The 57,134-nt window shown below is 64.7% G+C and carries 49 protein-coding genes and 1 other RNA gene (1 of these 50 running past the window's edge); 28 read left to right on the forward strand and 22 right to left on the reverse strand.

Translation table 11 applies throughout. The features are described from left to right. The 3 genes from PF66_RS32800 to PF66_RS19540 all read left to right on the forward strand — a co-directional run. Positions 1-75: the 3' portion of a hypothetical protein gene (locus PF66_RS32800; RefSeq protein ID WP_152973058.1), read on the forward strand. It extends 114 nt beyond the left edge of the window; the window shows 75 of its 189 coding nt (coding positions 115-189); the start codon falls outside the window, past its left edge; it ends in the stop codon at positions 73-75. A gap of 9 nt (positions 76-84) precedes the next feature. Then, the gene (locus PF66_RS19535; protein WP_054063579.1) at positions 85-372 is read left to right on the forward strand and encodes a hypothetical protein; all 288 of its coding nucleotides are present in this window, start codon (positions 85-87) and stop codon (positions 370-372) included. A 238-nt stretch (positions 373-610) separates the two neighbouring features. Further along, positions 611-1,159 carry a hypothetical protein gene (locus PF66_RS19540; RefSeq protein ID WP_054063580.1) on the forward strand — a complete coding sequence of 183 codons (549 nt, stop codon included), beginning with the start codon at positions 611-613 and terminating at the stop codon, positions 1,157-1,159. A gap of 337 nt (positions 1,160-1,496) precedes the next feature. On the opposite strand, the gene PF66_RS19545 is transcribed toward PF66_RS19540, so the two are convergent. The 3 genes from PF66_RS19545 to PF66_RS19555 all read right to left on the reverse strand — a co-directional run bounded on the left by PF66_RS19545 (position 1,497) and on the right by PF66_RS19555 (position 4,656). After that, positions 1,497-3,044 (reverse strand): phosphoenolpyruvate carboxykinase, encoded by a 1,548-nt coding sequence (locus PF66_RS19545; RefSeq protein WP_054058632.1) that lies wholly within the window; start codon positions 3,042-3,044, stop codon positions 1,497-1,499. A 179-nt stretch (positions 3,045-3,223) separates the two neighbouring features. Next, positions 3,224-4,126, reverse strand: a complete 903-nt coding sequence (hslO, locus tag PF66_RS19550) for an Hsp33 family molecular chaperone HslO (RefSeq protein ID WP_054063581.1) — start codon at positions 4,124-4,126, stop codon at positions 3,224-3,226. Between the two features lie 125 nt (positions 4,127-4,251). Next, positions 4,252-4,656 carry an RNA-binding S4 domain-containing protein gene (locus PF66_RS19555; protein ID WP_054058630.1) on the reverse strand — a complete coding sequence of 135 codons (405 nt, stop codon included), beginning with the start codon at positions 4,654-4,656 and terminating at the stop codon, positions 4,252-4,254. 216 nt (positions 4,657-4,872) lie between these two features. Here PF66_RS19555 and PF66_RS19560 point away from each other — a divergent pair, with 216 nt between their 5' ends. Both PF66_RS19560 and rimK read left to right on the forward strand, forming a co-directional pair. Continuing rightward, the gene (locus PF66_RS19560) at positions 4,873-5,355 is read left to right on the forward strand and encodes an ATP-dependent zinc protease family protein (protein WP_054058629.1); all 483 of its coding nucleotides are present in this window, start codon (positions 4,873-4,875) and stop codon (positions 5,353-5,355) included. Next, the gene (rimK, locus tag PF66_RS19565; RefSeq protein WP_017903280.1) at positions 5,352-6,257 is read left to right on the forward strand and encodes a 30S ribosomal protein S6--L-glutamate ligase; all 906 of its coding nucleotides are present in this window, start codon (positions 5,352-5,354) and stop codon (positions 6,255-6,257) included. The genes PF66_RS19560 and rimK overlap by 4 nt, the downstream gene beginning before the upstream one ends. A 25-nt stretch (positions 6,258-6,282) precedes the next feature. On the opposite strand, the gene PF66_RS19570 is transcribed toward rimK, so the two are convergent. Further along, positions 6,283-7,596, reverse strand: a complete 1,314-nt coding sequence (locus PF66_RS19570) for an ATP-binding protein (protein ID WP_054058628.1) — start codon at positions 7,594-7,596, stop codon at positions 6,283-6,285. Between the two features lie 116 nt (positions 7,597-7,712). Beyond that, positions 7,713-8,453: a two-component system response regulator OmpR gene (gene ompR / locus PF66_RS19575; protein WP_054058627.1), complete on the reverse strand. Its 741-nt coding sequence runs from the start codon at positions 8,451-8,453 to the stop codon at positions 7,713-7,715. 336 nt (positions 8,454-8,789) lie between these two features. On the opposite strand from ompR, the gene PF66_RS19580 reads away from it, so the two are divergent. From PF66_RS19580 to gshA, 3 genes are all read left to right on the forward strand, one after another. Next, on the forward strand, positions 8,790-11,108 hold the full coding sequence (locus PF66_RS19580; RefSeq protein WP_054063582.1) for a Tex family protein: 2,319 nt from the start codon (positions 8,790-8,792) through the stop codon (positions 11,106-11,108). Continuing rightward, positions 11,108-11,491 (forward strand): PaaI family thioesterase, encoded by a 384-nt coding sequence (locus tag PF66_RS19585; protein WP_054058625.1) that lies wholly within the window; start codon positions 11,108-11,110, stop codon positions 11,489-11,491. Before PF66_RS19580 ends, PF66_RS19585 begins: the two co-directional genes overlap by 1 nt. 200 nt (positions 11,492-11,691) lie before the next feature. After that, a complete protein-coding gene (gene gshA / locus PF66_RS19590; RefSeq protein WP_054058624.1) occupies positions 11,692-13,275 on the forward strand; it encodes a glutamate--cysteine ligase in 1,584 nt (527 codons plus the stop codon). 79 nt (positions 13,276-13,354) lie between these two features. Here the strand turns inward: gshA and argA are convergent, their stop codons facing one another. Both argA and argE read right to left on the reverse strand, forming a co-directional pair. Beyond that, positions 13,355-14,653, reverse strand: coding sequence for an amino-acid N-acetyltransferase (gene argA / locus PF66_RS19595; protein WP_054058623.1), 1,299 nt, complete (start codon positions 14,651-14,653; stop codon positions 13,355-13,357). A 139-nt stretch (positions 14,654-14,792) separates the two neighbouring features. Beyond that, positions 14,793-15,953 carry an acetylornithine deacetylase gene (gene argE / locus PF66_RS19600; RefSeq protein WP_054063583.1) on the reverse strand — a complete coding sequence of 387 codons (1,161 nt, stop codon included), beginning with the start codon at positions 15,951-15,953 and terminating at the stop codon, positions 14,793-14,795. 160 nt (positions 15,954-16,113) lie between these two features. Between argE and PF66_RS19605 the strand changes: the two genes are divergently transcribed. The 6 genes from PF66_RS19605 to PF66_RS19630 all read left to right on the forward strand — a co-directional run bounded on the left by PF66_RS19605 (position 16,114) and on the right by PF66_RS19630 (position 27,905). Continuing rightward, complete coding sequence (locus PF66_RS19605; RefSeq protein ID WP_054063584.1) at positions 16,114-17,481, forward strand: inorganic triphosphatase; 1,368 nt, start codon at positions 16,114-16,116, stop codon at positions 17,479-17,481. Between the two features lie 317 nt (positions 17,482-17,798). Further along, entirely contained in the window at positions 17,799-18,854 is a 1,056-nt protein-coding gene (gene bcsQ / locus PF66_RS19610; RefSeq protein WP_054063585.1) for a cellulose biosynthesis protein BcsQ, read from the forward strand. Continuing rightward, complete coding sequence (gene bcsA, locus PF66_RS19615) at positions 18,851-21,046, forward strand: UDP-forming cellulose synthase catalytic subunit (RefSeq protein ID WP_054058581.1); 2,196 nt, start codon at positions 18,851-18,853, stop codon at positions 21,044-21,046. Before bcsQ ends, bcsA begins: the two co-directional genes overlap by 4 nt. After that, on the forward strand, positions 21,043-23,331 hold the full coding sequence (gene bcsB / locus PF66_RS19620) for a cellulose biosynthesis cyclic di-GMP-binding regulatory protein BcsB (RefSeq protein ID WP_054063586.1): 2,289 nt from the start codon (positions 21,043-21,045) through the stop codon (positions 23,329-23,331). Before bcsA ends, bcsB begins: the two co-directional genes overlap by 4 nt. Then, entirely contained in the window at positions 23,328-27,233 is a 3,906-nt protein-coding gene (locus PF66_RS19625; protein ID WP_054063587.1) for a cellulose biosynthesis protein BcsC, read from the forward strand. Before bcsB ends, PF66_RS19625 begins: the two co-directional genes overlap by 4 nt. Positions 27,234-27,251: 18 nt before the next feature. After that, the gene (locus tag PF66_RS19630) at positions 27,252-27,905 is read left to right on the forward strand and encodes an SGNH/GDSL hydrolase family protein (RefSeq protein ID WP_054063588.1); all 654 of its coding nucleotides are present in this window, start codon (positions 27,252-27,254) and stop codon (positions 27,903-27,905) included. Positions 27,906-27,909: 4 nt separating this feature from the next. On the opposite strand, the gene PF66_RS19635 is transcribed toward PF66_RS19630, so the two are convergent. Continuing rightward, positions 27,910-28,383, reverse strand: a complete 474-nt coding sequence (locus tag PF66_RS19635; protein WP_054063589.1) for an Lrp/AsnC family transcriptional regulator — start codon at positions 28,381-28,383, stop codon at positions 27,910-27,912. Between the two features lie 127 nt (positions 28,384-28,510). Between PF66_RS19635 and PF66_RS19640 the strand changes: the two genes are divergently transcribed. Both PF66_RS19640 and PF66_RS19645 read left to right on the forward strand, forming a co-directional pair. After that, positions 28,511-28,843 carry a hypothetical protein gene (locus PF66_RS19640; RefSeq protein ID WP_054061172.1) on the forward strand — a complete coding sequence of 111 codons (333 nt, stop codon included), beginning with the start codon at positions 28,511-28,513 and terminating at the stop codon, positions 28,841-28,843. 122 nt (positions 28,844-28,965) lie between these two features. Then, positions 28,966-30,747: a GspE/PulE family protein gene (locus PF66_RS19645; protein ID WP_054061171.1), complete on the forward strand. Its 1,782-nt coding sequence runs from the start codon at positions 28,966-28,968 to the stop codon at positions 30,745-30,747. Positions 30,748-30,759: 12 nt separating this feature from the next. Here the strand turns inward: PF66_RS19645 and PF66_RS19650 are convergent, their stop codons facing one another. After that, entirely contained in the window at positions 30,760-31,788 is a 1,029-nt protein-coding gene (locus PF66_RS19650) for a hypothetical protein (RefSeq protein ID WP_054063590.1), read from the reverse strand. Between the two features lie 156 nt (positions 31,789-31,944). On the opposite strand from PF66_RS19650, the gene PF66_RS19655 reads away from it, so the two are divergent. From PF66_RS19655 to PF66_RS19665, 3 genes are all read left to right on the forward strand, one after another. After that, positions 31,945-32,865 carry an SPFH domain-containing protein gene (locus PF66_RS19655; protein ID WP_054061169.1) on the forward strand — a complete coding sequence of 307 codons (921 nt, stop codon included), beginning with the start codon at positions 31,945-31,947 and terminating at the stop codon, positions 32,863-32,865. A gap of 10 nt (positions 32,866-32,875) precedes the next feature. Next, positions 32,876-33,325: an NfeD family protein gene (locus PF66_RS19660; RefSeq protein WP_054061168.1), complete on the forward strand. Its 450-nt coding sequence runs from the start codon at positions 32,876-32,878 to the stop codon at positions 33,323-33,325. A gap of 68 nt (positions 33,326-33,393) precedes the next feature. Further along, positions 33,394-33,711, forward strand: a complete 318-nt coding sequence (locus tag PF66_RS19665; protein ID WP_054061175.1) for a DUF2388 domain-containing protein — start codon at positions 33,394-33,396, stop codon at positions 33,709-33,711. 71 nt (positions 33,712-33,782) lie between these two features. On the opposite strand, the gene gcvP is transcribed toward PF66_RS19665, so the two are convergent. After that, positions 33,783-36,656 carry an aminomethyl-transferring glycine dehydrogenase gene (gcvP, locus tag PF66_RS19670; protein ID WP_054063591.1) on the reverse strand — a complete coding sequence of 958 codons (2,874 nt, stop codon included), beginning with the start codon at positions 36,654-36,656 and terminating at the stop codon, positions 33,783-33,785. Positions 36,657-36,900: 244 nt separating this feature from the next. Here gcvP and PF66_RS19675 point away from each other — a divergent pair, with 244 nt between their 5' ends. Next, positions 36,901-38,040: a DegT/DnrJ/EryC1/StrS family aminotransferase gene (locus PF66_RS19675; RefSeq protein ID WP_054063592.1), complete on the forward strand. Its 1,140-nt coding sequence runs from the start codon at positions 36,901-36,903 to the stop codon at positions 38,038-38,040. 134 nt (positions 38,041-38,174) lie between these two features. Here the strand turns inward: PF66_RS19675 and gcvH are convergent, their stop codons facing one another. The 8 genes from gcvH to PF66_RS19715 all read right to left on the reverse strand — a co-directional run bounded on the left by gcvH (position 38,175) and on the right by PF66_RS19715 (position 47,303). Beyond that, positions 38,175-38,558 (reverse strand): glycine cleavage system protein GcvH, encoded by a 384-nt coding sequence (gene gcvH, locus PF66_RS19680; protein WP_054061165.1) that lies wholly within the window; start codon positions 38,556-38,558, stop codon positions 38,175-38,177. Positions 38,559-38,617: 59 nt separating this feature from the next. Further along, a complete protein-coding gene (gcvT, locus tag PF66_RS19685; RefSeq protein ID WP_054061164.1) occupies positions 38,618-39,700 on the reverse strand; it encodes a glycine cleavage system aminomethyltransferase GcvT in 1,083 nt (360 codons plus the stop codon). A 156-nt stretch (positions 39,701-39,856) separates the two neighbouring features. Beyond that, a complete protein-coding gene (locus PF66_RS19690) occupies positions 39,857-41,473 on the reverse strand; it encodes an ABC transporter permease (protein ID WP_054063593.1) in 1,617 nt (538 codons plus the stop codon). 143 nt (positions 41,474-41,616) lie between these two features. Continuing rightward, complete coding sequence (locus PF66_RS19695; RefSeq protein WP_054063594.1) at positions 41,617-42,618, reverse strand: extracellular solute-binding protein; 1,002 nt, start codon at positions 42,616-42,618, stop codon at positions 41,617-41,619. Between the two features lie 231 nt (positions 42,619-42,849). Next, complete coding sequence (locus PF66_RS19700; protein ID WP_193394219.1) at positions 42,850-44,070, reverse strand: 2-octaprenyl-3-methyl-6-methoxy-1,4-benzoquinol hydroxylase; 1,221 nt, start codon at positions 44,068-44,070, stop codon at positions 42,850-42,852. Positions 44,071-44,204: 134 nt separating this feature from the next. Next, entirely contained in the window at positions 44,205-45,392 is a 1,188-nt protein-coding gene (ubiH, locus tag PF66_RS19705) for a 2-octaprenyl-6-methoxyphenyl hydroxylase (protein ID WP_054063596.1), read from the reverse strand. Next, on the reverse strand, positions 45,389-46,723 hold the full coding sequence (gene pepP, locus PF66_RS19710; RefSeq protein ID WP_054058511.1) for a Xaa-Pro aminopeptidase: 1,335 nt from the start codon (positions 46,721-46,723) through the stop codon (positions 45,389-45,391). The genes ubiH and pepP overlap by 4 nt, the downstream gene beginning before the upstream one ends. Positions 46,724-46,748: 25 nt before the next feature. Continuing rightward, positions 46,749-47,303: a YecA family protein gene (locus PF66_RS19715; protein ID WP_054058510.1), complete on the reverse strand. Its 555-nt coding sequence runs from the start codon at positions 47,301-47,303 to the stop codon at positions 46,749-46,751. Positions 47,304-47,527: 224 nt separating this feature from the next. Here PF66_RS19715 and PF66_RS19720 point away from each other — a divergent pair, with 224 nt between their 5' ends. The 4 genes from PF66_RS19720 to PF66_RS19730 all read left to right on the forward strand — a co-directional run bounded on the left by PF66_RS19720 (position 47,528) and on the right by PF66_RS19730 (position 48,951). Beyond that, positions 47,528-47,737 (forward strand): TIGR02449 family protein, encoded by a 210-nt coding sequence (locus tag PF66_RS19720; RefSeq protein ID WP_054058509.1) that lies wholly within the window; start codon positions 47,528-47,530, stop codon positions 47,735-47,737. Then, positions 47,734-48,051, forward strand: a complete 318-nt coding sequence (locus PF66_RS19725) for a cell division protein ZapA (RefSeq protein ID WP_054058508.1) — start codon at positions 47,734-47,736, stop codon at positions 48,049-48,051. Before PF66_RS19720 ends, PF66_RS19725 begins: the two co-directional genes overlap by 4 nt. A 30-nt stretch (positions 48,052-48,081) precedes the next feature. After that, positions 48,082-48,260, forward strand: a non-coding RNA gene (gene ssrS, locus PF66_RS32155) — 6S RNA. 85 nt (positions 48,261-48,345) lie between these two features. Next, complete coding sequence (locus tag PF66_RS19730) at positions 48,346-48,951, forward strand: 5-formyltetrahydrofolate cyclo-ligase (RefSeq protein WP_054063632.1); 606 nt, start codon at positions 48,346-48,348, stop codon at positions 48,949-48,951. A gap of 51 nt (positions 48,952-49,002) precedes the next feature. Here PF66_RS19730 and PF66_RS19735 read toward each other — a convergent pair whose 3' ends face one another. Then, entirely contained in the window at positions 49,003-49,233 is a 231-nt protein-coding gene (locus tag PF66_RS19735) for a hypothetical protein (RefSeq protein ID WP_017902648.1), read from the reverse strand. A gap of 110 nt (positions 49,234-49,343) precedes the next feature. Here PF66_RS19735 and PF66_RS19740 point away from each other — a divergent pair, with 110 nt between their 5' ends. Then, complete coding sequence (locus PF66_RS19740; RefSeq protein WP_054058507.1) at positions 49,344-49,793, forward strand: EVE domain-containing protein; 450 nt, start codon at positions 49,344-49,346, stop codon at positions 49,791-49,793. A 108-nt stretch (positions 49,794-49,901) separates the two neighbouring features. Here the strand turns inward: PF66_RS19740 and PF66_RS19745 are convergent, their stop codons facing one another. Then, the gene (locus PF66_RS19745) at positions 49,902-50,315 is read right to left on the reverse strand and encodes a flagellar basal body-associated protein FliL (RefSeq protein WP_054058506.1); all 414 of its coding nucleotides are present in this window, start codon (positions 50,313-50,315) and stop codon (positions 49,902-49,904) included. Between the two features lie 158 nt (positions 50,316-50,473). Between PF66_RS19745 and PF66_RS19750 the strand changes: the two genes are divergently transcribed. From PF66_RS19750 to glpT, 3 genes are all read left to right on the forward strand, one after another. Next, entirely contained in the window at positions 50,474-51,451 is a 978-nt protein-coding gene (locus tag PF66_RS19750; RefSeq protein WP_054063597.1) for an NADPH:quinone oxidoreductase family protein, read from the forward strand. A gap of 102 nt (positions 51,452-51,553) precedes the next feature. Beyond that, complete coding sequence (locus tag PF66_RS19755; protein WP_054063598.1) at positions 51,554-52,174, forward strand: flagellar basal body-associated protein FliL; 621 nt, start codon at positions 51,554-51,556, stop codon at positions 52,172-52,174. Positions 52,175-52,328: 154 nt separating this feature from the next. Further along, positions 52,329-53,678 (forward strand): glycerol-3-phosphate transporter, encoded by a 1,350-nt coding sequence (gene glpT / locus PF66_RS19760; RefSeq protein ID WP_054063599.1) that lies wholly within the window; start codon positions 52,329-52,331, stop codon positions 53,676-53,678. Positions 53,679-53,829: 151 nt separating this feature from the next. Here glpT and PF66_RS19765 read toward each other — a convergent pair whose 3' ends face one another. Together PF66_RS19765 and PF66_RS19770 are read right to left on the reverse strand one after the other, a co-directional pair. Continuing rightward, positions 53,830-54,477 carry a gamma-glutamylcyclotransferase gene (locus PF66_RS19765; protein ID WP_054058502.1) on the reverse strand — a complete coding sequence of 216 codons (648 nt, stop codon included), beginning with the start codon at positions 54,475-54,477 and terminating at the stop codon, positions 53,830-53,832. Between the two features lie 27 nt (positions 54,478-54,504). Continuing rightward, positions 54,505-56,907, reverse strand: a complete 2,403-nt coding sequence (locus tag PF66_RS19770) for a TonB-dependent receptor plug domain-containing protein (RefSeq protein WP_054063600.1) — start codon at positions 56,905-56,907, stop codon at positions 54,505-54,507. Positions 56,908-57,134 lie beyond the last annotated feature (227 nt).

The raw sequence follows: 57,134 nt of genomic DNA on the forward strand, positions 1-57,134 counted from the left end.
GCCAATCTGATCCGCAACCCCACTCAAAGCCCATGGGAAAGCGCCGACAAGTCGCAGACTCGCCAAGGAAGGTAGCGGCTGATCATGCAAGAAAACCCTGAAGACGGCGGCGTCACTCGTTTCGAACGCCTGCACCTCGAACAGGTTGACGTGGTGTTGGGATCGCACCCGCGCAAGCAGAAGGCCGCACGCAGGTTTCGCAGAAAATCCCACAGCCTGCGGATATTGCTACTGCTGCTGGTGGGCATGCTGGGCTACATGGCCTACAACCGCAGCAACTATCGCCCACCGCAGAGCCCGCCGGCATCCGAACCGCCCCCCGTGGCTGCCGAGCCCTCGGTCCTGCCTGAAGCTACAACAGATGGGGGCTGATCAAAGATGCAAAGCCATAACGTAACTCTTAGGTGACGGCATTGAGCGTGCGCCCTCTAAAACTCAGAATCGGGCCACTTGAGTGTGTCCACACCTTGCGCTGAAAAATTGAATCAAACTGTGCCGACCTGAGTGGGTTGCGACCTGTGCATGACTCAGATGCCCTACCAACTGGCTCGGCGGTAAGGTGACGTCGGCCACGACCCTGTACACTAGGCGCATAAAAAAGGAGCGCCGTGTGACCGATTCGTACTTCCCCCCCTTGGTTATCAATGGCGCGTCTGTCGACCTATCACACTTGGAACCGTTCACCTTTGAACTCGACAGCCAACTGGCCAAGAAAAGGCTACGCGTGCACGTAACCTTCTCGAATCATTGCTTCTCCAAAAGCTATGACGCAGCGAGCCATCCAGCGAGCGAACCAATCATCGACGCAGGTAGTGAACGACAACGGACATACTGCCCCACTCGCTATCGGTTATCGCATAGCCTTCCAGCATTAATCTGTGGCTTGGCAGAATCGCCAAAGACAAAGGTTTGGGAAACCGCGACCGAGCGGAACTGGTGCTACTCGATCGTAATTGAGGACCCTTCAGGCCCTTATCATGTGTTTTTTGAAATCCGGCGTGCAGGTAAGGATCGCCGGCAATGGCAGGATTTGCAGTTGGTGGTGGAAAGCGCCTACCACCAAGACGAGGAAAGTGGACCCAGCCTCAAGGGCAGCATGGCCTTTATGTTACTGTGTGGCAAAATATACATGGGTCAGCCAACGGCAACGAAGCGCTAACAGCAGAAACGAAAAAAGGCGCCATAAGCGCCCTTTTCGTATTCGGTAAAGCAGATCCGGACACCACTTCGGCTTTCGCCTCGGTTCGCCTTGCGCGAACACCCTTTCGGGCTAGGGAACGCTCAATCTCATCCGGTCAGTCGTTCCGCAGTTACAGGCATAGTATTCCACTAATAGTGGAATGTCGCAACGATTTGCTAATCATTTTTGAGCATTTCATCTCACGCTAGATAACGAAAAATCACCCATTTCAACGGCTTCACTTGTGAGCCAGTAAACCAGGCAATAAAAAACCGCCCCGAAGGGCGGTTTTTTTCAATCGAAGAGCAAGACCCGATTACAACTGCGGACCAGCCGCCTTGATCGCGTCGCTCACGTCGAACTTCTTGAAGTTCTCGATGAACAGGCCAGCCAGGGCTTTCGCCGCTTCGTCGTAGGCAGCCTTGTCAGCCCAGGTGTTGCGTGGGTTGAGCAGGCCGGTTTCGACGCCTGGGACGGCCAGTGGCACGTCCAGGTTGATGGTGTCCAGGTGCTCGGTCTCGGCACCGACCAGAGCGCCGCTCTGGATCGCCGCGATCACGCCACGGGTGGTCGGGATGTTGAAGCGCTTGCCCACGCCGTAGCCCCCGCCGGTCCAGCCGGTGTTGACCAGGTAGACCTTGGAGCCGAAACCACGGATGCGCTTGATCAGCAGCTCCGCGTATACGCCAGCCGGACGCGGGAAGAACGGCGCGCCGAAGCAGGTGGAGAAGGTCGACTTGATGCCGCCGCCCGAACCCATTTCGGTCGAACCGACCAGCGCGGTGTAACCGGACAGGAAGTGGTAGGCCGCCTGCTCTTCGCTGAGGATCGACACTGGAGGCAGTACGCCAGTCAGGTCGCAGGTCAGGAAGATGACAGCGTTCGGCTCGCCACCGAGGTTCTTCGGTGCGCGTTTTTCGATCAGTTCACGCGGGTAGGCCGCACGGCTGTTCTGGGTCAGGCTGCTGTCGGCGTAGTCGGCCTTCTTGTTGGCATCGAGCACGACGTTTTCCAGCACGGCGCCGTGCTGGATGGCTTTCCAGATGACCGGCTCGTTCTTCTCGGACAGGTCGATGCACTTGGCATAGCAACCGCCTTCGATGTTGAACACCACGCCCTCGCCCCAACCGTGCTCGTCGTCACCGATCAGGTAGCGGCTTTCGTCAGCCGACAGGGTGGTCTTGCCGGTGCCCGACAGGCCGAAGAACAGGGTCACGTCGCCCGCTTCGCCCATGTTGGCCGCGCAGTGCATCGGCAGCACGTCGACCGCCGGCAGCAGGAAGTTCTGCACCGAGAACATGGCTTTCTTCATTTCACCGGCGTAGCGCATGCCGGCGATCAGGACTTTCCTGGCCGCGAAGTTGATGATCACGGTGCCATCGGAGTTGGTGCCATCGCGCTCGGGCACGCACTCGAAGTCCGGCACGTTCAGGATCTGCCACTCGGCCTTGCCACCGGCGTTGTACTGGCCGGCTTCCGGGTTGATGAACAGGCAACGGCCGAACAGGTTGTGCCAGGCAGTGCCGGTGGTCATCTTGACCGGCAGGTAGTGTGCAGGGTCGGAACCTACATGCACGTGGGAAACAAAACGCTCGCGCTCGCCGACGAAGGCTTCGACGCGGTTCCACAGGGCGTCGAACTTGTCGGCCGGGAACTTGCGGTTGATCGGGCCCCAGGCGATTTCGTCCTGGGTGGAAGGCTCTTCGACGATGAAACGGTCTACCGGCGAACGACCGGTACGATGGCCGGTACGCACCACCAGCGCGCCGGTATCGGCGAGCTCACCTTCACCACGAGCCAGGGCTTCCTTGACCAGATCATCGACACTCAGATCGGTGTACACGGCATTGTTTGCTTGCGTCATGAAATTCCCCGTCGGCCGCTGGCCGAGTGCTCCAAACGTTTTGTAGTAGAAAGTCGCGCACTACTACCGTGAAAAAAGTGCGCCGGATTATGCCAGAAACGCCCAAAAAAAGTAGGGCCCTCCTGTCAGAACGCCTATTTTCCGGCGTTTGACAGGAGATTTACCTGCGCTGAAGCGTTTTAGTGACGAGTATCTGACGGGGTCTCGACCCCTGCGCCGGCAAACAACTGCGCAATATCAGCCGCATCGAACAGGTAACGCTGGTTGCAGAATTGGCAATCGATCTCGATTGCACCGCCCCGCTCGGCCACCAGTTGCTGGGCATCTTCCAGGCCCAGGCTGACCAGGGCGTTACCCGAGCGCTCGCGCGAGCAGCTGCAATGGAAGCGTAGCGGCTGGTTGTCGAACAGGCGCACCGCTTCCTCATGATAGAGGCGATGCAGCACGGTTTCGTTGTCCAGGCCGAGCAGCTCCTCGGCGGTCAGGGTGCTGGCCAGGGCGGTGATGTGCTGCCAGCTGGCGGCACGCTCCTCTTCATCCTTGATCCGGTCGGCAGGCAGTTGCTGCAGCAGCAGGCCGCGGGCACGTTGGCCATCGGCATTGAGCCAGAAGCGGGTACCGACCTGCTGGGACATGACGAAGTAGTTGGTGAAGCAGTCCGACAGGGTCGCGCCGTCAAGGTCGACGATCCCCTGGTAACGCTGACCCTTGACCGGGTCGACGGTCAGCGCCAGGACACCGTTGGGCATCAGGTCGGCCAGGCTTGCACCCGGCGCGATCCGATCCGCCTCGTAGCGGGCAAGCCCGCGAATCTCGCGCTCGCTGGAACACTCGACCATCAGCAACGGCACCGCGCCTTCGGAGCGTGCCTGAAGAATCAGCAGGCCGTCGAACTTCAAGGTGCCGACCAGCAGCGCGGCGGCGGCCATCAGTTCGCCGAGCAGTTGGGCCACCGGCTGCGGATAGGGGTGCTTGGCCAGGACTTCAGCGTAGCTGCGTTCCAGCGACACCAGTTCGCCACGCGTGTCGCTGTCATCGAAGATGAAGCGTTGGGTGTAATCGGTGTCTGGTAGATCTGACATAGGTTTCGATTCTGGAAGTAGGAATAAAGGTGTTCGACTCAGAGATTCTGAGCATTTTATGAACAAATCGGGGTTCTGACCACGCAACATGGGGGCGAATGCCTGTCAGTCAAGGATCCACGGGATTATTCGCCACCCGCCCCACGGAACTTGAACAGGTCGCGGCGCTGCTTCTTGGTCGGTTTGCCGTCGGTGGTCAACCCCAGGGCACCGGCCTTGCGCTGGGCCGCCTCGGCCTCGCGCCTGGCGACACTGGCGGCGGTCTCGGCATACAGCGCCTGTGCCTCAGGGGCGCCACGGCGCACTACCGACAGCGCCTGGACCACTACGGTACGCTCATCGAAGCCGGTGCGAATCAGCAGTTCGTCGCCGACCCGCGGCTCTTTCGAAGGCTTGCAGCGCTCGCCACGGCAATGCACCTTGCCGCTCTCGATCGCCGCCTTGGCCAGGGCGCGGGTCTTGTAGAAGCGGGCTGCCCACAACCATTTGTCGAGTCGAACCTTGTCGTCCTCTTCCGATTTCTGTGCCACGGGGATTCCTCAAACTGAAATATTGCTCAACTGTACTACCGTTGCCGTCGAAGCTGAATTTCCCCTCCCGGTCTAGAATGCCGGATGAGCCAGGGATATGTTCACGACCTTTAAAAAGTCGCACAGATATCTATCGCCATTTACCCATTATTCTGCGTGAATACCGCCATGGCCGCTGCCTGGCGGTCCGAGCAGGTTTCTCACCGGTTGAGCACTTTGAAGACATTTGACCATTTGACCGTTGTGGGTCTGCGCGAGTGGGTCGCGCTCCCGGATCTGGGAGTCGCGGGCCTGCGGGCGAAGATCGACACCGGCGCCAGTACCTCCAGCCTGCACGCCACCGATATCGAGCCGTTCGAGCGCGACGGGGCGAAGTGGGTACGTTTCACCGCCCACCTGGGCACCGTGGTGCAGTTGCGCCATCGGCGCTGCGAAGCGCCGTTGCTGGCGATGAAGACCATCAAGAGTTCCAACGGCCATGCCCAGGCCCGTTATGTGATCGCCACCACCCTGGCCCTGGGCGACCGGGTCTGGCAGGTGCAGTTCACCCTCGCCTGCCGCAAGTCCATGCGTTATCGCCTGCTGCTCGGTTCCAAGGCCCTGGTCGACGGCCAACTGGTGGTCAATCCAGGCAGCAAATACGTTCAGGAAAAGCCGGTGTTCCCGGTTACTACTACCTCTGCCACAGGTGTTGCATGAAAATCGCTGTGCTGTCGCGTAATCCGCGTCTGTATTCCACTCGTCGCCTGGTCGAGGCCGGCGTCCAGCGTGGCCATGAAATGGTAGTGGTCGACACCCTCCGCGCCTATATGAACATCGCCAGCCACAAGCCGCAGATCCACTACCGCGGCAAACCGCTGGAAGGCTTCGACGCGGTCATTCCGCGAATCGGCGCTTCGGTGACTTTCTATGGCTGCGCGGTATTGCGCCAGTTCGAGATGATGGGCGTCTTTCCGCTCAACGAATCGGTGGCGATCGCCCGCTCCCGGGACAAGCTGCGCTCGCTGCAACTGCTGTCGCGCCGCGGGATCGGCCTGCCGGTCACCGGCTTCGCCCACTCGCCGGACGATATCCCCGACCTGATCGAGATGGTCAACGGCGCCCCGCTGGTGATCAAGGTCCTCGAAGGCACCCAGGGCATCGGCGTGGTGCTGTGCGAGACGGCGACCGCGGCGGAATCGGTGATCGAGGCCTTCATGGGCCTCAAGCAGGACATCATGGTCCAGGAATACATCAAGGAAGCCGGCGGTGCCGATATCCGCTGCTTCGTAGTCGGCGACAAGGTGATCGCGGCCATGAAGCGCCAGGCCCGCCCTGGCGAATTCCGCTCCAACCTGCATCGCGGCGGCAGTGCCAGCCTGATCAAGATCACCCCGGAAGAACGCATGACCGCACTCAGCGCAGCCAAGGTGATGGGCCTCAGCGTGGCCGGCGTGGATATCCTGCGCTCCAATCACGGACCGCTGGTGATGGAGGTCAACTCGTCGCCGGGCCTGGAAGGGATCGAGACCACCACCGGCAAGGACGTGGCGGGCATGATCATCCAGCATATCGAGAAGAACGGCGGGCCGAACATGACCCGAACCAAGGGCAAGGGCTGAAACCCGCCCGGCAAACCGACGCGGGCTAGACCGCGTCGCGCGGAAGCATCAGCCCCAACGGCAACCGAACCCGCGCCTCCAGACCGCCACCGGACCGGTTGCGCAATTCGACATTGCCGCCGTGCATCGAGGCGATCCGCTTGACGATCGCCAGGCCCAGGCCGGTGCCCTTGCCGCCCCGGGCCTTGTCGCCGCGGGTGAACGGGTTGAAGATGCCCTCCAGCTCCGCCGGGTCGATACCCGCACCCCGGTCCATCACGCTCAGCACCACATAGGGTGCGTTGGTATCGCCAGACACGTAGGCAGCGACTTCCACCGCTTCCCCGGCATGGTTGAGGGCGTTGCCGATCAGGTTGTTCAACAGGCGTTTCATCGACACCCGCCGCAAGGGAAACGGCCGGATCGGCTGCAGGCGCATCTGCACCCGCTGTTCGTTCTGGTTGTAGGGCGCCACCACCTCGCGCACCAGGTCACTGAGGTCCACCTCCTCCACCGACTCGTCGCGGCCGTCACGGATGAAGGCGAGGAACTGGTCGAGAATCGCGTCCATGTCCTCGATATCCCGCACCATGTCCTCGCTGAGTTCACTGTGGTCGCCCATCAGTTCCAGGGACAGGCGCAAGCGGGTCAACGGCGTGCGCAGGTCATGGGAAACTCCCGCCAGCATCAGTTCACGCTCGCGACCGGCCTGCTCGACATCCTCGGCCATCTGGTTGAAGGCGCTGTAGACCTCGGTCATTTCGCTGGGTGTGTCGCTGATCGGCAGGCGTACGCTGCGTCCCTGGCCCAGTTGCCGTGCGGCGAAAACCAGGCGCTTCAGCGGCTGGTTGAGCTGGCTGACGAAGATCCAGGCCGACGCCGTCGACAACAGCCCGATGGCCAGGAACCAGCCCAGCACGCTCCAGATCTTCTGCCCGCGCAACGGATGCGGATACAGCGGCACCTTCAGCCAACCCGCGCCCAGGCTCGGCGCCCGTACCCACAAGGCCGGCGGCGCATGCATGCGCAGGCGAACCTCGGTGTCGGCCCCCAGCTCGGCCTGCATCTGGCGCTGGTAGATCTCGCTGTACGGCCAGTGCTGCTCGCCCTCCGGCACCCCACCGCTGACCACGCGGATCAGCCCCGCCGCATCGGCGATCTTGTCGCGATCGTCCTCGTCGGCCGCCCAGTAGGCACGCAGGGTCAACGCCACGCCGTGGCTGTATTGGCGATCGACCAGCACGTCCTCGTTCATCAGCAGGTAGACCAGGGTCAGCGCCTTGGAAAACAGCACCACGATGAGCACCAGCCAGAGGGTGCGCGAGAAGAAGCTTTGGGGGAACCAGAGAGGGGTCTTCATAAATACAGCCGCTACATACTTTGCAGGAGCGAGCAGGCGGGCTCGCACAATTGCGGATCGCGACTTGCCCGGGCGGCTTGCGCACGCCCGGGCACTTCGCTCCTACAAATCACCGGTCACTTGGTCGCAGTGCCGTCCGGCACGAACACGTAGCCCACACCCCAGACGGTCTGGATATAGCGCGGTTTGGACGGATCCGGCTCGATCATGCGACGCAGGCGGGAAATCTGTACGTCGATGGAACGCTCCAGTGCATCCCACTCGCGGCCACGGGCCAGGTTCATCAGCTTGTCGCGGGTCAGCGGTTCGCGGGCATGCATCACCAGTGCCTTGAGCACGGCGAATTCGCCGGTGGTAAGCATGTGCACCTCGTCACCGCGCTTGAGTTCGCGGGTGGCGAGGGACAGCTCGTAGTCGCCGAAGGTGACGCTTTCGTCCTCGCTGCCCGGGGCGCCCGGAACCGGCGCGGCCTGGCGGCGCAGCACGGCCTTGACCCGCGCCATCAGCTCATCGGGGTTGAACGGCTTGGCCAGGTAGTCGTCGGCGCCCAGTTCCAGGCCCTTGATCCGGCTCAGTTCGTCGCCCTTGGCGGTGAGCATGATGATCGGCACCTGGTTGTTCGCCGCACGCAGGCGACGGCAGGCCGTCAGGCCGTCTTCACCCGGCAGCATCAGGTCGAGGACCACCAGATTGAACACTTCACGGGCCAGCAGACGATCCATTTGCTCGGTGTTGGCCACCGCGCGGGCGCGATAGCCCTTGCTGGTGAAAAAACGCTCCAGCAGGCTGCTCAGCCCCGGATCGTCGTCCACGATGAGGATTTTTTCGCCTTCAGCAGTTTGTGCAGTGCTGCTCATGGGTTGCTCCTTTGATCTCGGCGCGCATTATGGGGCCAGCGGCCCCCATGCGTATCCTGTGCATTGTTAGCAGATTTTTCCTCGACTACCAGCAAACAGCGCTTTATGCCTACACGCGCACAATCCCCCCAAGCCCGGAACGCTGGTTATAATGCCCCGCTTTCTGCGTCAGGCAACGTCTGATCATTGCTGTTCGAAGCCATCTTTTTTGCAAAGGCTCACAGCAATGTGCTGATTTCCCGGGTCACAAGGTGCGCCTTTTTGATCCCAAACCAGGCTCGCCCGACAGGCCCAAAGGCCCGGCGCGCCTGATTTCACACTTTGTCAGGTGGTTTTATGGACAGCATCAACAGCCGCATCGCCGAAGAACTCGGCGTACGCCCACAACAGGTCGAAGCGGCCGTCGCCCTATTGGATGAAGGCTCTACCGTGCCTTTCATCGCCCGCTACCGGAAAGAAGTCACCGGCAGCCTGGATGACACCCAACTGCGGCATCTGGAAGAACGCCTGCGCTACCTGCGGGAACTCGACGAGCGGCGCGCCAGCATCCTCGCCAGCATCGAGGAACAAGGCAAGCTCACCCCAGCCCTGGCGCGTGACATCCAGCTCGCCGACACCAAGACCCGCCTCGAAGACCTGTACCTGCCGTACAAGCAGAAGCGCCGCACCAAGGGCCAGATCGCCCTGGAAGCCGGCCTCGGCGAGCTGGCCGACAGCCTGTTCAACGACCCGTCGCTGACCCCGGAAACCGAAGCCACGCGCTTTGTCGATGCCGAAAAGGGCTTCGCCGACACCAAGGCCGCCCTCGAAGGCGCCAAGTACATCCTGATGGAGCGCTTCGCCGAAGACGCCAGCCTGCTGGACAAGCTGCGCAACTTCCTCAAGCAGGAAGCGATCATCAGTGCCCGCGTGGTGGCCGGCAAGGAAGAGGAAGGCGCCAAGTTCCGCGACTATTTCGAACACGACGAGCCGCTCAAGAGCATGCCGTCGCACCGCGCCCTGGCGATCTTCCGTGGCCGCAACGAAGGCATTCTCGCGGCCTCGCTGAAAGTCGGCGACGAGTTGCCGGGCACCCTGCACCCATGCGAAGGCATGATCGGCCAGCATGTCGGCATCCAGAACCAGAACCGCCCCGCCGACAAGTGGCTGGGCGAAGTGGTGCGCTGGACCTGGAAGGTCAAGCTCTACACCCACCTGGAAACAGACCTGCTCGGCGAACTGCGCGATAGCGCGGAAACCGAGGCGATCAACGTCTTCGCCCACAACCTGCACGACCTGCTGCTGGCCGCGCCGGCCGGCCCGCGCGCGACCCTCGGCCTGGACCCCGGCCTGCGCACCGGCTGCAAGGTGGCCGTGGTGGACGCCACCGGCAAGCTGCTGGACCACACCACCGTCTACCCGCACGTGCCGCATAACAAGTGGGACCAGACCCTGGCCATCCTCGCCGCGCTGTGCGCCAAGCACTCGGTGGACCTGATCGCCATCGGCAACGGTACCGCCAGCCGCGAGACCGACAAGCTGGCCGCCGACCTGATCAAGAAGTACCCGGCCATGCGCCTGACCAAGGTCATGGTTTCCGAAGCCGGCGCTTCGGTGTACTCGGCCTCGGAACTGGCCGCCCGGGAATTCCCGGACCTCGACGTATCGATCCGTGGCGCGGTCTCCATCGCCCGCCGCCTGCAGGACCCGCTGGCCGAGCTGGTGAAAATCGACCCGAAATCCATCGGTGTCGGCCAGTACCAGCACGACGTCTCGCAACTGAAACTGGCCCGCGGCCTCGACGCGGTGGTCGAGGACTGCGTGAACGCCGTGGGCGTCGACGTGAATACCGCCTCGGTGGCCCTGCTGGCGCGGATCTCCGGCCTCAACACCACCCTGGCGCAGAACATCGTCAGCCACCGCGACGAGAACGGTGCGTTCAAGACCCGCGCCGCGCTGAAGAAAGTCCCGCGCCTGGGCGAAAAGACCTTCGAACAGGCCGCCGGCTTTCTGCGCGTGATGAACGGTGACAACCCGCTGGACGCCTCCGCGGTGCACCCGGAAGCCTACCCGCTGGTACAGCGCATCGCCGCCGAAACCGACCGCGACATCCGCTCGCTGATCGGCGACAGCGCGTTTCTCAAGCGCCTGGACCCGAAGAAGTTCACCGACGAAACCTTCGGCCTGCCGACCGTCACCGACATCCTCCAGGAACTCGACAAGCCGGGCCGCGACCCACGCCCCGAGTTCAAGACCGCGGCGTTCCAGGAAGGGGTCGAGGACCTCAAGGACCTCGAACTGGGGATGATCCTCGAAGGCGTGGTGACCAACGTGACCAACTTCGGCGCCTTCGTCGACATCGGCGTCCACCAGGACGGCCTGGTGCACATCTCGGCGCTGTCCGAGAAATTCGTCAAGGACCCGCGTGAAGCGGTGAAGGCCGGCGACGTGGTCAAGGTGAAGGTCATGGAAGTCGACATCCCGCGCAAGCGCGTCGGCCTGTCGATGCGCATGAGCGACACCCCCGGCGAGAAGATCGACGGCGCCCGTGGTTCGCGCCCGGGCTCAGCCCCACGGCCGTCGCAGAACAACGCCCCGCGCAAGGAAACCGCAGCCCCGGCCAACAATGCCATGGCCTCGCTGTTCGCCAACGCCAAGCAGTTGAAGAAGCGCTGATGGAAATCCCTGACGGCCTGACCCAGAGCGCCTTCAGCGAACTGCTCGGCTGCCGCCTGCAACGCCTGGACACCGGCGTTGCCGAGGTGGCCCTGTCGCTGACGCCGCAGCTGCGCAACCGCGGCAACGTGCTGCATGGCGGCGCGCTGTTCAGCCTGGTGGACATCACCATGGGCCTGGCCTGCTCGGCCACCCATGGCTTCGACCAGCGCAGCGCGACCATCGAGTGCAAGATCAACTACATGCGGGCGGTGGCCGAAGGCGACGTGTTGTGCACCGCCCGGGTCATCCACCCCGGCCGCCGTACCCTGGTGGTCGAGGCCGAGGTGCACCAGGGCGACAAACTTGTCGCGAAAGCACAAGGCACGTTCGCTGTTCTCTAGCTGTTACGTCTCGATTTGGGTTAATTTCGACACTGCAAGCGCAGTGTCGGAATTTTCCTCCGGCGCCGCGCCCGACTCAGGGACGAAGTATCGGCGTTTTCTGACATTTACCAGGCGACAACGCCAGTTCTCAACTTCACCCTTGTAGACCGTCTTGCCCACCCCCATATTGGGGCGACCGACGCGTGAAGGAATCCAACTTGAGCGAACTTCTCAACCGCCGCCTGGCTCTGCTCGGCGAGCGCGACCACCTCTCCCTGCTCGAGCAGTGCCTGCACGGCATCGAGCGCGAATGCCTGCGCGTCACCCCCGAAGGTCGACTGGCGCAGACACCGCACCCGGAAGAACTCGGCTCGGCGCTGACCAACGAGCAGATCACCACGGACTATTCCGAGTCGCTGCTGGAGTTCATCACTCCGGCCCTGACCGACCCGGCCGACACCCTGGGCAGCCTGGACAGGATTCATCGCTTCGCCTACAGCAAGCTCGGCAACGAGTACCTGTGGAGCCCGTCGATGCCTTGCCCGCTGCCGGCCGAGGAAGACATTCCGATCGCCTATTACGGCACCTCGAATATCGGCAGGCTCAAGTACGTGTACCGCCAGGGCCTGGCCCTGCGCTACGGCAAGACGATGCAGTGCATCGCCGGGATTCACTACAATTTCTCGCTGCCGGAAAAGCTCTGGCCCCTGCTCAAGCAGGCCGAAGGTTTCACCGGCTCGGACCGTGACTACCAGTCGCTGGCCTATATCGCGCTGATCCGCAATTTCCGTCGCTACAGCTGGCTGCTGATGTACCTGTTCGGTGCCTCGCCAGCGCTGGATGCCGGCTTCCTGCGCGGCCGCGCGCATTCGCTGGAACAGTTCGACGCCGAGACGCTGTACCTGCCCTACGCCACCAGCCTGCGCATGAGCGACCTGGGTTACCAGAGCAACGCCCAGGCCGGCCTGACGCCGTGCTACAACGATCTCAACAGCTACACCGACAGCCTGCGCAAGGCGGTGGCGACACCCTACGCGCCCTATGTCGAGATCGGTACCCACAAGGATGGCGAGTGGGTCCAGCTCAACACCAACATCCTGCAGATCGAGAACGAGTACTACTCCAACATCCGCCCCAAACGCGTGACCTACACCGGCGAACGGCCGATCCAGGCGCTGATGGCCCGTGGCGTGCAGTACGTCGAGGTGCGCTGCCTGGATATCAACCCGTTCCTGCCGACCGGCATCGATCTGAACGAGGCGCGCTTCCTCAACGCGTTCCTGCTGTACTGCGCACTGAACGACAGCCCGCAGCTCGAAAACGGCGAGTGCGGCAATGCCACCGCGAATTTCCTCACCGTGGTCAAGGAAGGCCGCCGTCCGGGCCTGCAACTGCAACGTGATGGCCAGGCGGTGGACATGAAGGAATGGGCCGCCGAGCTGCTGGAGCGGATCGCGCCGCTGGCGGCGTTGCTGGACCAGAGCCAGGGTGGCGATGATCACGCCAAGGCGCTGGACGAGCAGCGGGCGAAGATCAGGGATTCGTCCCTGACTCCATCGGCCCGGGTACTGGCGAGCATGACCGAACACAAGGAAAGCTTTGCCCAGTTCGCCATGCGCCAGAGCCTGGCCCATGCCGAGTCCTTCCGCAGCCAGCCGTTGACCAAGCAGGAGCAGACCGCGTTCGAGGAAAGCGCCCGCCAGTCGCTGGTACAGCAACTGGAGCTGGAGCAGAACGAGGTCGGCGATTTCGATGTGTTCGTCGGCTCCTACCAGGCGAGCATCCTGGCGATCAGCAACTGAGCCGGCGCCGACAGGCCTGACGCTTTCGCGGGCAAGCCCCGCGAATAGGCCCTCAAGCGCTACCCAAGGGCTCGGAGGGTCAGAGCGCCTTCTCGAAGATCTTCGAGTTACGCTGATAGTTGTACAACGACGCCCGCGCGCTCGGCAGGCGCTCGACGCTGCTCGGGGCGAACCCGCGCTCGCGGAACCAGTGCGCCGTCCGGGTGGTGAGGACGAACAGGGTCTTGAGCCCCAGCGCCCGCGCCCGGGTCTCGATACGCTCGAGCAGCTCGTCGCCACGCCCGCCATGGCGGTACTCCGGATTCACCGCCAGGCACGCCAGCTCACCCGCCTCCGAATCGGCAATCGGGTACAGCGCCGCACAGGCGATGATCATCCCTTCACGCTCGACCACGCTGAACTGCTCGATCTCGCGCTCCAGCACCTCGCGCGAGCGCCGCACCAGGATGCCCTGCTCTTCCAGCGGGCTGATCAGGTCGAGCAAACCGCCAACATCCTCGATCGCCGCTTCGCGAACCCGCTCGAACTGCTCCTGGGCCACCAGCGTACCACCGCCGTCACGGGTGAACAGTTCGGTCAGCAGCGCGCCATCTTCGGCGTAGCTGACGATATGGCTGCGGGCCACGCCGCCACGGCAGGCCTCGGCCGCCGCATCGAGCAGTTCGGCCTGGTAATCACTGCCCAGGCGTTGCAGATGCGCCGGAACCTGTTGCGGGCGCAATTCGCGGACCAGGTGGCCATCTTCATCGATCAGGCCATGATCGGCACCGAACAACAGCAGTTTTTCCGCCCCCAGGTCGATCGCCGCGCGGGTCGCGACGTCTTCGCAGGCCAGGTTGAAGATTTCCCCGGTGGGCGAGTAGCCCAGCGGCGACAGCAGCACGATGGAGCGCTCGTCGAGCAGGCGGTTGATGCCCTTGCGGTCGACCCGGCGCACTTCGCCGGTGTGGTGATAGTCGACGCCTTCCAGCACGCCGATCGGTCGCGCCGTCACCAGGTTGCCGCTGGCCACACGCAACCGCGAGCCCTGCATCGGCGAGGCCGCCATATCCATGGACAGACGCGCCTCGATAGCGATACGCAACTGGCCGACCGCGTCGATCACGCACTCCAGGGTGGCCGCGTCGGTGATACGCAGGCCGCGATGGTAGTGCGGGGTCAGGCCGCGTGCGGCCAGGCGGCTTTCGATCTGCGGGCGCGAGCCGTGGACCAGCACCAGGCGCACCCCGAGGCTGTGCAGCAGCACCAGGTCGTGGACGATATTGCCGAAGTTGGGGTGCTCGACACCGTCGCCGGGCAGCATGACGACAAAGGTGCAATCGCGGTGGGCATTGATATAGGGAGAGGCGTGGCGAAGCCAGTTAACGTATTCGGGCATGACCTGAACCTGTATAAAAAACAGCCAATGAAAAAGGGGTGCAACGTGAAAACGCACAACGGGCTGTTGGTTATCGTCGGAACAGGCTTGGCGACACGCGGGCTCTCCTTACTCGGTAATGAATGGTTTGGCCTGGCATTTAACGCAAGCTCGGGGCCGGGCTCAAGCAATAATGTTCAATCAGTTCGCGCAACAGCTGTACGGTAGGCTGCAAACGTGACATTTCGAGGAATTCTCCCGGCTGGTGCGCACAATCGATATCGCCGGGGCCCAATATCAGGGTCTCGCAGCCAAGGCGCTGAAGATAAGGCGCTTCGGTACCGAACGCCACCGCTTGCGCGCGGTGACCGGTGAGTTTTTCGGCGATGCGTACCAGTTCGGCATCGGCCACCTGCTCGAAGGGCGGCACCTCGGGGAACAGCGGCGCATAGTCGATCTTCACCTGGTGCCGCGCAGCCAGCGGCTCAAGCTTGGCACGGATCGCCGCGCGCAGTACGCCCGGGTCCATGCCCGGCAGCGGTCGCAGGTCGAATTCCAGGGCACACTGGCCGCAGATGCGGTTGGGGTTGTCGCCACCGTGGATGCAGCCCAGGTTCAGGGTCGGCTGTGGCACGGTGAATTGCGGGTTGTTGTACTCGCGCTGCCACTGCCCGCGCAGGCCACGCAGCTCGCCGATCACATCGTGCATGGCTTCGAGGGCGCTGTGGCCCAGGCTCGGGTCCGACGAGTGGCCGCTGCGGCCGAGGATGTCGATGCGCTCCATCATCACGCCCTTGTGCAGGCGAATGGGCTTGAGCCCGGTCGGCTCGCCGATCACCGCCGCACGGCCCAGCGGCCGCCCGGCCTCGGCCAGGGCACGGGCGCCGGACATCGAGCTTTCCTCGTCGCAGGTCGCCAGAATCAGCAGCGGCTGCTTGAACGGCTGCTCGAGCAGCGGCCGCACCGCCTCGATGATCAGGGCGAAGAACCCCTTCATGTCGCAACTGCCCAGGCCGACCCAACGGCCATCGACCTCGCTGAGCTTGAGCGGGTCGGTCTGCCACAGCGCTTCGTCGAACGGCACGGTGTCGCTGTGCCCGGCCAGCACCAGGCCGCCGGGACCACTGCCGAAGCTGGCGAGCAGGTTGAACTTGCCGGGGCTGACCGGCTGGATATCGCAGTTGAAACCCAGGTCGCTCAACCAGCCGGCCAGCAGGTCGATCACCGGACGGTTGCTCAGGTCCAGGCTCGGCTGGGTACAACTGACGGAAGGAACTGCAATCAGCGCAGCGAACTGATCTTTCATCGACGGCAAAGGCATTGCGCTGACTCCCGGACTCCAAGGCGAAGCCCATCATAGAGCCATCCGGCGGCCGGAATAAACCGCCACGACGCGTGCGACCCGCTTGTCCTGTACACTGCATCCCCCAAGGCGGCCACTCTTCTCCCCGGCCGCACTCCCGATCCTGGATTTTCCGGCCATGCAGAAAGAAACCGAAATCAAACTCCGCGTCAGCCGCGAAACCCTCGCCGCCCTGCGCGAGCACCCGCTGTTGAAGAAGCGCAACAAGAGCGGCTGGGAGCGTCGTGAACTGATGAACCAGTATTTCGACACCCCCGAACGCGACCTGGCCAAGGCCAAGGTCGCCCTGCGCCTGCGCCGTGACGGCGACGAAGTGATCCAGACCCTCAAGACCCGCGGCCAGAGCATCGCCGGCCTGTCCGAGCGCAACGAGTACGACTGGCACCTGGCCAAGGCCAGGCTGGACCTGAAAAAGCTCGATGGCGAATGCTGGCCGGCGCAACTGGCCGAGCTGGACAAGAAAACCCTCAAGCCGATCTTCACCACCGATTTCGTTCGCGAGCGCGCCGAGATCGCCTGGGGTCGTGGCAAATCGAAAGTGGTGATCGAGGCGGCGCTGGACCTCGGTTCCGTCATCGCCGGCAAGCAGAAGGAGGAAATCTGCGAGCTGGAACTGGAACTGCGCGAAGGCAAGCCCGAGGCGCTGCTGGAACTGGCCGCCGAACTGGCCGAGAAGCTGGCGCTGATGCCCTGCGATATCAGCAAGGCCGAACGCGGCTACCGGCTGTTCGACGCCAACAGCTACTCGCTGAGCCTGCCGACGCCGCAACTGACCGCCGAGACCTCGGTGGACGACGCCTTCACCGCGCTGGCCTGGCACCTGCTCGGCAGCAGCCAGCGGCTGGCCGAGCAGTACCGTTTCAACGGCCACTGGCGCCTGCTGCAGGACTGGCTGCAACAGTTGATCGAACTGCGGGCGCTGGCCGGCAGCCTCGGTCAGGTGGCACCACGGCAATCGACCAGCGAACTGCGCAAGGCCCTGGACGCGTTGCTGGAAGACTGGCGCCCGCTGGTCAATGCCGGTATCGAAGACGAGGACGTGCGCAAGGCCGCACCGGAGCAGTTCCTCGAAGAGCTGGAGGATGTGCGCTGGGGCCAGTTCTCCCTGAACACCTCGCGCTGGCTGCTGGCCCGCAGCTGGACGGTCGAACGCCCCAACCGCGGCAACCGCCAGGGCGCCGCGCAGTTGCAGAGCTGGTTGCCCCGCCTGCTGGCCGACGAAGCCGTGGCGCTGCAATTGGGCCGCTACCAGCAACAGCCGGAAGACCTGGCCGAGCAACTGCCACGCATCGAGCGTATCCAGGCCTGGCTGCACCTGGCCCGTGGCGTGTTGGAACTGCCGGAGCTGGACCGCCTGTTCGGCGAGTTGAACAAGCTGGCGCAACTGGCGGAGCTGGATATCAGCGATGAAGTACTGGAAGCACGGGTCCAGCAGGCGCTGACCGTATCCCAGGGCCGTGCCTGGAAAGCCCTGTCGCGCCTGTAACAGCAGCGCCATCGTGCAGGAGCAGGGCTTGCCCGCGAAGAGGCCATCAAGGTCGCCTATATCTCGCGAGCAGGCTCGGCACCTGCGCTTTCCAGCAAAAATTCCTTGCAGCGGAAAATCTGGTCTACATTTGAACCTGACCAGCGCGATAAAACCTTCAGGAACATTGCCAAGTCCCTCAGGTTCTATCGACAAGACACACAGGCGACACCTTTAAGAACACCATCGTTTGCCAAACGGCACGCAGTACGACGGCATTGTGTGATTAGCCGTATCTGTCCCCTTTCAAGTTCTTCTGGAATGGTACGGATACTGTCATGCAGCCTTCAGACGACGATGATGTCAGAAACCTGATGCGCAAGTTCGGGGCCAGCACCGACCGCTATCGGGAAATCGAGGTGGCCCGGGCCTTCACCGAAAAGCCTCTCCCCGCGCCCAGCCCACCGCCTCCAGCGCCAACACCCGCCGAAACGCCAAGCCTGGCGGTGTCCCCCGCAATCGCCGACCCGGCCTCGTCGCCCTCCCTGCGCACGCTGCTCACCGATCTCGCCCGGCAGCGCCAGGCCCAGGCCGAGCAACACCGGCAGACGCCAGTCATGCCCCACGTCGCGGCACGGATTGTCGCGGTGGTCTCGACTCGTGGCGGCGTGGGCCGCAGCACCCTGGCCAGCCTGCTGGCGATCCTGCTCAACAGCGCCGACCGCCAGGCCGTGGTCCTCGAACTCGACCCGCAGAACGCCCAGCATCGGCACCTGGGCATCCTTCCCCAGGCCGCCGGGATCTGCCGCGCCAGCCTGGAGCAGCGCAGTTGGCAGGAGCTGGCCCAGACCGGCTACGCCAGCACCCGGCTGCTGCCCTTCGGCGAAAGCGAACCGCAGCAATTGCATGGCCTCGAACGCCAACTCGAGGACGACCCGCTCTGGCTCGCCCGGCACCTGGCGCCCCTGCACCTGGGCCGGCACGACACGCTGATCATCGATACCCCGGCCGGCAGCAGCGTGTTCCAGGAACAGGCCCTGCACATGGCCGACCTGATCGTCGCCGTAGTCCGACCCGATGCCGCCTCCCATGCCGCACTGGAACACCTGGTCAACACCCTCGCCCCGCACCTGGGCGGCGAGCGGCCCGCCAGCTGCCGGTTCGTGATCAACGGCGTGGACAGTTCCCATGCGCTGTCCGTGGACATCGCGCAGATCCTCGAAAACCAGCTCAAGCCCCAGCTGCTCGGCACCGTCGCCTGGGACGACGCCATCTCCGAGGCCCTGGCCTACGAATGCAATCCGTTCGAACAGAGCGCCGACGCCCGCGGCTGCCAGGACATCCTGGCCATCGCCGACAAACTCTACGACCAACTGGAGCCACGCCTGCCATGACCCTCGAACGCCGCGTCGAACGTCTGCTCGGCACCAGCTTCAGGCGCGCCCGGCAATGGCCCGAGCGCCTGCGCCGGGTACTCCTGTGGATCGCTGCGCTGCTCTGCGCGGTGGTGCTTGCCGGGGTCATCAGCGCGCCGGCCAGCCTGTCCCGGCAGGCCCTGCTCGGCCTGCTGCTGGTGATTGCGGCGCTGCTGCTGCGGCGCTTCGAGGGGCGCCTGCCGATCATCGCGATGATCAGCCTGTCGCTGATCGCCTCGCTGCGCTACATGTACTGGCGCCTGAGCGAAACCCTGCAGCTGGAAAACTTCCACGACACCCTGTTCGGCTACACCCTGGTGGTGGCCGAACTCTACGCCCTGGTGGTGCTGGTGTTCGGCTACGTGCAGACCGCCTGGCCGCTGCGGCGCCGGCCGATCCTGCTCGACCAGGCCCCCGAGCAATGGCCCAGCGTCGACGTGTTCATCACCACGGTCAACGAGTCGCTGGAGATCGTCAAGGTCACGGTGTTCGCCGCCCAGGGGCTGGACTGGCCCGAGGACAAGCTCAGGGTCCATGTGCTGGACGACGGCCACCGCGAGGAGTTTCGCGAGTTCTGCGAAAGCGTCGGTGCCCACTACCTGACCCGCGACAACAACCTGCATGCCAAGGCCGGCAACTTCAACGCCGCGCTGCGGGTGACCCACGGCGAGTACATCGCCGCCTTCGACGCCGACCACGTGCCGTCGCGCTCCTTCCTGCAGATCGCCATGGGCTGGTTCCTCAAGGACCCCCGGCTGGCGATGCTGCAGACCCCGCACTGTTTCTTCTCGCCCGACCCGTTCGAGAAAAATCTCGACACCTGGCACTCGGTGCCCAACGAGGGCGAGCTGTTCTACGGCCTGGTGCAGGACGGCAACGACCTGTGGAACGCGGCGATGTTCTGCGGCTCCTGTGCGCTGATGCGGCGGGCACCGCTGGAGGCCGTCGGTGGCATGGACGAAACCACCCTGACCGAAGACGCCCACACCTCGCTCAAGCTCAACCGTGCCGGCTACAACACCGCCTACCTGGCCCTGCCACAGGCGGCCGGCATGGCCACCGAGAACCTGTCGCGACATATCAACCAGCGCATCCGCTGGGCCCGCGGCATGACCCAGATCTTCCGCACCGACAACCCCATGCTCGGCCGCGGGCTGACCCTCGGCCAGCGCGTCTGCTACACCAACGCCATGCTGCACTTCTTCTACGGCTTCCCGCGCATGGTGTTCCTCACCGCGCCCCTGGCCTACCTGATTTTCGGCGCGCAGATCTTCCACGCCGCACCGCTGATGGTCGCCGCCTACGCGTTCCCGCACCTGCTGCTGGCCAACCTGACCAACTCGCGCATCCAGGGCCGGTTCCGCCATTCGTACTGGAACGAGGTCTACGAGACGGTGCTGGCCTGGTACATCCTGCCACCGGTGCTGATGGCGATGATCCGGCCACGCTCCGGGCACTTCAACGTCACCGACAAGGGCGGCGACCTGCATCCGGAGTTTTTCGACTGGAAGATGGCCCGCCCCTACATCGTGCTGCTGCTCCTGAACATCGCCGGGGTGCTGTTCGGCCTCTACGACTACATCGGTGCCGACGACACCACCGACATCACCGTCCTGCTCAACCAGGTCTGGGCGCTGTACAACGTCATGGTGACCAGCGCAGCCCTGGCGGTCGCCAGCGAGAGCCGGCAGATCCGCAGCGAGCCGCGGGTCGAGGCGCAACTGCCGGTCAGCCTGCAACTGGCCGACGGCAGGCAGTGGCAGAGCACCACCGAGGATTTCTCGCAACATGGCCTGGGGCTCCGGCTCGCGCAGGGACAATCGATCCCGCGCGGCGAACGCCTGCGGGTCTCGCTGTTCCGCCATGCCCAACACTACGACTTCGACGGCACCGTGGTTTCCAGCCAGGGCAGCACCATCGGTATCCAGTTCGACCCGATGACCCTGCGTCAGCAAAGCGACCTGGTCCACCTGACCTTCGCCCGCGCCGATACCTGGGCCATGAACTGGGGCAGCGGCAAACCGGACTCGCCCCTCGCGGCCCTGCGAGAAGTCAGCACCATCGGCCTGCACGGCATTGCCGAACTGCTCAAGGCCAGCGTACGCCTGTTGCCCACGCTGCCCATCGCCCGCCGCCACTCCTCCTCCACCGCCGCCCTGGACACGCCATGACCACGACCTCCTCCGTTGGCAGCGCGGGACGCTGCACCCGTTATGCCCTGGCTCTGCTGGCCTGTTGCAGCCTGCTCCCCGACACCGGCAGGGCGCTCTCGCAAGCCGAGGTCCATGGCAACACGGCGGCCGCTCAGCCCCAGACGAACCCGGGCAACAGCTACAGCCTGACGTTCAAGCAGCTGGGACGTCGCGACCCGATGTACCTCAAGGGGGTCGAGTCCACCGACAGCGCCGACTTCGGCATCCGCGCCGACCAGGTCGTCACCGGCGTGCAACTGGTGCTGCGCTTCAGCTATTCGCCCTCCATGCTGCCCGACCTGTCGCAGCTCAACGTGCTGGTCAACGACAAGGTCGCCGCCAGCCTGCCGCTGCCCAGGGAAGAGGCCGGCAAGGACCTGGAGAAGGTGGTCGAGATTCCGGCACGGCTGATCACCGACTTCAACCGGATCGACCTGCAACTGATCGGCCACTACACCATGCAGTGCGAAGACCCGCTGCATTCGAGCCTGTGGGCCAGGGTCAGCAATGACAGCCAACTGAACATCCAGTACTCGCCGATCGCCCTGAAGAACGACCTGGCCCTGCTGCCGGCACCGTTCTTCGATCGCCACGATGCCCGGCCGCTGACGCTGCCGTTCGTCTTCGACACGGCCCCGGGCCTCGCCAAACTGGAAGCGGCCGCCGCGCTGTCATCGAAGTTCGGCGCGCTGGCCAGCTACCGCACCGCGACCTTCCCCGCCAGCGTCGGCCAATTGCCGGCCAAGGGCAGTGCCATCGTGCTGGCGACCCGTCGCGAGGCGCTGCCCCTGGGCGAACTGTCGGGCAACCCGGCCACCGGCCCCAGCGTCACCATGATGACCAACCCCAACGACCCCTACGGCAAGCTGCTGGTGATCAGCGGCCGCAACGACGCCGAACTGAAGACCGCCGCCCTCGCCGTCGCCCTGGGCAGCAAGGCACTGTCCGGCGCGACCGCGCTGATCGATCGCCTGGACCCGGTACCGGCCCGGCGGCCCTACGATGCGCCCAACTGGCTGCCGGCCGACCGGCCGGTGAAGCTCGGCGAACTGGTGGACGCTCAGCAGTTGCATGTCTCCGGCTACAACCCGCGGGAAATCATCGTGCCGCTGCGCCTGCCGCCGGACCTGTTCGAGTGGCGTAACCGCGGCGTGCCGCTGCAGCTCAAGTATCGCTACACCCCGCAGCAGTTCTCGACCAATTCGGCGCTGCTGGTGCACCTCAACGACCACCTGATCCGCTCCATGCAGCTGCCGTCGATCGCCAACCTGAACGGCGAACCCCAGTGGCTGGAATGGCTGAAGACCGACGACAGCCTGCCCCGCGAAGCGAGCATGTTCCTGCCGCTGGACATCTCCACCTTCAAGGCCCAGCTGCAACTGCGCTACATGTACGACTACGTCAAGCAGGGCGAATGCCGCGACGTCATCGTCGAGGACATGCGCGGCCAGATCGAGCCGGACTCGACCCTCGACCTCAGCGGCCTGGATCACTACACGCCGATGCCCGACCTGGCCAAGTTCCGCGACAGCGGCTTCCCCTTCACCCGCCTCGCCGATCTCGCGGAAACCGCCGTGGTCATGCCCGACAACCCGGGCCCGGAAGTGCTGAGCGCCTACCTCACCGTGTTCGGCCGCTTCGGCGACTCCACCGGCTACCCGACCACCGGCGTCCAGGTGATCCAGGCCCGCGACATCGACACGGTCAGCGAGAAGGACATGCTGGTCCTGGCCGCCGGCGGTGACCAGCCGCTGCTCAAGCGCTGGGCCGAGGCACTGCCGGCGCGCAGCGAAAGCAGCCATCACTTCTTCGACCTGAGCGACCTGGCCCTGCGCATCCACGACTGGTTCAGCCCCGACAGCGAGGCGGCGATCCGCAGGACCCGCACCGCCCTGGCCTGGTCGGGCAGCGGCACGCCCTACCTGGCCGGTTTCGAATCGCCACTCAAGGGCGGGCGCAGCGTGGTGGTGATCGCCAGCAGCGAGCCGGCCCGGCTGCAAGAGGTGACAGCGGCGATGATCGGCGGCGACGACTACAAGGATCAGATCCAGGGCCGCCTGGCGGTGGTCCAGGACAAACAGGTCACCAGCCTGACCGCCGACCAGCCGTACTACGTCGGCCACCTGGGCTGGTTCCGGCATCTGCAGCTGCTGTTGTCGCGGCATGTCGGCTGGCTGCTGTTCAGCGTCCTGCTCGGCTTTGTCCTGCTCTGCGCGCTGATCTTCCTCGGCCTGCGGGCCCAGGCCAAGCGGCGGTTGTCATGAGCCGGCTGGCGAGGCGCACGCACCTGCGCCGCAGCCTGCCGCTGGCGCTGCTGCTCGCCCTGGCCGGCACGGCGGCACGAGCCGCCGATGACCCACAGGCCCAACTGATCGAGCAGGGCCGCTACTGGCAGGCCCAGCACAATCCCGACCGGGCCATGGATGCCTGGAACAAACTGCTGCTGCTCGCCCCGGACCAGCCCGAGGCCCTCTATGGCCTGGGCCTGGGCAACGTGCAGCTCAAGCGTCCGGACGAGGCCCGCCAGTACCTCGCCCGCCTGCAGGCGCTGGTACCGCCGCCACGCCAGGCGCAACAACTGGAGCAGGACATCGCCCTGGGCAACGACGAACAGGCGCAGTTGCTGGCCCGCGCGCGAAAACTGGTCGACGGCAACCAGTACGACGACGCGGTGAAGGTCTACCGGCAACTGTTCAATGGCCGCCAGCCGCAGGGCGACCTGGCCCGCGAGTTCTACTTCCTGCTGGGCTACACCCGTGGCGGCGAACAGGAAGCCCGCAACGGGCTCGAACGGCTGCTGCGCGAACACCCCGACGACCGCGCCGCGGCACTGTTCCTGGCCAAGCACATGGTGCGCAACCTCGACACCCGCGCCGAAGGCATCCGTCGCCTGGCCGTACTGGCCAGGGACAAGGATGTCGGTAGCGACGCCAATGAGACCTGGCGCTTCGCCCTGACCTGGATCGGCCCGCCGGCACCGGCGCAGGTGCCGCTGTTCGAGCAGTTCCTCGCCACCCACCCGGACGACCGGGAAATCCGCGAGTTGATGAACAAGGGCAAGGCCCTCACCCGCAGCAACACCAGCACCGCGAAAGCTGCGGCCTGGCGCCGCGACCCACAGGACACCCGCGGCCTGCAAGCCCTCGAGGCCGGCGACCTGGCCGCCGCTGAGCAGGCGTTTCAGGCGCGCCTCCAGGAAAAACCCGACGACCCCGACGCACTCGGCGGCCTGGGCATCGTGCGGCAGAAACAGGAGCGCCTGGACGAAGCCGAGGACCTGCTGGTCCGGGCCACCCGCCAGCCCGGCGGGCAGCCCTGGCGACAGGCGCTGGACAACGTGCGCTACTGGCGGTTGATGGCCGGCGCGAGCGCGGCCCAGAAAGCCGGGCGCCAGGACCAGGCGCGCCAGATGATCGAGCAGGCTGCCCGCCAGAACCCCGGGCAATCGTCCAGCCAGGTGGCGCTGGCCAACCTGCAGGCGCAGGACGGCCAACTGGCGAAGGCCGAGGCCGCCTACCGGCGAATCCTCGCCAGCCACCGCGACGACCCCCAGGCCCTCAACGGCCTGATCGCGGTACTGGCGCAGCAGGGCAAGGCCGATGAGGCGCTCAAGCTGATCGACTCGCTGTCAGCGACGGCCCAGGCGCGACTGAACGCCGAGGTGTCGGTCCGTTCGCTGCGCGCCACCCAGGTGGCCCGGGTAGCCGAACAACGCGGCGACCTGAGGGCCGCCGAACAGGCCTACCGGCAGGCACTCGCGGATGACCCCGGCAATGCCTGGACACGCTTCGCCCTGGCGCGGATCTACCTCGGCCAGGGCCGCACCCAGGCTGCCCGGGAGCAGATCAATGACCTGCTCAAGCGCCACCCCGATCAGCCCGACGCGCTCTACACCCGCACCCTGCTGGCGGCGCAACTGGGCGAGTGGCAGGACGCCCAGGCCAGCCTCACGCGTATCCCTGCGGCGCGGCGCAGCCGCGAAATGGACGAGCTGGGCAAGGAAATCGCCCTGCACGTGCAGACCGACGCCGCCGTCGCCAACCTCCGGCGTGGCCAGCAGCACGAGGCCCAGGCCCTGCTCGCCCGCAGCCAGGCCCTGACCGAGGGCAGGCCCGAGCGCGTGGCGATCCTGGCTGCGGCCTACCTCGATGCCGGCCAGCCACAACAGGGCGTGGCGCTGATGCGCGACCTGGTGGAGCGCTCACCCAACCCCGCCAGCAAGCTGCAACTGCTCTACGCCGACATCCTGTTCAAGGCCGACCAGGACAACGACGCCGCCGACATCCTGCGCAACCTGCAGGGGACACGCCTGAGCGACAGCGATCGCCGGCATTACGCCTCCCTGGTGAAGCTGTACCGCATCCGGCAGGCCGACCAGTTGCGCGAGAAAGGCAACCTGGTGGCCGCCTACGACCTGCTCAAGCCGATCCTGCGCCAGTCACCGCGCGATCCCCAGGCGAACGCGGCCCTGGCGCGGCTGTACAGCGCCAGCGGCAACAACGCCAAGGCCATGGCGCTGTACCAGCCGCTGCTGGAAAACGATCCGCGCAATGCCGACCTGCAACTGAGCGTCGCCAGCCTGGCCGCCCAGGCCCACGACAACGCGCGGGCGGAAAAGGCCCTCAAGAGCGCCCTGGCCCTCAAGCCGGGCGTGCCCAAGGTGCTGACCAGCGCCGCCGCCACCTATCGCGCCATGGGCAAGAGTTCCGAGGCCGCCGACCTGCTGCGCCAGGCCGTGGCCATCGAGGGCAGCCAGCGGCGCGCCAACCCGGCGCTCGACAGGGCGGACAGCGACGGCGACAACCCCTTCCTCGACCTGCCGGGACAACCCCGCCGAGTCGCGGTCCGCAGTGAGGACCCGTTGCGTTCCGGCAATGAGTCGGCCGAGAGCATGCCGCCCGATCCGTCCCTGGCACCCTCACGCTATGAAAGCGCCGATAGTCTTCTGGACGACGATCCGGCACCGGCCGGCAATCCCTTCGCCGCCGGCCGCCGTGCAGGCGAAGCCGCGCAGCAGGATCTGAGCCCGGCGCAGCTGGCGCTGAACGAAATTCTCCAGGAACGCAGCGCCTATGTCGCCCAGGGCCTGAGCGTGCGCAGCAACAATAACGAGTCGGGCCTGAGCAAGCTGACCGATGTCGAGGCACCGTTCGAAGCCAACCTGCCGGCCGGTGACAATCGGGTCGCGTTGCGGGTGACCCCGGTCTCGCTGCACGCCGGCAGCGCCCACGACTACAGCCTCGGCCGCTTCGGCAGCGGCCTGCCCAGCGGCTCCCCCGGCTCGCAGCAGGCCAATGGCGTCGGGCTGGCGGTCGCCGTGGACAGCCCGCCCCACGGGATCAAGGCGGACATCGGCGTCAGTCCCGTGGGCTTCACCTACAACACCGTGATCGGCGGCATCAGCCTGGAACAGCCGCTGGTCTCCAGCCCGAACATGCACTACAGCATCGCCCTGTCGCGGCGGCCGGTCACCGACAGCCTGACCTCCTTCGCCGGCGCGAAGGACCGCCGCACCGGCATCAGCTGGGGTGGCGTGACGGCCAACGGCGGGCGCGCGCTGCTCGGCTACGACGATCAGGAAGTCGGCCTGTATGGCTATGGCGCCCTGCACAAGCTGGTCGGCCACAACGTCGAGGACAACACCCGCGCCGAACTGGGCGGCGGCCTCTACTGGTACCTGGACAACCAGCCCGACGAGAAGCTGACCGTGGGCCTGAGCACCATGGTGCTGTCCTATGAAAACAACCAGGGCTTCTTCACCTACGGCCACGGCGGCTACTTCAGCCCGCAGACGTTCTTCTCCGTGGCGGTGCCGGTCAATTGGTCGCAGCGCTCCGAGCGCTTCAGCTATCGGCTCAACGGCGCGCTGGGGGTGCAGTACATCAACCAGAAAGGCGCCGACTACTTTCCCGGACACCGCGCCGAACAGGCTGCCAACGACCTCAAGTACCCCGGCAAGAGCAGTACCGGGGTCGGCTACAACCTGAACGCGGCGGGCGAATATCGGCTCGGTTCGAACCTGCTGCTGGGCGGCGAGCTGGGTGTGGACAACGCCCAGGATTACCGCCAGGTCACCGCCGGGCTGTACCTGCGCTACCTGTTCGAGAAGATCAGCGGGCCGATGGCCATGCCGGTCAGCCCGTACCGTTCGCCCTACTCCAATTGAACTGCGGGAGCGTGCAACATGGCCACTTCATCGGTCCTGGCGGGCCTGACCGTCCTGATCATCGGCGACAGCCACCTGGCGACCCCCGATTTCCTGCTCAACCCGCTGCACGAGGCCCTCAGCCGCCAGGGTGCCCAGGTCCACTCCATCGGCATCTGCGGTGCCAGCGCCGGCGACTGGCTCAAGGCGACCCCCAGCCCCTGCGGCGGCGCCGAACGCCGGGGCAGCGCCGAGGCCACGGTGCTGGACAATGCGACGACCCGGCCGATCGGCCAACTGCTCGACAGCGACAAGCCCGATATCACCGTGATCGTCATGGGCGACACCATGGCCAGCTACGACAAGCCGAGCTTTCCCAAGGCCTGGATCTGGCAACAGACCAACAGCCTGGTGAAAGCCCTAGCCGACCACCACAGCCCCTGTGTCTGGGTCGGACCGAGCTGGGGCAGCGAGGGCGGCAAATACGGCAAGACCTATGAACGGGTGCGGACGATGTCGGATTTCCTCGGCAAGAGCGTGGCGCCCTGCCGCTACATCGACTCGCTGCAGTTCTCCGGCAAGGGCCAGTGGGCGACCATCGACGGCCAGCACCTGACCCTCACCGGCTACCGGGCCTGGAGCGTGGCCATCGTCAAGGCGTTGTTGCAGATGCCGCGGCCCGCGGGCCGGTGAGCCCTCAGGGACGCAACACCGGCAGGCTGGTGGTGGACTTGATCTCGGACAGCGCGACGATGGAGTTGACCTCCTGGATACCCGGGACCAGCGACAGCTTCTCGAAGAAGAACCGCTCGTAGGCCTCGATATCGGCCGTGACGATGCGCAGCAGGAAGTCCACCGCGCCCATCAGCACGTAGCACTCAAGCACTTCGGGAAAACCGCGGATCGCCTCGGTGAATTCGGCGAAGTTGGAGCGACCGTGGGCATTGAGTTTCACCTCGGCGAAAATCTGCGTGTTGAGGCCGATCTTTTTCCGATCGAGCAGGGTCACCTGGCTGCGGATCACCCCTTCATCCTTGAGCCGCTGGATCCGCCGCCAGCAGGGCGACTGGGACAAGCCCACCTGCTCGGCGATCTGCGCACTGGACAGCGAGGCATCCTCCTGCAGCAACGCCAGGATCCGCCGATCGTACGCATCAAGCTCACTCTGCATAGAAAAACCTCGAATCGCCTTATCAGTGAATAATACAAGTCGCCATGGTGCGAAATTCGCCCATGATAGATAAGAAATACCCAGCTCGACATGTAAAACTTTCTCCAGCCGATCGAGGAAATAGACCATGTACAGCCGCGACCCCCTGACGCCTTCACGCCCCGATACCTGGTCCCCGCACAACGAGCACTGCCGGGTGCAGTACCAGGTCCGGGCCGAGGCCGAACCGGACCTGCTCTGCCGCCTGCTCAACCTGTTCGCCCTGCAGTTGCTCACGCCCCTGCAGGTGCAGGCCCGCCAGGACGATGGCGTGTTTCTGATCGAGCTGGAGCTGGATGGCCTGAGCTGGCACCGTGCCGAAGTGATCGGCGAAAAGATGCGCAACCTCATCAGCGTGTTTGCCGTGCACCTGCAGCCGGCGGCGCAGGCCCAGCCAACGCGGCTGCAGGCGGCGGGCTGAGCCGACGGAGAAAAAATCGCACGCCTCGTTCCGGTCTCGGCGCAGACTTCGGGCAACCTCGCGACTATTCTTGCTTTCTCACGGTCAGACAGGGACTACTGACCGCCCGAACAGGAGCCCGCATGCCCGTCGCCTCTCTCAACCAGGATCACTGGCTGGACCTCAACGAACTGCTACGCGACCTGGTCAGCCAGGGATTCATCAGCCAGGACTCGGCCGAACACGCCATGACCACCCGGCGCAACTCGCAGAACAGCCAGTTGCATCCCCTGGAGTTCATCGCCAGCCAGCACCTGCCCGACCTGAGCCGCCCCGGCAAGCCGCTGGACCTGGAAAACCTGACCCTGTGGCTGGCCCAACAGGCCGGCCAACCCTACCTGCGCATCGACCCGCTGAAGATCGACGTCGCCGCGATCATGCCGCTGATGTCCTATGCGTTCGCCCAGCGCCATAAGATCCTGGCCGTGGCGGTCGATCACGACGGCGTGACCGTGGCCAGCGCCCAGCCCCATGTGCGCAGCTGGGAAGCCGACCTGAGCCATGTGCTCAAGCTGCCGATCCGACGGGTGGTGGCCAACCCGGTGGATATCCAGCGCTATACCGTGGAGTTCTTCCGCCTGGCCAAGTCGGTCAGCGGCGCCAGCACGGTCGACCAGAAAGGCCACAACCTGGGCAACTTCGAACAGCTGCTGAACCTCGGCGCCAGCGACCAGGAGCCGGACGCCAACGACGCGCACATCGTCAACATCGTCGACTGGCTGTTCCAGTACGCCTTCCAGCAGCGCGCCAGCGATATCCACATCGAGCCGCGCCGCGAGCAGGGCACCGTGCGCTTTCGCATCGACGGCGTGCTGCACAACGTCTACCAGTTCCCGCCCCAGGTGACCATGGCGATCGTCAGCCGGCTCAAGAGCCTGGGCCGGATGAACGTCGCGGAAAAGCGCAAGCCACAGGACGGCCGGGTCAAGACCAAGACCCCCGACGGCGGCGAGGTCGAGCTGCGCCTGTCGACCCTGCCGACCGCGTTCGGCGAGAAGATGGTGATGCGGATCTTCGACCCGGAGGTATTGCTCAAGGACTTCGACCAGCTCGGCTTCTGCGCCGATGACCTGCGCCGCTGGCAGGACATGACCCGCCAGCCCAACGGCATCATCCTGGTCACCGGCCCCACCGGCTCGGGCAAGACCACCACGCTGTACACCACCCTGAAGAAACTGGCGACCTCGGAGGTCAACCTCTGCACCATCGAGGACCCGATCGAGATGGTCGAGCCGGCCTTCAACCAGATGCAGGTCCAGCACAATATCGACCTGACCTTCGCCAGCGGCGTGCGCGCGCTGATGCGCCAGGACCCGGACATCATCATGATCGGCGAGATCCGCGACCTGGAAACCGCCGAGATGGCGATCCAGGCCGCCCTGACCGGCCACCTGGTGCTGTCGACCCTGCACACCAACGACGCGCCGAGCGCGATCAGCCGCCTGCTCGAACTGGGCGTGCCGCACTACCTGATCAAGGCCACCGTGCTCGGGGTCATGGCCCAGCGCCTGGTACGCACCCTGTGTCCGCACTGCAAGGCCCCGCACGAGCTGTCGGAGGAGGATTGGCAGACCCTCACCCGCCCCTGGCAGGCGCCCCTGCCCAGCGGCGCGCAACAGGCGGTCGGCTGCCTGGAATGTCGCGACACCGGCTACCGCGGCCGCGCCGGGGTCTACGAGATCATGCTGCTCAGCGACAGCGTCAAGGCGCTGATCCATGCCGACACCGACCTGCTGGCGGTGCGCCGCCAGGCGTTCAAGGAAGGCATGCGCAGCCTGCGCCTGTCCGGCGCACAGAAGGTCGCGGCGGGGCTGACCACCATCGAGGAGGTGCTGCGGGTCACTCCCCAGAGCGAGCAACGTTGAGCGGGCAACACTTCATTTCGCCGGGGTGAGGACGAACCAGTCGATCACCCCGACCTCGCTGTTGGGCTTGATGCTCACCGGGGCGGCATCGCCGCGCCGCTGGAGAATCGAATGTCCTTCGGCGATCTGCTCGCCGGTGCGCCGGTTGATCGCGTCCTGCTCGCCGGTCGGGCTGAACAGCCAGGCGCCGCGTTCGTCGCCGCGCACCCGCGTACCCTGTGGATAAAGCCACTCGCCCAGGGTGGTGGAACGGGCCAGTTGCCCATCCCACCTCTCGGTGCGCCGTTGACTGTCGAGGTACATGCGCAGCGAGGACAGGTGCAGGCCATCGAGGGCGATGTCGAGGTTGTCGGCGTCTTCGGCGCGCAGCATCCAGCCCTCCCGGTCGCCATGCAGCACAGTGCCCGCTGGCCAGGTCACGCCGGCCACGCCCACGCCGGGGACCAGGGCGCACTCCTTGAAACGCCAGCGGCTCGGCCGGTACGTGTCCTGCGCCTCGCGCCGGAAACTCGCCCAGGTGCCTGCGGCACAGGGCCAATCCTGTATGACCTGGTCGTGTTCCAGGCGCACGCTGGAATCGCTGTAGCCCGGCGAGAAGTCGATCGCCGACACCGGCATCCCCCGGATCTCGATGGGCGCTGCCAGTTCGATCGACTTCAGGCTGTCCAGACCGTGCGCCTGCGGTTTCCCCTGCCAGTCCTCGGGGTCGAGGGTGCCCAGATGCGCCTGGCTGCCCGCCGGGAAGCTCAGCTCGCCCAGGCGCAGCTCGGCCTGCAACCGCGGATTCAGCGCCTGGCGCTCGGCCTCGGACGCCGCGTCCAGGCGCTGGAACTCCCGCAACATCGCCCCGCCCAGCCCGGCGAAGATCAGTCCCGGCACGATCAGGCAGCCGTAGCGCCAGGGATTGCGCCGCAGGTGACGGCGCGTACGCGCGAACAGCAGGGCCACCAGCACCCACAGCAGTCCGATCGTGCTGACCACGGCCAGCGCGGCCAGCAGGAAAATGAACAGGATGGCGGACGGATCGGGACCGAAGATCATCGCAATCGGGTGCTCGCGGCAGAGTCGATGACCCGCACCTTAGCACGGGCTGCGTCCTACAGGCTTGAACACAAATGACACACTTATTCCTGGGCCAGAGTCGCTACAATCAGCTCATTATCGGTATCTCGGTAATCACTTGAACAGGGAATCGTCATGCAAATCGGCAGCGTACTTCTGCTCTTCGTCGGCCTGGCCATCGCCATCGTCTTCATGGGCTTCAAGGTCGTACCCCAGGGCTACCAATGGACGGTGGAGCGCTTCGGCCGCTACACCACCACCCTCAAGCCGGGCCTGAACATCATCGTCCCGGTCATGGACCGCATCGGGCGCAAGATCAACGTGATGGAAAGCGTGCTGGACATCCCGCCGCAGGAAGTCATCACCTCCGACAACGCCACGGTGCAGATCGACGCCGTGTGCTTCTTCCAGGTGGTCAACACCGCCCAGGCCGCGTACGAGGTGAACAACCTCGAACATGCCATCCGCAACCTGTTGCAGACCAACATCCGCACCGTGCTCGGCTCCATGGAGCTCGATGCCATGCTCGGCCAGCGCGACACCATCAACGAGCGCCTGCTGCGCACCGTCGATGAAGCCACCGCGCCGTGGGGCATCAAGATCACCCGGATCGAGATCAAGGACATCAGCCCGCCCGCCGACCTGATGGCGGCGATGTCCGGGCAGATGAAGGCCGAGCGGGTCAAGCGTGCGCAGATCCTCGAAGCCGAAGGCCTGCGCGCCTCGGCGATCCTCACCGCCGAGGGCAAGAAGCAGGCGCAGATCCTCGAGGCCGAGGGTAACCGCCAGGCCGCCTTCCTCGAATCCGAGGCCCGCGAGCGGCAGGCCGAGGCGGAAGCCCGCGCCACCCAGGTGGTGTCCGAGGCGATCGCCAACGGCAACGTCCAGGCGGTGAACTACTTCGTCGCGCAAAAGTACGTCGAAACCCTGGGCCGGCTGGCCTCGGCCAACAACAGCAAGGTGATCCTCATGCCACTGGAGGCCAGCCAGGTCATCGGCGCGGTCGGCGGCATCGGCGAAATCGTCAAGGCCACCTTCGACGGCAAGAAGACCTGAGGCAACGGCCATGTGGGAATTCCTGCAACATCTGTCCTTCTGGGACTGGCTGGCCCTCGGCACCCTGCTGCTGATCCTCGAGGTGTTCGGCACCGGCGGCTACCTGCTGTGGGTCGGCATCGCCGCCGCAGTGGTCGGTGTGCTGACCTTCGTCATCCCCGGCCTGCCATGGACCCTGCAGTTCCTGCTGTTCGGCCTGCTGTCGGTGTTGACCGCGGTGTTCTGGTGGAAGCGCCAGCGCGCCGCCAACATCGTCAGCGACCAGCCGGGGCTCAACGAACGCGGCCATGAGCTGATCGGCCGGGTCTTCGTGGTGCATTCGCCGATCAGCGGCGGGCGCGGCAAGATCAAGGTCGGCGACGGTGTGTGGCTGGTCACCGGCCCGGATGCCGAGGTGGGCGCACGGGTCCGGGTGATCGCGCAGCACGGCACCGTCCTGCAGGTCGAAACAGTTGAATGAGGGCAATGGAACTCCGTCTCGGTGAGCACAATCCAATGCTGCATATCACCCCAAGCGGAGTCACCATCATGCGTCTCAAATATGCTGTCGCCACCCTGGCGTTGCTGTCCCTCCCGATTGGTTCGGCCATGGCCGACGGCTTCTGGCGCAACGTCATTTCGTCCGGCGCAACCACCGGTTCGACCTACCTGACCTTCAAGGACCACAAGCTGATCGTCGCCGCCCAGGATGACGCCGGCAGCTTCGTCGCCAGCGATGGCGCGATCCGTGGACCCTACCTGGAAGCCGCCATGCAGAAAGTGCGGGCCGATAACCCGGACCTGAAGGCCAGCGACATGGAGCTGGCCAATGCGATCCTGGCCAAGAACGCCCTGGCCGAAGAGTGATCGCCAGGTTTGCAGCTTGAATCGATGAAAAACGCCGACGATCAGTCGGCGTTTTTCATCATGCGATGCGCTCAGCGATAGTCGTCCAGCGGTACACAGGCGCAGAACAGGTTGCGGTCGCCGTAGACGTTGTCCACCCGGTTCACCGTCGGCCAGTACTTGTGGGCCCGGGTGTGCGCCGTCGGCACGACCGCCTGGGCGATGCTGTAGGGACGTTCCCAGCCCTCGGTGATATCCGCCAGGGTGTGCGGCGCCCGCTTGAGCGGGTTGTCCTCGGCGGACCAGTTGCCGCTCTGCACCTCGGCAATTTCCGCGCGAATGCTCAGCATGGCTTCGACGAAGCGGTCCAGCTCGGCTTTCGACTCGCTCTCGGTCGGCTCGACCATCAGCGTCCCCGGCACCGGGAACGACATGGTCGGCGCGTGGAAACCGTAGTCCATCAACCGCTTGGCCACGTCCTCCTCGCTGATGCCGGTCTGTGCCTTGAGGGGACGCAGATCGAGGATGCACTCGTGGGCGACCCGGCCATTGCGCCCGCTGTAGAGCACCGGGAACGCCCCACCGAGCTGTTGCGCCAGGTAGTTCGCGGCCAGGATCGCCACCTCGCTGGCGTCGGCCAGTTGTGGCCCCATCATCGCGATGTACATCCAGCTGATCGGCAGGATGCTCGCACTGCCCCAGGGCGCGGCGCTGACCGCGCCGTTCTGCGGCAGCGGGCCGTCGATGGGCACCACCGGATGGTTGGCGACGAACGGCGCCAGGTGCGCACGCACGCCGATCGGCCCCATGCCCGGACCACCGCCGCCGTGGGGGATGCAGAAGGTCTTGTGCAGGTTCATGTGCGACACGTCGGCGCCGATATCCGCCGGACGCGCCAGGCCGACCTGGGCATTGAGGTTGGCGCCGTCCATGTACACCTGGCCGCCATGGTTGTGGATAACTTCACAGATATCGCGGATGCCCTCCTCGTAGACGCCATGGGTCGAGGGATAGGTCGCCATCAGGCAGGACAGCCTGTCGCCGGCTTCCCGGGCCTTGGCCTTGAGGTCTTCCAGCTCGACGTTGCCCGCATCGTCGCATTCGACGATCACCACCTGCATGCCGGCCATCTGCGCCGAGGCCGGGTTGGTGCCGTGGGCCGAGGCCGGAATCAGGCAGATGTTGCGCGCGCCCTGCTTGCGGCTTTCATGGTACTTGCGGATCGCCAGCAGCCCGGCGTATTCGCCCTGGGCCCCGGAATTGGGCTGCATGCAGATCGCATCGAAGCCGGTGATCGCGCAAAGCCAACGCTCCAGCTCGGCGATCATCGCGGTATAGCCCGCCGCCTGTTCACGGGGGGCGAACGGGTGCAGGTTGGCGAATTCCGGCCAGGTGATGGGGATCATCTCGCTGCTGGCATTGAGCTTCATGGTGCAGGAGCCCAGCGGGATCATCGACTGGTTGAGGGCCAGGTCCTTGTTCTCCAGCTGCTTGAGGTAGCGCAGCATCTCGGTTTCGCTGTGATGGCTGTTGAACACCGGGTGCGTCAGGTACGTGGAAGTCCGCTGCAGTTCCGCCGGGATACCGGCATCGAGGCTCTCGGCGTCCAGTTCGGCGACGTCCAGCCCGTGATCGAACCCGAGGAAGATATCCAGCAGCCGCGCCACCGTGGTTTCGTCAGAGGTTTCGTCGAGACTCAGGCCCAACTGGCCGCGCCCGAGAATCCGCAGGTTGATCCGCGCCGCCCGGGCGCTTTCGAGAATCGCCGTCTGGCTGCCGCCGACATCGAGAGTCAGGGTGTCGAAGAAGTGCCGGTTGAGCCGAGCAATGCCCTTGCGCTCAAGGCCGCTGGCGAGGATGCAGGTCAGTCGATGAACCCGCTGGGCGATGCGCCGCAGGCCCTCGGGGCCATGGTAGAGCGCGTAGAAACCGGCGATGTTGGCCAGCAGCACCTGGGCCGTGCAGATGTTCGAATTGGCCTTCTCCCGGCGGATATGCTGCTCGCGGGTTTGCAGCGCCATGCGCAGAGCCAGGTTGCCGCGGGCATCCCGGGAGACGCCGATGATGCGCCCGGGAATCGCCCGCTTGTATTCGTCGCGGGTGGCGAAATACGCCGCATGCGGCCCGCCATAGCCCATCGGCACACCGAAGCGCTGGGACGAGCCGAACACCACGTCGGCACCCAGTTCGCCGGGGGGCGTCAGCAGCAGCAGGCTCAACAGGTCGGCGGCCACGCAGGCCAGCGCCTGCTGGGCATGCAGTTGCTCGATCAACGGCCGCAGGTCGCGAACCTCGCCATGGGTATCCGGGTACTGCAGCAATGCGCCGAACACCTTGTGTTGGCTCAAGTTATCCACAGGGCCGACGAGCAATTCGAAACCGAAGCCCTCGGCACGGGTGCGCACCACGGAAAGGGTCTGTGGATGACAGTGCTCGTCGACGAAGAACAGGTTACTTTTCGACTTCGCCACCCGCCGTGCCAGGGCCATGGCCTCGGCTGCCGCAGTGGCCTCGTCGAGCAGCGAGGCGTTGGCCAGCTCCAGGCCGGTCAGGTCGATGGTCATCTGCTGGAAGTTGAGCAGGGCTTCCAGCCGCCCCTGGGCGATTTCCGGTTGATAGGGGGTGTAGGCGGTGTACCAGCCGGGATTTTCCAGCACGTTGCGCAGGATCACCGTCGGCGTCAGGGTGCCGTGGTAGCCCATGCCGATCAGGCTGGTCCAGAGCTGGTTCTGCTCGGCGTAGCCACGCAGCCGGCTCAACGCCGCCTGCTCGTCGAGGGCCGCCGGCAGCTCCAGCTCGCGGTTCAGGCGGATCGCCGGCGGTACCGTCTGCTCGATCAGCTCGACACGGCTCGCCACTCCGAGGGCGGCGAGCATCGCCTGCTGCTCGCTGGCATCGGGCCCCAGGTGACGGCGCAAAAAGGCCTGGGAGTCTCGCAACTGGCGCAGGGACGGCAACTGGGACATTAGGGCTCTCTCCTGGCGGCGCGCGCTGGGCAACACGGGCGAGCACCGCGTTTCGAACACTGTGCAAGCAGCATAGCAGCCCGTCACCCCGACCGCCGCGAAGCATCCGTTCAGCGTCAGGACAGCAAAAAGCACCGAAATTTCACATCAAATCAGTATGATCGATGGCATCGCGGCATTGCTGTCTACTCTTTACCGCCTGTGGAACATTTCCCGGCCTCTAAACATCGGACGTCACGACCCCATGAGCCAACTTCCTTTCCTGCCTTTCGCCAAACCCACCATCGACGAAGCGACCATTGCCTCGGTCGCCGACGTCCTGCGTTCCGGCTGGATCACCAGCGGTCCCAAGGTGGCGGCCTTCGAAGCCCAGTTGTCGGAATACTTCGGCGGGCGTCCGGTGCGGACCTTCAACTCCGGCACCTGCACCATGGAAATCGCCCTGCGGATCGCCGGCATCGGCCCGGGTGACGAAGTCATCACCACGCCGATTTCCTGGGTCGCCACCGCCAACGTGATCATCGAGGTCGGTGCCACCCCGGTATTCGCCGACATCGACCCGGTGACCCGCAACATCGACCTGGACAAGCTCGAGGCCGCCATCACCCCACGCACCCGGGCGATCATCCCGGTGTACCTGTCCGGCCTGCCGGTGGACATGGACCGCCTCTACGCCATTGCGAAGAAGCACAACCTGCGCATCGTCGAAGACGCCGCCCAGGCCCTGGGTTCGGAGTGGAAAGGCCAGAAGATCGGCGCCCTCGGCGACTTCGTCTCGTTCAGCTTCCAGGCGAACAAGAACATCACCTCCTCCGAGGGCGGCTGCCTGGTGCTGAACAATGCCGAGGAAGCACGCCTGGCGGAGAAATATCGCCTGCAGGGCGTGACCCGCAGCGGTCATGACGGGCTGGACGTGGACGTGCTCGGTGGCAAGTTCAACATGACCGACGTCGCCGCGGCCATCGGTCTGGGGCAGTTCGCCCAGGTCGACGCCATCACCGCCCATCGCCGGGCGATGGCCGAGTACTACTTCGAGTGCTTCGGCAGCGATTTCGAGGAGAAGTACGGCGCACAACTGCCGGTGAAGGACTTCACCCACAGCAACTGGCACATGTTCCAGCTGGTGCTGCCTGAGCGCCAGGACGGTCGTCCGGCACGGGATACCTTCATGGAGGACATGAAGCAGCAGGGCATCGGCATCGGCTACCACTACCCGGCGATCCACCTGCTGAGCCTGTACCGCGCCCGCGGCTTCAAGGAAGGCATGTTCCCGATCGCCGAGCGGGTCGGGCGCCTGATCGTTTCGTTGCCGATGTTCAACGTGATCACCCAGGCCGATGTCGAGCGCTCGGTGGCGGCGGTCAAGGCGGCGCTGTCGCGCTGAGACCGAGGCGCCTGCCCTATTCGCGGGCAAGCCACGCTCCTACAGGTTGTCGGTCGTACACAAAGTTACGGACGACTCAAAACTGTAGGAGCGTGGCTTGCCCGCGAATAGGGCCCCAGGGCCTTGCGCCCGATTTACTCGCCGATGGAGGCCTTGTAGCCAGCGGCATCCAGCAGCTTGTCCAGCTCGGACTTGTCGCTCGGCTTGAGCTTGAAGATCCACGACTCGTAGGGTTCTTCGTTGAGCAGCTCCGGCGAATCGGCCAGTTCCTCGTTCACCGCGATCACTTCACCGGACACCGGTGCATAGATATCGGAAGCGGCCTTCACCGACTCCACCACACCCGCCGCATCACCTGCCGCGAAGGTCTTGCCGACTTCGGTCAACTCGACGAACACCACATCCCCCAACGCCTCCTGAGCGTGGTCGCTGATACCGACGGTCACCGTACCATCGGCTTCCAGGCGGGCCCATTCGTGGCTTTGGGCATAACGCAGATCGCTAGGGATAACGCTCATATTCAAGAGTCCTCGAGAAAAAGTGTCAGCGGCCTGCGGCACAGGCTCGCCGGATAAGATCAGACCAGGGTTTTGCCATGACGCACGAACGTCGGCTTTACCACGCGAACCGGGTACCATTTGCCGCGAATTTCAACTTCAGCGCGGTCGGCCGTAGCTGCGGGAACACGCGCCAGAGCAATCGACTTGCTAAGCGTAGGAGAGAAACTACCACTGGTGATCTCTCCTTCGCCAACGTCGGCGATACGAACCACCTGGTGCGCACGCAAGACACCGCGCTCCTCCAGCACCAGACCGACCAGTTTGAGGCTTGGCCCGGCCGCCTTTTCGGCCTCGAGGGCAGCGCGGCCGATGAAGTCGCGCCCCGCCGGTTCCCAGGCGATGGTCCAGGCCATGTTGGAGGCCAACGGCGAGACATTCAGGTCGATGTCCTGGCCGTAGAGGTTCATCCCGGCCTCAAGGCGCAGGGTATCGCGGGCACCGAGGCCGATCGGCGAGATACCGGCCCCGACCAGGTCGTTGAAGAACGCCGGGGCCTGTTGCGCCGGCAGCACGATTTCCAGGCCATCCTCGCCGGTGTAGCCGGTGCGGGCAATGAACCAGTCGCCGTCACTGCGGCCTTCGAAGGGCTTGAGCTGCTGGATCAGCTGGCTGCGGGACTGGCTCACCAGTTCGCTGATCCGGTGCCGGGCCTGCGGGCCCTGGATCGCCAGCATCGCCAGCTCGGGACGCTCCAGCAATTGGACATCGAAGCCGGTGAGCCTGGCGTTCATCCACGCCAGGTCCTGGTCACGGGTGGCCGCGTTGACCACCAGCCGGTAACCGGCATCCGTGCGGTAGACGATCATGTCATCGACCACCCCGCCCTGCTCGGTGAGCATGGCGCTGTAGAGCGCGCGGCCCGGGCTGTCGAGTCGCTCGACATCATTGGCCAGCAGGTGCTGCAACCAGGCCTTGGCCTGGCTGCCGGCGACGTCGATCACCGTCATGTGCGAGACATCGAAAACCCCGCAGTCGCGACGCACCTGGTGGTGCTCCTCGACTTGCGAGCCGTAGTGCAGAGGCATATCCCAACCGCCAAAATCGACCATCTTCGCGCCGAGGGCGAGGTGCAGGTCATACAGAGGCGTGCGCTGTCCCATGGGTTTCTCCTTCCGGGCGTGGCGAAGGTGCGGACAGGCGCCGGACTGGCTTCAGCCCTTTATGAATGGGGCCTTGAGCCGTATTCCGGAACCCGGTCTGTCAGACGGACCACACCGAATGCCGCGCATTGTAGCCGCAAGGAACCGACCTGGCACCTAACCGATTTGCCTTGCCGAACGCCGGATCAGGCCGATCACCGGCAACAGGCCGACCAGCACCAGGGTCAGGGCCGGCAACGAGGCCCGCGCCCATTCGCCCTCGCTGGTCATCTCGAAGACCCGCACCGCCAGCGTGTCCCAGCCGAACGGGCGCATCAGCAGGGTCGCCGGCATTTCCTTGAGCACATCGACGAACACCAGCAATGCCGCACTCAGGGTACCGGGCAACAGCAGCGGCAGATACACTTTGAAAAACAGTCGCGGCCCGCCCACCCCCAGGCTGCGAGCTGCCTGCGGCAACGACGGGCGAATGCGCTCCAGGCTGTTTTCCAAGGGCCCGTAGGCCACCGCGATGAAACGCACCAGGTACGCCAGCAGCAGGGCCGAGAGACTGCCCAGCAGCAGGGGCTTGCCGGCCCCGCCGAACCAGCTCGACAGCGGGATCACCAGTTCGCGGTCCAGGTAACTGAAGGCGAGCATGATCGACACCGCCAGCACCGAGCCGGGCAACGCATAACCGAGGTTGGCCAGGCTGACGCCACTGCGGATCGCCCGGGTCGGCGCCTGGCGACGGGCGAAGGCCAGCAGCATCGCCACCGCCACGGTCACCAGCGCAGCCATGCCGCCCAGGTACAGGGTATGCAGGATCAGCCCGGTGTAGCGCTCATCCAGGTCGAGGCGCCCGCGCCGCCAGAACCAGGCCAGCAGTTGCAGCAATGGCACGACGAAAGCGCAGGCGAACACCAGCAGGCACCAGCCGCTGGCCGCCCAGGCCTTCAGGCCATGCAGGCGGTACAGCGCACTGCCCCGGGGCCGCTCGTTGCCGGCCCGGCTGGCACCGCGGGCCCGCCGCTCGCCATAGAGCACCAGCATCACCGCGAGCAGCAGCAGGCTGGCCAGCTGGGCGGCACTGGACAGGCTGAAGAAGCCGTACCAGGTCTTGTAGATCGCGGTAGTGAAGGTGTCGAAGTTGAACACCGACACCGCGCCGAAATCCGCCAGGGTCTCCATCAGCGCCAGCGCGACCCCGGCACCGATGGCCGGCCGCGCCATCGGCAGGGCCACCCGCCAGAACGCCTGCCAGGGCGACTGGCCGAGCACCCGCGCCGCTTCCATCAGGCCTTTGCCCTGGGCCAGGAACGCGCTGCGCGCCAGCAGATAGACATAGGGGTAGAACACCAGCACCAGCACCAGGATCACCCCACCGGTGGAGCGCACCCGCGGCAGCCGCAGGCCGCTGCCAAAGACTTCGCGCAGCAGGGTCTGCACCGGGCCGGAGAAATCCAGCAGACCGACGAAAACGAAGGCCAGCACATAGGCCGGAATGGCGAAGGGCAGCATCAACGCCCAGTCGAGCCAGCGCCGGCCGGGGAATTCGCAGAGGCTGGTGAGCCAGGCCAGGCTGACACCCAGCAGGGTCACACCGACCCCGACGCCAGCCACCAGGGTCAGGGTGTTGCCCAGCAGGCGTGGCAGCTGGGTATCCCAGAGGTGGGTCCAGATCTGCGCGTCGATCGACTGCCAGGACAGCAACAATACGCTCAGCGGCAACAGCACCAGGGCCGCGACGGCGAAGACCAGGGGGTACCAGCGGCGTTGGATGGGATGGGCCAAGAAACTTCTCGGTTGGGGTTGTGTGTGAGCGCCCTTGTAGGAGCGTGGCTTGCCCGCGAAGAACGATGACGCAGTGCCACTGGAACACCGCATCGCCTCATTCGCGGGCAAGCCGCGCTCCTACAAGAGATAGGATGGTGTTGTCAGTTCCAGCCGGCGCGGTCCATCAGGCGGATCGCCTCGGCCTGGCGCTTGCCGGCAATTTCCACCGGCAGGGCGTCGGGGACGAACTTGCCCCAACTCGCCACTTCCGCCGACGGCGGCACCGCCGGGTTGGCCGGGAACTCCTGGTTCACATCGGCGAAGATCCGCTGGGCCTCGGGCGTGGTCATCCACTCCACCAGCGCCTTGGCCGCTTCCGGGTGCGGGGCATGTCTGGTCAGGCCGATCCCCGACAGGTTCACGTGCACGCCACGATCACCCTGGTTCGGCCAGAACAGTTTCACCGCCAGGTTCGGGTTCTGCTTGTGCAGGCGCCCGTAGTAGTAGGTGTTGACGATACCGACGTCGCACTGCCCGGCGTTGATCGCCTCGAGCACCGCGATGTCATCGGAGAACACGTCGGTGGACAGGTTGTTCACCCAGCCCTTGAGAATCTGCTCGGTCTTCTCGGCGCCATGCACCTCGATCAGGGTGGCGGTCAGCGACTGGTTGTAGACCTTTTTCGCCGTACGCAGGCACAGGCGGCCTTCCCACTGCTTGTCGGCCAGTGCCTCGTAGGTGGTCAGGTCCGCCGGTTTCACCCGCTCGGTGGAATACGCCAGGGTTCGCGCGCGCAGGCTCAAGCCGGTCCACTGATGGGCCGAGGAGCGGTACTGCAGCGGGATGTTGCTGTCGATCGTCTTCGAGGTGAAGGGCTGCAGGATACCCATCTGTTCGGCCTGCCAGAGGTTGCCGGCATCGACGGTCAGCAGCAGGTCGGCGGTGGCATTCTCGCCTTCGGCCTTGATCCGCTGCATCAGCGGCGCTTCCTTGTCGGTAATGAATTTCACCTTGACCCCGGTCTTCCGGGTATAGGCATCGAACACCGGCTTGATCAGTTCGTCGATTCGCGAGGAGTAGACCACCACCTCATCGGCAGCGTGGGCGGCGCCCGCCATCAGGGTCAGGGCCAGGGCTGTCAGTAGACGCTTCGGTGCCGGCATGGGAGCGTTCCCTCAAGTGCGCAAGTAAGCGCGAAATGATAGTGACTCACATTTGCGCCCTCAACCGAAGTCGGCACGGAGGCGTTACCAGATGTTGCACAGATTCACCGCGGGTTTCCCATCTGCCCTATCAAGGCGCGTCAGGATTCATGCTTCTGTAGGAGCCGGGCTTGCCCGCCAAGCTTTCAGCGCTCTCCAGAACACTTTCGCGGACACACCGGGCACCGGCACCTACAAGGCCCTGGCCAGCTCCGGCAGATCCCCCGTCAGGCCCAGTGCCTGGCGCACGAACAGCGCCTTGGCCTCGGGCACCTGGTCGACCACCCTCAAGCCGGTATTGCGCAGCCAGCGCAACGGCAGCGGGTCGGCCTGGAACAGCCGCTCGAAACCCTCCATCGCCGCCATCAACCCCAGGTTGTGCGGCATGCGCCGACGCTCGAAGCGGCTTAGCACCTTCACACTGGCCAGCCGCTCGCCACGCTCGACCGCCCGCAGCAGCACTTCGGCCAGCACCGCGGCATCGAGGAAACCCAGGTTCACGCCCTGCCCCGCCAGCGGGTGGATGGTATGCGCCGCGTCACCGATCAGCGCCAGCCCCTCGGCGACATAACGCTTGGCGTGACGCTGGCGCAGGGGCACGCAGACACGCGGGTCAACGGCAAGCACCTCGCCGAGGCGCCCTTCGAAGGCGCGCTCCAGCTCATGGCGGAAGCTGGCTTCATCCAGTGCCATCAGGCGCTCCGCCTCACCCGGGGTGGTCGACCAGACGATCGAACACCAGTCCTGTTGGCCGTCACGCTCCAGCGGCAGGAACGCCAGCGGACCGTCGTCGGTAAAACGCTGCCAGGCGGTCATCCGGTGCGGCTGGCTGCTGCGCACGCTGGTCACAATGGCATGATGCATGTAATCCCATTCCCGCGTTGCACAACCGGCCAGGCGCCGCACCGCCGAATTGGCGCCGTCGGCGGCCACCACCAGCGGCGCACGCAGCTTGCGACCGTCGGCCAGGGTCAGCAGCCAGTCATCGCCGGAGCGGCGCATCTGCTCCAGCCGCGCATTGGCCAGAAGGCCCATGTCGCAGTCGTGCAGGCGATCGAGCAAGGCGTCCTGGACCACCCGGTTCTCGACGATATGCCCGAGCACCTCGGCATGCACACTGGCCGCCGAGAAGTGAATCTGCCCGGTACCGCTGCCGTCCCAGACCTGCATGTCGCGGTAGGGACTGGCGCGCCGCCCGGCAATGCCGGGCCATACACCCAGGCGCTCGAGAATGCGCTGGCTGGCGGCCGACAGGGCACTCACCCGAGCTTCGAACGGCGCCAGCGGATCGAACGGTTTGACGCTCATCGGCCCGCCGTCGAGCAGCAGCACCTGCAGGCCACTGTCTTTCAACGCCAGGGCCAGGGCACTGCCCACCATCCCGGCCCCGACAATCAGCACATCTGCGCGCATTTCCATGCTTCAAACCTTAGCAAGTGATGTAGGAGCCGGGCTTGCCCGCGAAGCTTTTTGGCGGCCTTGATGGCCCCTTCGCGGGCAAGCCCGGCTCCTACAGGATTCGTGGTGGCCAGAGACACCACAAGACTCTAGACATCGGCACGCGTACCCAGCCCCATGGCCTGGCGGGCGAACCAGCGCTTGGCCGGCGGCAGCAGGTCCAGGCCCAGCAGGCCAAGGTTGCGCCCCAGGGCGACCAGCGGCTGGCCGCTGACGAACAGCCGGGTGACCCGATCGGAGAAACCGACGGTCAGTGTCTGGTCCAGGCGCTGGCGTTCCTGGTAGCCGCGCAGGGTCGCAAAGTCGCCCAGTGGCGCCTCGCTGGCCAGCAAGGCTTCAGCCAGGGCCTGGGCATCGCGCAGGGACAGGTTGAAGCCCTGTCCGGCAATCGGATGCAGGCTATGGGCCGCGTTGCCCAGCACCGCCAGGTGCGGACGAACCTGTTCCTCGGCCTCCACCAGGGTCAACGGGTACAGGTGTCGAGCGCCGACCTGCTTCAGGGTGCCGAGGCGATAACCGAACACACCCTGCAACTCGCTGAGGAAGCTGCGCTCGTCCAGTTGCGCGAGCCGTTGAGCGTCCATCCCGAGCCGGGTCCAGACCAGTGCACAACGGTTGTCCGGCAACGGCAGCAGGGCCATCGGCCCTTCGTCGGTGAACCGCTCGAAGGCCATGCCGTGATGGGCTTCGCCCGGTGAAATATTGGCGATCAGCGCGCTCTGGTTGTACGGCCGCTTGCGCACGCCGATCCCCAGTTGCTCGCGCAGGCCGGAACGGCCACCGTCGGCCAGCACGGCCAGCTCGCAGTCGAGCACGGTGTCATCGTTGAGGCTCAGGCGATAGCCGCCTTCCAGTGGCTGCAGGCGGGTCACCTCGGCCGGGCAGCGCCAACTGACCACCTCCTGGTCCAGCCCCTGCCAGAGGCATTGGCCGAGCCAGGCGTTCTCCACCACATAGCCCAGGGCCGGCACGCCCTCTTCCATGGCCGACAGCCGTGCCGTGGAAAAACGGCCGCGGTCGGACACATGAATCTGCCTGATCGGCTCGGCGCGCTGGGCAATCGGCTGCCACAGCCCCAGACGTTCGTAGATCTGCCGGGAGCCGAAGGACAGCGCCGACGAACGCGCGTCATAGCTCGGCTGGTAGCTGTCGCCGGGGGCGAAGGGTTCGATCAGCACGATCTTCCAGCCACGTGCCTTGGCCCCGGCCTGCAACGCCAGGGCCAGGCTGGCGCCGACCAGGCCACCGCCGATGATCGCCAGATTGGCCCGGCTCATGCTGCAGACACCCGCGCAGCGGCCATCAGGGCCTCGATCTCGGCCACGGTCTTGGGCACACCGCCGGTCAGAATTTCACAACCTTGCCTGGTCACCACCACGTCGTCCTCGATGCGCACGCCAATGCCGCGCCATTTCTTCGCCACGTTCTGGTTGTCGGGGGAAATGTAGATCCCCGGCTCCACTGTCAGCGCCATGCCGACCTCCAGCACGCGCCATTGGTCGCCGACCTTGTAGTCGCCGACATCATGCACATCCATCCCCAGCCAGTGGCCGGCGCGATGCATGTAGAAGGCCCGATAGGCCTCGGTTTCGATCAGTTCGTCAACGTCGCCTTCCAGCAGCCCCAGCTCCACCAGGCCGCGGGTGATGACCCGCACCGTCGCCTCGTGCGCCTGGTTCCAGTGCTTGTCCGGGGCGATCTCGGCGAACGCCGCTTCCTGGGCGGCCAGCACCAGCTCGTAGATCGCCTTCTGTTCGGGCGAAAACTTGCCGCTGACCGGCCAGGTACGGGTGATATCACTGGCATAGCAGTCGATTTCGCAGCCAGCGTCGATCAGCACCAGGTCACCCTCCTTGAGCACCGCGTCATTCTGCTGGTAGTGCAGGATGCAACTGTTGCGTCCGGCGGCAACGATCGAACCGTAGGCCGGCATCTTCGCCCCACCCTTGCGGAACTCGTAGTCCAGCTCGGCTTCCAGGCTGAACTCATGCAGGCCGGCCCGCGCCGCCTGCATGGCCCGCACATGGGCGCGGGCGGAAATCGCCGCGGCCTCGCGCATGACCTTCACTTCTGCCGCCGATTTATACAGGCGCATGTCGTGCAGCAGATGATCCAGGGCAACGAATTCGTTCGGCGGCTGCGCGCCGAGGTGGGCCTTGGAACGGATCACGTTGATCCAGTCCATCACGTGCCGATCGAATTCCGGGTTACTGCCCATCGCCGAATAGACCCGGTCGCGCCCTTCGATCAGGCCCGGCAGGATGTCGTCGATATCATTGATGGGAAATGCGTCGTCCGCCCCGTAGTCACGGATCGCGCCCTCCTGGCCGGCACGCAGGCCGTCCCAGAGTTCGCGCTCGGCGTTGCGTTCGCGACAGAACAGCACGTATTCGCCGTGGGCCCGGCCGGGGATCAGCACGATCACCGCCTGGGGCTCGGGGAAACCGCTGAGGTACTGGAAGTCGCTGTCCTGGCGATAGACATGCTCGACATCGCGGTTGCGGATCATCACCGCAGCCGCCGGCAGGATCGCGATGCTGTTGGGTTCCATCTGCGCCATCAGCGCCTTGCGCCGCCGGGCGTATTCCGCTTTCGGGATATGGATCATGGGCAGACGGAACTCCCTTTCGAACTCAGTGCAGCGAAGGCTTGGCAGCCGGCTCGGCCGGCTTGTTGACCTCGGTGAACAGCAGCAGCGGCGCGACACGCAGGTATTCCATGACCTCCATGTAGTCGTTCTCGCCGTCGTCGGACTCTTCCAGGGCGTCCTGGACCTGGGCGATGGCGGCCAGGTCCTGCAGCACCTCGGTGGCCTCGATGCTCAGGGCATTGGCACGGTAGGTCAGGCCGAAACCGGCGAGAAAGCCCTGGCACCACTGGCCCAGCGCGGCGGCACGCTCGGTCAGCGGCGCGTCGTCGCTCGGCAGCAGCAGGACCACGGTCATGTCGTCGCTGGTCAGTTCGCCCTTGACCATCTCCTGCAGGCCGATCAGGGCGTTGCGCACGTTGTCCTGCGGCTCGCCTTCGAGCAGTTCGGCGGCATCCACCAGCCAGCTGTCGGCTTCGAAGCCGGCACCGGCGCAGCTGCGACCGAGCAACAGGCCGTGCAGTTCGGCCGGCGAGACCGGATGGCCGTTGCTGCTCAGCAGGGTGGCAAAGGCGTTATAGGGGGAATTCTGAATAGGCATGGGCGGCTAGGCGCCGAACGGCGCAATGTCTAGAATGAAGGCCTTGTATCCTAGCATTCGAGGGCCCGCCAAGACCATCGAGGCGGACAACTCGTTTGCCAGGGTCTGGACGAAATGTTTTCAGCGCGGCCTGGGCGAGCGCCGATACATTTCGGACAGAGCCCAAACGCTCCAGTCACGACCGCTCATCAGTCATATTCAGTCGACATCAAAGTAGATAATGAATGGAAGACAACGACCTGCACGCGCTGATGGCCAGACTCGAACTGTTGATTACCCGGGTCGAGCAACTAAAAAGCCAAAACAGACTCCTATTAGCTCAGGAAAAGACCTGGCGCGAGGAGCGCGCACACCTTATTGAAAAGAACGAAATCGCCCGGCGCAAGGTTGAATCGATGATTACGCGCCTCAAGGCCCTGGAGCAAGACTCATGAGTTCAAGCAATAACGTTACCGTGCAGATACTCGATAAAGAGTATTCGATCATCTGTCCCCAGGAAGAACGCAGCAACCTGATCAGCGCCGCGCGCTACCTGGATGGCAAGATGCGCGAGATCCGCAGCAGCGGCAAGGTGATCGGTGCCGACCGCATCGCCGTGATGGCCGCGCTGAACATCACCCACGACCTGCTGCACAAACAGGAGCGCCCGGATGTGCAGGCCAGCAGTTCGACACGCGAACAGGTGCGTGACCTGCTTGAGCGGGTCGACCTGGTGCTGTCTTCCGATTCGGACACCAGCAAAGGCTGATTCCCACAGCCCTTTCGGTTATACTGGCATCACTCCCTGGGGTGCTTGCCAGTTGACGATGTCCCTGAGCCGATTTGCACTACCCTGGAATTTGCACGTTGGGCCGGTGTGCATGTCCGCTAGACGGAAAGCCTTAACGCCTACTGCACCTTCCACCTTGAACTCTCGGGTTCAAGGGCTAAGTCGACAGCGGTTCATCCGGGGAGCCTGATTTCCAGGCCCATGTCGGTGAATGCCGACAGGGGTCTTCACGGGCCGCCGTCCTGGCCGCTCCACTGCCTGCAGCACGAATCCATGACCGAACCTGCGCCGCTTTCCCGCCCGCAACTTCGACGACTGCTGCGCAAAGCGCGCCGCGCCCTCACGCCCGGCGAGCAACGCCAGGCCGCACGCGGCCTGTATCGGCAACTGGCGCAACACCCGCTGTTCCGCCGTGCCCGCCATGTTTCCCTGTACCTGCCGACCGACGGCGAAATCGATCCGCGCCTGCTGCTGCGCGAGGCCCAGCGTCGTGGCAAGCACACCTATCTGCCGGTGCTGAGCGCCTGGCCGCGGACCAAGATGGTGTTCCAGCGGATTCGCCCCGGGGAAAAGCTGCGGCCCAACCGCTTCCGCATTCTCGAACCACGAATCAACCCGGCCGCCCAGCGCAAGGTCTGGGCGCTCGACCTGGTGCTGCTGCCGCTGGTCGGTTTCGACCCGCTCGGCGGACGCCTGGGCATGGGCGGCGGCTTCTACGATCGCAGCCTGGCCTATAAGTCGCGCCGCAGGAGCTGGCGCAAGCCGACGCTGCTGGGGCTGGCCCATGAATGCCAGAAAGTGGCGAGACTGGATCAGGCCAGTTGGGATGTGCCGCTGCGCGGAACGGTCACGGACAGTGCGTGGTATATCGCAGGCTGAAGCGAGTGGAACAAGGGCGTCAACGCGAATGGCGACGCCTTTCTGGCGGGATTAACGCTTGAACAGGGTCGACTGCTGGGGCTGCTGCTGGGCGATCTCGACGGGAGCGTCCTTCTTGCCGGACCACAGGCCCTGGGCATAACCCGTTGTCACCACACCCAAACCGAACAAAATAACCAAAGTCCATAGTAAATCCGGTTTGCGTTTCATCGATTGCCCCCCTAGGCAAATCACATACGATGACAGCAGCGGTTTGATGATTAGGCCGTGCAGCAGCGTCAAGCTTAAAATTCCGGCATTTTGCGATAACGTGAACCACTACGCAAACGCTGGCGTCAACCGACCGTCGGTTTGTGTGAAATTGCCCGACAAACTGCCCAAGGAGCACCACCATGGCCTACTGGCTGATGAAATCCGAGCCGGACGAGCTCTCGATCGAAGGCCTGGCCAAGCTGGGCGAAACCCGCTGGGACGGTGTCCGCAACTACCAGGCGCGCAACTTCCTGCGGGCCATGGCGGTTGGCGACGAGTTCTTCTTCTATCACTCCAGTTGCCCGGAGCCGGGGATTGCCGGAATCGGCAGGATCGTCGCGGCGGCCTACCCGGACCCGACGGCGCTGGACCCGCAAAGCCACTACCACGACCCCAAGGCCACGCCCGAGAAGAATCCCTGGAGCGCCCTGCAGGTCGGGCATGTCGAGACCTTCGCCAAGGTGCTCGGGCTCGGCTACCTGAAACAGCAGGCCGCACTGGCGCAAATGCCACTGGTGCACAAAGGCAGCCGCCTGTCGGTGATGCCGGTGACGGCAGAGCAGTGGGCAGCGGTTCTGGCCTTGCGTTGACGGCGGCGGCCCATGCGCGGGCAAGCCGCGCGCCTACCAATACGACTCAAGACGGTAGAAGCGCGGCTTGCCCGCGAAAACACCCGGGCCGACACGACAAATGCCGGCTCACTGTACGATCAGGTTGTTGAAGAGCAGGTCTTCCACCTGCGGCTTGCCGGTCTCGTCGGTCAGCACCTGCTGGACCTGCTTGAGGGCTTCCTGACGCATCTTTTCCTTGGCTTCGACGTTGCTCATCGAGTCCACGGTCTGCTGGGCGAACAGCGCCACCAACTGGTTGCGGATCAACGGCTCGTTGGCCTTGACCGCCTGGGCCGCCGCGTCACCGGTCACACGCACCGCCACGTCGGCCTTGTAGACCTTGAGCTTGGGGCTGCCGTCCAGGCCATAGTTGCCCACGAACGGCGGGGTCAGGCTGATATAGCTGACCTTGGGCGCCGCGCCCTCGCCTTCCTTGGCCTCTTCCGCCATTGCCGCCATCGGCAGCGACAAGGCCACCATCAACATGATCCACGCTTTCACGATTCGCTCCTCAATCCTGGTTGCGGTCTAGCATAGCGAGCCCTGCCGTCGAGCCCAAGCACAAAGCTTATAGGCGACTATCAGGCCAGGGCATGCTCGTTGACCCTTCGACTCACGCTCCTACACTTATCGGCCACCACTCCCAAAGGAATAGCCCGATGAAAGCCGTACTGTGCAAAGCCTTCGGCACTGCCGAAACGCTGGTGCTGGAGGAAATCGCGAGTCCGACGCCGAAAAAGAACGAAATCCTGCTGCAGGTGCATGCTGCCGGGGTGAACTTCCCGGATACGCTGATCATCGAGGGCAAGTACCAGTTCAAGCCGCCCTTCCCGTTCTCGCCCGGTGGCGAAGCGGCCGGGGTGGTCACGGCCGTGGGAGAAAAGATCAGCCACCTCAAGGTCGGTGACCGGGTCATGGCCCTGACCGGCTGGGGCAGCTTTGCCGAGGAAGTGGCGGTACCGGGCTACAACGTGCTGCCGATTCCGGCCACGATGGATTTCACCAGCGCCGCAGCCTTCAGCATGACCTACGGCACCTCGATGCACGCGCTCAAGCAGCGCGCCCGGTTGCAACCGGGGGAGACCCTGCTGGTGCTCGGCGCCTCCGGCGGTGTCGGCCTGGCGGCGGTGGAGATCGGCAAGGCCATGGGTGCACGGGTGATCGCCGTGGCCAGCAGCGCCGAAAAACTCGCGGTGGCCAAGGCCGCCGGTGCCGACGAACTGATCAACTATAGCGAAAACAGCCTCAAGGACGAGATCAAGCGCCTGACCGATGGCAACGGTGCCGACGTGATCTACGACCCGGTGGGCGGCGATCTGTTCGACCAGGCCGTACGCGCCATTGCCTGGAATGGCCGGCTGCTGGTGGTGGGCTTCGCCAGCGGGCGCATCCCCGAACTGCCGGTGAACCTGGCGCTGCTCAAGGGCGCCGCGGTGGTCGGGGTGTTCTGGGGCTCATTCGCCCAGCGCCAGCCCCAGGACAACGCGGCAAACTTCCAGCAATTGTTCGCCTGGTTCGCCGAGGGCAAGCTCAAGCCGCTGGTGTCGCAGACCTATCCGCTGGCTGAAGCGGCCAGAGCCATCGACGACCTGGGCCAGCGCAAGGCGGTGGGCAAGGTGGTGGTGCAGGTACGCTGAAGCGGGTTTCACGAGGCGCCGGCAGCGAACAGGGCTATATTCAGCCCCACGGACAGGAAGCGCCCATCACGGGCGCTTTTTCTACCCCATGGAGGCAATTCGATGATTCCCCTGCTGCAAAAGCTGCTGCCCGGCGCCCTGCTGCTATCGGCCCTGGTGCTGCCCTTCACCGCCCAGGCCCACCAGGACGACAAGACAATGCCGGGCCTGAGCAATGCCACGGTGCTGATCGTCCGGCACGCGGAGAAGCCCGACCAGGGTCGTGGCCTCAGCCCCAAAGGCGAACAACGCGCCCAGGCCTACGCCCACTACTTCGACCCCTTGCAACTCGAAGGCCAGGACCTCGTGCCCCAACGGCTGATCGCCACCAGCGACAGCAAGCAAAGCGACCGCCCGCGCCTGACCCTCACCCCACTGTCGCAACGCCTGCAACTGCCAATCGAACAGCCCTATGCCGACAAGGACGTGGACAAGCTGGTCAAGTCGCTGGGCAAGACCAACCGGGCAGCGGTGCTGCTGATTGCCTGGCATCACGGCCAGATCGACAACCTGATCGGGGCCTTCGGCGCGGATGTGAAAAAGATCATCGGCCAGAAACATTGGCCGGAGGATGTCTATGACTGGCTGCTCGTGCTGCGCTTCGACGACCATGGGCAGTTGATCCAGTCCCGCAGCGAGAAGATCCAGGAGCACCTGCTGCCAGACGATGGTGGCACGCCCTGAAAGCGTCCTTCATTTATTCCTTCGCGACATGTTCATAAAACAACATCAAGAACACTCCATTTCCTACATTTGCGGATGAGAAAGCCTGCTATTTTCGGTAACGAAAATGTAACATTCGCATCCGCAGTCAAAACAAGAAACCTGGAGCTCTTGAATGTTTGCCTTCTTTCGACCTGCCGCACACCGGGCACCGCTGCCCGAGGAAAAAATCGACAGCACCTACCGACGCCTGCGCTGGCAGATCTTCGCCGGGATCTTCTTCGGTTATGCCGGCTACTACCTGCTGCGCAAGAACTTCTCCCTGGCCATGCCGTACCTGATCGACGAGGGCTACAGCCGGGGTGACCTGGGCGTGGCGATGTCGGCGATCGCCATCGCCTACGGCCTGTCGAAGTTCCTCATGGGGCTGGTGTCCGACCGCTCCAACCCTCGCTACTTCCTGACCTTCGGCCTGTTGATCTCGGCCGCGATCATGTTCATTTTCGGTTTCGCGCCCTGGGCAACCTCCAGCGTGACCATGATGTTCATCCTGCTGTTCATCAATGGCTGGGCCCAGGGCATGGGCTGGCCGCCCAGCGGACGGACCATGGTGCACTGGTGGTCGCAGAAGGAACGCGGCGGCGTGGTCTCGGTGTGGAACGTGGCGCACAACGTCGGCGGTGGCCTGATCGGCCCGCTGTTCCTGCTCGGCATGGGCTGGTTCAACGACTGGCATGCGGCGTTCTACGTCCCGGCGAGCGTGGCCCTGGCCGTTGCGGCCTTTGCCTTCATCACGATGCGCGACACCCCGCAGTCGGTCGGCCTGCCGCCGATCGAGCAGTACAAGGACGACTACCCCGAAGGCTACAACGCCAGCCACGAAAGCGAGTTCAGCGCCAAGGAAATCTTCGTCAAGTACGTGCTGCGCAACAAGATGCTCTGGTACATCGCCATGGCCAACGTCTTCGTCTACCTGCTGCGCTACGGCGTGCTGGACTGGGCACCGACCTACCTCAAGGAAGCCAAGCACTTCGACGTCGACAAGACCTCCTGGGCCTACTTCTTCTACGAGTGGGCAGGGATTCCGGGCACGCTGCTGTGCGGCTGGATGTCGGACAAGATCTTCCGTGGCAACCGGGGCCTGACCGGCATGGTGTTCATGGGCCTGGTGACCGTGGCAACGCTGGTGTACTGGCTCAATCCGGCCGGCAACCCGACCATCGACATGATCGCGCTGTTTTCCATCGGCTTCCTGATCTACGGCCCGGTGATGCTGATCGGCCTGCAGGCGCTGGAACTGGCACCGAAGAAAGCCGCAGGTACCGCTGCCGGCTTCACCGGCCTGTTCGGTTACCTGGGCGGTTCGGTCGCAGCGAGCGCGGCGATGGGCTACACCGTCGACCACTTCGGCTGGGATGGCGGTTTCGTCCTGCTGGTAGTGGCCTGCCTGCTGTCCATGGCGTTCCTGGCACCGACCCTGTGGCACACCCGGGCTGCCAGCACGAGCCGTAGCGCGATCGCCTGACCCACCTCACCCTGTGGGAGCCGGCTTGCTGGCGATCCGCCAAAGGCCGCCATTCGACACAGCCTGCGGCGATAGCAGCACCGCTATCGCCAGCAAGCTGGCTCCCCACAAGGGTCCAGCGCAAGACACCTCACTTGCGTACTCCTGGTACTCAGTGTGAGCCTGAACGGCAGCGCTTGAGCCGCGCCTCCAGGTTACGATCCGGCATCGCGTGGCTGCGCAAGGCGCTGGCGGTCTGCTCGACATAGTCCCGGGTGGTACCGTAACGCCCGCAGGCACTCTGCAACACCTGGGTCAGGATGCTGTCGGGCAGGTTGCCGGCATAGCTGGGCAGGTGCCGCTCCAGGACGAACCCCAGGGCCTGCACCGTCTGCCCGGTTTCCAGGCGACAGTTGAGCCAGTGCGGTCGATAGGACGGCACCGGCATCTCCCGCTGCCACAAGGCGTAGAGCGACGCCTCCAGCTGGTCCTCCGGCAACCGATAGGCAAAGCCGCTGCAGGAACCCCCGCGATCCAGGCCGAACACCAGCCCCGGCAGTTCCGGCGTACCACGATGTTCATGGGACCACAGGTACAGGCCACGGTGATAACCGTGGACCCGCCCGCGCACCCGCTCCACCGCCGAACACTCCGGCCGCCAGATCAGCGAGCCGTAGGCGAACAACCAGACCGGTCCGCCCTTGTGCCGGGCCATGGTGGCCTGCATCGAGCTGAGCAATTGTTCGTGGGTCAGTTGCGCCCCCAGCTCAAGGCGCGGCGGATAAGCCAAACCCGGCAAAACAGGATCTGTAGCAGCCATGACGAATCGCGTGGGGCTCCTCGATAGTTACCAGTTGTAAGTCACTTTACCGTAATAAAACGCGCCGCTGTAACCGTACGGCGAATAAGTGCTATAGGCCAGGTTGCCGCCGCTGTTGGCGAAGGCACTGAGCCTTTCCGGGTACTTGTCGGTGACGTTGTCACCGCCCAAGGTGAAGGTCCACTGCTTGAGCTTGTAGTCCGCCGCCAGGTCCAGCAGCCAGGCCGCCTTGAAGGTCTGGTCGTTGATCGCGTCGGCCTGGTAGCTGGTGAACGAGCCATAGCGAGTCAGATTGCTGTGCAGCACCCAGTTGCCGAAGCTCAGGTCGTTGCCGAAGGTCAGCTTGTGCCGTGGCGTGGTGTCGCCGAGCAGGCCGAGCCGTTCGCGACGATCCACCCGCACCAGGTTGACCCCCAACTGATTGAGGATCGCCGGGTTGTCCTTCACATCGGTGACCTTGGTCCGGTTGTAGTTGTAGCCCAGGGTGCTGTTCCAGCGCGCACCGTTATCCAGCAGGTAACGATAGTTGGCCACCAGGTCGATGCCGTTGGTGCTGGTATTGGTGGCGTTGGTGAAGTAACGCGCGCTGGTGTAGTTGATGTTGCCGACACCGTTGGCCTGCAGGTAGTTGATCGCGGCGTTGTTCAGCACCAGGTTGGACGAGAGGCTGATGCGGTCACGGATGTCGATCCGGTAGAAGTCGGCCGTCACCGTCAGGTTGTCCGCCGGCTCCAGTACCAGGCCGAGGCTGTAGTTGCGCGATTTCTCCGCCTTCAGGTCCTCGGCCCCGAGCAGGCGCGCCACCTGGCTGTTGGCGGCGAAGGTGCCGGCTTCCTGGACGGTCGACCCGATCAGCTGCGACGAGGTGTAGGTGAAGTTCTGCTGGGCCAGGGACGGCGCCCGGAAGCCGTTGGAAATACTGCCGCGGACCGCCACCTGCGGGGTGAAATCGTAGCGCGCCGACAGCGAGCCACTGACGTTCGAGCCGAAATCGCTGTAGTCCTCATGGCGCACCGCCGCCGAGGCGCTGAGCTTCTCGGTGAAGTGGGTCTCCAGGTCCAGGTACTGGGCGAAGTTGTGCCGCGAGTAACTGCCGGCATCCGCGGCGCGAAAACCACCCAGGCCGGAACTGCCGCTCTGGTAGTAGGACTCGGGCTGGCCGGCGCTGATCTGGTAGCCCTGGCGCAGGTATTCGGCGCCCAGCGCCAGCGACACCGGATAGGGCAGCCAGCCGAGGTTGAACTCTCGCGACAGGTCGAAGTTCAGCTGGCGCTGGTCGTTGCTCAGGGTGCCGTTGTCGAACTTGCGCGGCGTGTTCAGGCCCAGCGAGGTGTTGATGGTTTCCGTGCGCAGTTCGTACTCGTTCTTGCCGTAGTTGACCGACAGGTCGTAGTGCCAGTCGTCCGCCAGCAGGCCGCGCAGGCCAAGCACCAGCGAGGTGTCCTCGAGATTGCCGTGGATCAGCGGCAGGTAACCGTTGGGGAAGATCGCCGGAATGTTGTTCGAGGCGTTGCTCGCCCGGTAGAACGCCGCGGTTTCGCCCCGACGCTTGCTGTAGCCGCCAAAGCCGTAGAACTCGGCGGCCTCGTTGAAGCTGTAGGCGGAGTTGAACTGCACCTTGCCCTCGTTGGTGGCCGGCTCGCCCTGGCGGAACACCTGCTGGCCATAAGTCGTCGAACCGACGCTGGCCGGGCGGTAGTCCTTGCCGGCACGGTTGGTGTAGTCGTTGTCGGAACCCTCACCGGAAAGGTTGAAGAAGCCATTGTCGCCCAGGGTGAAGCCGCTGTTGCCGTCGAGCTGACGGTGAATGCCGTCGCCCTTCTTGTACTCGCCGAACTTGCTGGAAACAGAGCCGCCGTGGTCGGCGCTCTTGAGGATCACGTTGATCACCCCGGCAATCGCATCGGAGCCGTAGCGGGCCGAGGCGCCGTCACGCAGCACCTCGATATGGTCGACCGCCGAAATCGGAATCGCATTCAGGTCGGCCGGTGCCGAGCCACGCCCCACCGCACCACCGAGATTGACGAAGGCACTGGTGTGCCGACGCTTGCCGTTGACCAGCACCAGTACCTGGTCCGGCGACAGCCCGCGCAGTTGCGCCGGGCGCACCAGCTCGGCGCCATCCACCAGCGACGGGCGCGGGAAGTTGATGGAGGGAATCAGCCGCGCCAGCACCGTGCCCAGCTCATCCGAGCCGCTGCTGCGCAGGCTGTCGCCGCTGATCACGTCGATGGGCGACAGCGAACCGCTGGCCGTGCGCTCCTGGGCGCGGGTACCGGTGACAATAACGGTATCGAGTTTCGGCGCATCGGCCGTGGTGTCATTCGAATCGGCGGCGGCCGCCTGGGTGAAAGTCAGCGCGCCTGCGGCGGTCAGCAAATGAGCGGACAAAATCGCCGAGTACAGCCGGTGTTGCGTGTTGCTCCCCATACCGCTCCCCTTGGAATCCAAAGTCGGGGCTTCATGCCCCGAGTTCGCACGATCGGTCCGTGTGGCGAACGGTGTCGGTCATTGTGTTGATGATTGGCTGATACAGGCCGGTAGTCCGATGACATATAGCCTAATGATATGTAATAAATAAATTAAATATCAGAATCGAATATGGATAAGCTAAACACTGCATTAGTAAAAAACCCTACAGACCTTTCAGATAGCAA

The sequence above is a fragment of the Pseudomonas asplenii genome, from assembly GCF_001293465.1.
GTDB lineage: Bacteria > Pseudomonadota > Gammaproteobacteria > Pseudomonadales > Pseudomonadaceae > Aquipseudomonas > Aquipseudomonas fuscovaginae_B.

What these genes read in the sequence shown, in the direction of transcription:
- PF66_RS19535 (WP_054063579.1), top strand. Translation starts at nt 85, where the DNA reads ATGCAAGAAAACCCTGAAGACGGCGGCGTCACTCGTTTCGAACGCCTG.
- PF66_RS19640 (WP_054061172.1), top strand. Translation starts at nt 28,511, where the DNA reads ATGTACAGCCGCGACCCCCTGACGCCTTCACGCCCCGATACCTGGTCC.
- gcvH (WP_054061165.1), bottom strand. Translation starts at nt 38,558, where the DNA reads ATGAGCGTTATCCCTAGCGATCTGCGTTATGCCCAAAGCCACGAATGG.
- PF66_RS19645 (WP_054061171.1), top strand. Translation starts at nt 28,966, where the DNA reads ATGCCCGTCGCCTCTCTCAACCAGGATCACTGGCTGGACCTCAACGAA.
- PF66_RS19570 (WP_054058628.1), bottom strand. Translation starts at nt 7,596, where the DNA reads ATGAAGACCCCTCTCTGGTTCCCCCAAAGCTTCTTCTCGCGCACCCTC.
- bcsB (WP_054063586.1), top strand. Translation starts at nt 21,043, where the DNA reads ATGACCACGACCTCCTCCGTTGGCAGCGCGGGACGCTGCACCCGTTAT.
- PF66_RS19720 (WP_054058509.1), top strand. Translation starts at nt 47,528, where the DNA reads ATGGAAGACAACGACCTGCACGCGCTGATGGCCAGACTCGAACTGTTG.
- PF66_RS19650 (WP_054063590.1), bottom strand. Translation starts at nt 31,788, where the DNA reads ATGATCTTCGGTCCCGATCCGTCCGCCATCCTGTTCATTTTCCTGCTG.
- PF66_RS19700 (WP_193394219.1), bottom strand. Translation starts at nt 44,070, where the DNA reads ATGCGCGCAGATGTGCTGATTGTCGGGGCCGGGATGGTGGGCAGTGCC.
- glpT (WP_054063599.1), top strand. Translation starts at nt 52,329, where the DNA reads ATGTTTGCCTTCTTTCGACCTGCCGCACACCGGGCACCGCTGCCCGAG.
- hslO (WP_054063581.1), bottom strand. Translation starts at nt 4,126, where the DNA reads ATGTCAGATCTACCAGACACCGATTACACCCAACGCTTCATCTTCGAT.
- PF66_RS19715 (WP_054058510.1), bottom strand. Translation starts at nt 47,303, where the DNA reads ATGCCTATTCAGAATTCCCCCTATAACGCCTTTGCCACCCTGCTGAGC.
- PF66_RS19725 (WP_054058508.1), top strand. Translation starts at nt 47,734, where the DNA reads ATGAGTTCAAGCAATAACGTTACCGTGCAGATACTCGATAAAGAGTAT.
- PF66_RS19675 (WP_054063592.1), top strand. Translation starts at nt 36,901, where the DNA reads ATGAGCCAACTTCCTTTCCTGCCTTTCGCCAAACCCACCATCGACGAA.
- PF66_RS19580 (WP_054063582.1), top strand. Translation starts at nt 8,790, where the DNA reads ATGGACAGCATCAACAGCCGCATCGCCGAAGAACTCGGCGTACGCCCA.
- PF66_RS19605 (WP_054063584.1), top strand. Translation starts at nt 16,114, where the DNA reads ATGCAGAAAGAAACCGAAATCAAACTCCGCGTCAGCCGCGAAACCCTC.
- gcvP (WP_054063591.1), bottom strand. Translation starts at nt 36,656, where the DNA reads ATGTCCCAGTTGCCGTCCCTGCGCCAGTTGCGAGACTCCCAGGCCTTT.
- PF66_RS19655 (WP_054061169.1), top strand. Translation starts at nt 31,945, where the DNA reads ATGCAAATCGGCAGCGTACTTCTGCTCTTCGTCGGCCTGGCCATCGCC.
- PF66_RS19740 (WP_054058507.1), top strand. Translation starts at nt 49,344, where the DNA reads ATGGCCTACTGGCTGATGAAATCCGAGCCGGACGAGCTCTCGATCGAA.
- PF66_RS19730 (WP_054063632.1), top strand. Translation starts at nt 48,346, where the DNA reads ATGACCGAACCTGCGCCGCTTTCCCGCCCGCAACTTCGACGACTGCTG.
- ompR (WP_054058627.1), bottom strand. Translation starts at nt 8,453, where the DNA reads ATGAGCAGCACTGCACAAACTGCTGAAGGCGAAAAAATCCTCATCGTG.
- argE (WP_054063583.1), bottom strand. Translation starts at nt 15,953, where the DNA reads ATGCCTTTGCCGTCGATGAAAGATCAGTTCGCTGCGCTGATTGCAGTT.
- PF66_RS19770 (WP_054063600.1), bottom strand. Translation starts at nt 56,907, where the DNA reads ATGGGGAGCAACACGCAACACCGGCTGTACTCGGCGATTTTGTCCGCT.
- PF66_RS19765 (WP_054058502.1), bottom strand. Translation starts at nt 54,477, where the DNA reads ATGGCTGCTACAGATCCTGTTTTGCCGGGTTTGGCTTATCCGCCGCGC.
- PF66_RS19630 (WP_054063588.1), top strand. Translation starts at nt 27,252, where the DNA reads ATGGCCACTTCATCGGTCCTGGCGGGCCTGACCGTCCTGATCATCGGC.
- bcsQ (WP_054063585.1), top strand. Translation starts at nt 17,799, where the DNA reads ATGCAGCCTTCAGACGACGATGATGTCAGAAACCTGATGCGCAAGTTC.
- ubiH (WP_054063596.1), bottom strand. Translation starts at nt 45,392, where the DNA reads ATGAGCCGGGCCAATCTGGCGATCATCGGCGGTGGCCTGGTCGGCGCC.
- pepP (WP_054058511.1), bottom strand. Translation starts at nt 46,723, where the DNA reads ATGATCCATATCCCGAAAGCGGAATACGCCCGGCGGCGCAAGGCGCTG.
- PF66_RS19625 (WP_054063587.1), top strand. Translation starts at nt 23,328, where the DNA reads ATGAGCCGGCTGGCGAGGCGCACGCACCTGCGCCGCAGCCTGCCGCTG.
- PF66_RS19750 (WP_054063597.1), top strand. Translation starts at nt 50,474, where the DNA reads ATGAAAGCCGTACTGTGCAAAGCCTTCGGCACTGCCGAAACGCTGGTG.
- bcsA (WP_054058581.1), top strand. Translation starts at nt 18,851, where the DNA reads ATGACCCTCGAACGCCGCGTCGAACGTCTGCTCGGCACCAGCTTCAGG.
- PF66_RS19545 (WP_054058632.1), bottom strand. Translation starts at nt 3,044, where the DNA reads ATGACGCAAGCAAACAATGCCGTGTACACCGATCTGAGTGTCGATGAT.
- PF66_RS19635 (WP_054063589.1), bottom strand. Translation starts at nt 28,383, where the DNA reads ATGCAGAGTGAGCTTGATGCGTACGATCGGCGGATCCTGGCGTTGCTG.
- PF66_RS19660 (WP_054061168.1), top strand. Translation starts at nt 32,876, where the DNA reads ATGTGGGAATTCCTGCAACATCTGTCCTTCTGGGACTGGCTGGCCCTC.
- PF66_RS19755 (WP_054063598.1), top strand. Translation starts at nt 51,554, where the DNA reads ATGATTCCCCTGCTGCAAAAGCTGCTGCCCGGCGCCCTGCTGCTATCG.
- rimK (WP_017903280.1), top strand. Translation starts at nt 5,352, where the DNA reads ATGAAAATCGCTGTGCTGTCGCGTAATCCGCGTCTGTATTCCACTCGT.
- gcvT (WP_054061164.1), bottom strand. Translation starts at nt 39,700, where the DNA reads ATGGGACAGCGCACGCCTCTGTATGACCTGCACCTCGCCCTCGGCGCG.
- PF66_RS19665 (WP_054061175.1), top strand. Translation starts at nt 33,394, where the DNA reads ATGCGTCTCAAATATGCTGTCGCCACCCTGGCGTTGCTGTCCCTCCCG.
- PF66_RS19695 (WP_054063594.1), bottom strand. Translation starts at nt 42,618, where the DNA reads ATGCCGGCACCGAAGCGTCTACTGACAGCCCTGGCCCTGACCCTGATG.
- PF66_RS19585 (WP_054058625.1), top strand. Translation starts at nt 11,108, where the DNA reads ATGGAAATCCCTGACGGCCTGACCCAGAGCGCCTTCAGCGAACTGCTC.
- argA (WP_054058623.1), bottom strand. Translation starts at nt 14,653, where the DNA reads ATGCCCGAATACGTTAACTGGCTTCGCCACGCCTCTCCCTATATCAAT.